General features: G+C 51.7%; 39 protein-coding genes, 1 tRNA gene and 9 pseudogenes. 25 read left to right on the plus strand and 24 right to left on the minus strand.

Annotated features, from left to right (window positions below):
* Positions 1-73: 73 nt before the first annotated feature.
* Positions 74-234 (minus strand): annotated as a pseudogene (locus JCM15908_RS15165) (IS982 family transposase); the annotation flags it as partial.
* Between the two features lie 253 nt (positions 235-487).
* Between JCM15908_RS15165 and JCM15908_RS14630 the strand changes: the two are divergent.
* The 3 genes from JCM15908_RS14630 (at position 488) to JCM15908_RS07930 (ending at position 3,992) form a co-directional block, all read left to right on the plus strand.
* The gene (locus tag JCM15908_RS14630; protein WP_025002937.1) at positions 488-1,900 is read left to right on the plus strand and encodes a TonB-dependent receptor; all 1,413 of its coding nucleotides are present in this window, start codon (positions 488-490) and stop codon (positions 1,898-1,900) included.
* Positions 1,901-1,935: 35 nt separating this feature from the next.
* On the plus strand, positions 1,936-2,622 hold the full coding sequence (locus JCM15908_RS07925; protein ID WP_025002938.1) for an outer membrane beta-barrel protein: 687 nt from the start codon (positions 1,936-1,938) through the stop codon (positions 2,620-2,622).
* A 206-nt stretch (positions 2,623-2,828) separates the two neighbouring features.
* The gene (locus JCM15908_RS07930) at positions 2,829-3,992 is read left to right on the plus strand and encodes a sensor histidine kinase (RefSeq protein ID WP_025002939.1); all 1,164 of its coding nucleotides are present in this window, start codon (positions 2,829-2,831) and stop codon (positions 3,990-3,992) included.
* 84 nt (positions 3,993-4,076) lie between these two features.
* Here JCM15908_RS07930 and ybeY read toward each other — a convergent pair whose 3' ends face one another.
* The 7 genes from ybeY to JCM15908_RS07965 all read right to left on the minus strand — a co-directional run bounded on the left by ybeY (position 4,077) and on the right by JCM15908_RS07965 (position 7,750).
* On the minus strand, positions 4,077-4,550 hold the full coding sequence (gene ybeY, locus JCM15908_RS07935) for an rRNA maturation RNase YbeY (protein ID WP_025002940.1): 474 nt from the start codon (positions 4,548-4,550) through the stop codon (positions 4,077-4,079).
* Between the two features lie 52 nt (positions 4,551-4,602).
* Positions 4,603-5,049: a pantetheine-phosphate adenylyltransferase gene (gene coaD, locus JCM15908_RS07940; RefSeq protein WP_025002941.1), complete on the minus strand. Its 447-nt coding sequence runs from the start codon at positions 5,047-5,049 to the stop codon at positions 4,603-4,605.
* A gap of 117 nt (positions 5,050-5,166) precedes the next feature.
* A complete protein-coding gene (locus tag JCM15908_RS07945) occupies positions 5,167-5,619 on the minus strand; it encodes a DUF4252 domain-containing protein (RefSeq protein WP_025002942.1) in 453 nt (150 codons plus the stop codon).
* A gap of 3 nt (positions 5,620-5,622) precedes the next feature.
* The gene (locus tag JCM15908_RS07950; protein WP_025002943.1) at positions 5,623-6,108 is read right to left on the minus strand and encodes a PG0215 family putative anti-sigma factor; all 486 of its coding nucleotides are present in this window, start codon (positions 6,106-6,108) and stop codon (positions 5,623-5,625) included.
* On the minus strand, positions 6,105-6,605 hold the full coding sequence (locus JCM15908_RS07955; protein WP_025002944.1) for a GFO_1088 family ECF-type sigma factor: 501 nt from the start codon (positions 6,603-6,605) through the stop codon (positions 6,105-6,107). The genes JCM15908_RS07950 and JCM15908_RS07955 overlap by 4 nt, the downstream gene beginning before the upstream one ends.
* Positions 6,606-6,797: 192 nt before the next feature.
* On the minus strand, positions 6,798-7,271 hold the full coding sequence (locus JCM15908_RS07960; protein WP_084607843.1) for a DUF4252 domain-containing protein: 474 nt from the start codon (positions 7,269-7,271) through the stop codon (positions 6,798-6,800).
* 2 nt (positions 7,272-7,273) lie between these two features.
* The gene (locus JCM15908_RS07965) at positions 7,274-7,750 is read right to left on the minus strand and encodes a DUF4252 domain-containing protein (RefSeq protein WP_159101325.1); all 477 of its coding nucleotides are present in this window, start codon (positions 7,748-7,750) and stop codon (positions 7,274-7,276) included.
* 618 nt (positions 7,751-8,368) lie between these two features.
* Between JCM15908_RS07965 and JCM15908_RS07970 the strand changes: the two genes are divergently transcribed.
* The 7 genes and pseudogenes from JCM15908_RS07970 (at position 8,369) to ruvB (ending at position 14,399) form a co-directional block, all read left to right on the plus strand.
* Positions 8,369-8,887 carry a YceD family protein gene (locus JCM15908_RS07970; RefSeq protein ID WP_025002947.1) on the plus strand — a complete coding sequence of 173 codons (519 nt, stop codon included), beginning with the start codon at positions 8,369-8,371 and terminating at the stop codon, positions 8,885-8,887.
* Positions 8,888-8,910: 23 nt separating this feature from the next.
* Positions 8,911-9,096 (plus strand): 50S ribosomal protein L32, encoded by a 186-nt coding sequence (gene rpmF / locus JCM15908_RS14415; protein ID WP_084607845.1) that lies wholly within the window; start codon positions 8,911-8,913, stop codon positions 9,094-9,096.
* Positions 9,096-10,114: pseudogene (locus JCM15908_RS13090) on the plus strand (beta-ketoacyl-ACP synthase III). The gene rpmF and the pseudogene JCM15908_RS13090 overlap by 1 nt, the downstream one beginning before the upstream one ends.
* A gap of 246 nt (positions 10,115-10,360) precedes the next feature.
* Positions 10,361-11,242, plus strand: coding sequence for a GTPase Era (gene era / locus JCM15908_RS07980; RefSeq protein WP_025002948.1), 882 nt, complete (start codon positions 10,361-10,363; stop codon positions 11,240-11,242).
* Positions 11,243-11,556: 314 nt separating this feature from the next.
* Positions 11,557-12,869 (plus strand): annotated as a pseudogene (der, locus tag JCM15908_RS13095) (ribosome biogenesis GTPase Der).
* Between the two features lie 13 nt (positions 12,870-12,882).
* Positions 12,883-13,287 (plus strand): hypothetical protein, encoded by a 405-nt coding sequence (locus JCM15908_RS07990; RefSeq protein ID WP_025002949.1) that lies wholly within the window; start codon positions 12,883-12,885, stop codon positions 13,285-13,287.
* A gap of 75 nt (positions 13,288-13,362) precedes the next feature.
* Positions 13,363-14,399, plus strand: a pseudogene (ruvB, locus tag JCM15908_RS13100) (Holliday junction branch migration DNA helicase RuvB).
* 313 nt (positions 14,400-14,712) lie between these two features.
* Here the strand turns inward: ruvB and lptB are convergent.
* Complete coding sequence (lptB, locus tag JCM15908_RS08000; protein WP_025002950.1) at positions 14,713-15,543, minus strand: LPS export ABC transporter ATP-binding protein; 831 nt, start codon at positions 15,541-15,543, stop codon at positions 14,713-14,715.
* An 868-nt stretch (positions 15,544-16,411) separates the two neighbouring features.
* Between lptB and tig the strand changes: the two genes are divergently transcribed.
* From tig to recQ, 4 genes are all read left to right on the plus strand, one after another.
* Positions 16,412-17,779, plus strand: coding sequence for a trigger factor (gene tig / locus JCM15908_RS08005; protein WP_025002951.1), 1,368 nt, complete (start codon positions 16,412-16,414; stop codon positions 17,777-17,779).
* Positions 17,780-18,151: 372 nt separating this feature from the next.
* Positions 18,152-18,817, plus strand: a complete 666-nt coding sequence (gene clpP / locus JCM15908_RS08010; RefSeq protein ID WP_025002952.1) for an ATP-dependent Clp endopeptidase proteolytic subunit ClpP — start codon at positions 18,152-18,154, stop codon at positions 18,815-18,817.
* A gap of 3 nt (positions 18,818-18,820) precedes the next feature.
* Entirely contained in the window at positions 18,821-20,053 is a 1,233-nt protein-coding gene (clpX, locus tag JCM15908_RS08015) for an ATP-dependent Clp protease ATP-binding subunit ClpX (protein ID WP_025002953.1), read from the plus strand.
* 102 nt (positions 20,054-20,155) lie between these two features.
* Complete coding sequence (gene recQ / locus JCM15908_RS08020; protein WP_025002954.1) at positions 20,156-22,339, plus strand: DNA helicase RecQ; 2,184 nt, start codon at positions 20,156-20,158, stop codon at positions 22,337-22,339.
* A gap of 459 nt (positions 22,340-22,798) precedes the next feature.
* Here the strand turns inward: recQ and JCM15908_RS13105 are convergent.
* The 8 genes and pseudogenes from JCM15908_RS13105 to JCM15908_RS08060 form a co-directional block, all read right to left on the minus strand.
* Positions 22,799-24,360, minus strand: a pseudogene (locus JCM15908_RS13105) (S41 family peptidase).
* 58 nt (positions 24,361-24,418) lie between these two features.
* The gene (locus tag JCM15908_RS08030; RefSeq protein ID WP_025002955.1) at positions 24,419-24,784 is read right to left on the minus strand and encodes a four helix bundle protein; all 366 of its coding nucleotides are present in this window, start codon (positions 24,782-24,784) and stop codon (positions 24,419-24,421) included.
* Positions 24,785-24,889: 105 nt separating this feature from the next.
* Positions 24,890-26,851, minus strand: a complete 1,962-nt coding sequence (locus tag JCM15908_RS08035; protein ID WP_025002956.1) for a DNA topoisomerase IV subunit B — start codon at positions 26,849-26,851, stop codon at positions 24,890-24,892.
* A 197-nt stretch (positions 26,852-27,048) separates the two neighbouring features.
* Positions 27,049-28,194 carry a hypothetical protein gene (locus tag JCM15908_RS08040; protein WP_025002957.1) on the minus strand — a complete coding sequence of 382 codons (1,146 nt, stop codon included), beginning with the start codon at positions 28,192-28,194 and terminating at the stop codon, positions 27,049-27,051.
* A gap of 122 nt (positions 28,195-28,316) precedes the next feature.
* Entirely contained in the window at positions 28,317-29,732 is a 1,416-nt protein-coding gene (locus JCM15908_RS08045) for a THUMP-like domain-containing protein (RefSeq protein ID WP_025002958.1), read from the minus strand.
* A gap of 100 nt (positions 29,733-29,832) precedes the next feature.
* Positions 29,833-30,642, minus strand: coding sequence for a M15 family metallopeptidase (locus tag JCM15908_RS13110; protein WP_025002959.1), 810 nt, complete (start codon positions 30,640-30,642; stop codon positions 29,833-29,835).
* Between the two features lie 6 nt (positions 30,643-30,648).
* Positions 30,649-31,408 (minus strand): annotated as a pseudogene (locus JCM15908_RS13115) (ABC transporter ATP-binding protein).
* A gap of 138 nt (positions 31,409-31,546) precedes the next feature.
* Positions 31,547-32,293, minus strand: a complete 747-nt coding sequence (locus JCM15908_RS08060) for an MlaE family ABC transporter permease (RefSeq protein WP_025002960.1) — start codon at positions 32,291-32,293, stop codon at positions 31,547-31,549.
* A 538-nt stretch (positions 32,294-32,831) separates the two neighbouring features.
* On the opposite strand from JCM15908_RS08060, the gene guaB reads away from it, so the two are divergent.
* The 7 genes and pseudogenes from guaB to JCM15908_RS08095 all read left to right on the plus strand — a co-directional run bounded on the left by guaB (position 32,832) and on the right by JCM15908_RS08095 (position 42,847).
* Positions 32,832-34,316, plus strand: a complete 1,485-nt coding sequence (gene guaB / locus JCM15908_RS08065) for an IMP dehydrogenase (protein ID WP_025002961.1) — start codon at positions 32,832-32,834, stop codon at positions 34,314-34,316.
* 135 nt (positions 34,317-34,451) lie between these two features.
* Positions 34,452-35,876, plus strand: coding sequence for a peptidylprolyl isomerase (locus tag JCM15908_RS08070; protein ID WP_025002962.1), 1,425 nt, complete (start codon positions 34,452-34,454; stop codon positions 35,874-35,876).
* A gap of 12 nt (positions 35,877-35,888) precedes the next feature.
* Positions 35,889-37,322, plus strand: coding sequence for a peptidylprolyl isomerase (locus tag JCM15908_RS08075; protein WP_025002963.1), 1,434 nt, complete (start codon positions 35,889-35,891; stop codon positions 37,320-37,322).
* Positions 37,319-39,261, plus strand: a pseudogene (locus tag JCM15908_RS13120) (OstA-like protein). Before JCM15908_RS08075 ends, JCM15908_RS13120 begins: the two are co-directional and overlap by 4 nt.
* A gap of 83 nt (positions 39,262-39,344) precedes the next feature.
* Positions 39,345-39,632 (plus strand): hypothetical protein, encoded by a 288-nt coding sequence (locus JCM15908_RS14635; RefSeq protein WP_148295556.1) that lies wholly within the window; start codon positions 39,345-39,347, stop codon positions 39,630-39,632.
* Between the two features lie 8 nt (positions 39,633-39,640).
* Entirely contained in the window at positions 39,641-41,494 is a 1,854-nt protein-coding gene (gene mutL / locus JCM15908_RS08090) for a DNA mismatch repair endonuclease MutL (RefSeq protein WP_025002965.1), read from the plus strand.
* A 192-nt stretch (positions 41,495-41,686) separates the two neighbouring features.
* The gene (locus tag JCM15908_RS08095) at positions 41,687-42,847 is read left to right on the plus strand and encodes an OmpA family protein (protein WP_025002966.1); all 1,161 of its coding nucleotides are present in this window, start codon (positions 41,687-41,689) and stop codon (positions 42,845-42,847) included.
* 491 nt (positions 42,848-43,338) lie between these two features.
* Here JCM15908_RS08095 and JCM15908_RS08100 read toward each other — a convergent pair whose 3' ends face one another.
* The 6 genes and pseudogenes from JCM15908_RS08100 to JCM15908_RS08125 form a co-directional block, all read right to left on the minus strand.
* Positions 43,339-44,073, minus strand: coding sequence for a LytR/AlgR family response regulator transcription factor (locus tag JCM15908_RS08100; protein WP_025002967.1), 735 nt, complete (start codon positions 44,071-44,073; stop codon positions 43,339-43,341).
* Between the two features lie 35 nt (positions 44,074-44,108).
* Positions 44,109-45,266, minus strand: coding sequence for a sensor histidine kinase (locus JCM15908_RS08105; RefSeq protein WP_025002968.1), 1,158 nt, complete (start codon positions 45,264-45,266; stop codon positions 44,109-44,111).
* 186 nt (positions 45,267-45,452) lie between these two features.
* On the minus strand, positions 45,453-46,586 hold the full coding sequence (locus tag JCM15908_RS08110) for a S41 family peptidase (protein WP_025002969.1): 1,134 nt from the start codon (positions 46,584-46,586) through the stop codon (positions 45,453-45,455).
* 59 nt (positions 46,587-46,645) lie between these two features.
* Positions 46,646-47,464: a DUF3316 domain-containing protein gene (locus JCM15908_RS13125; RefSeq protein ID WP_051530780.1), complete on the minus strand. Its 819-nt coding sequence runs from the start codon at positions 47,462-47,464 to the stop codon at positions 46,646-46,648.
* Positions 47,451-50,184 (minus strand): annotated as a pseudogene (locus tag JCM15908_RS13130) (DNA gyrase/topoisomerase IV subunit A). Before JCM15908_RS13130 ends, JCM15908_RS13125 begins: the two are co-directional and overlap by 14 nt.
* Positions 50,185-50,703: 519 nt before the next feature.
* Entirely contained in the window at positions 50,704-51,483 is a 780-nt protein-coding gene (locus JCM15908_RS08125; protein WP_025002970.1) for a restriction endonuclease, read from the minus strand.
* A 711-nt stretch (positions 51,484-52,194) separates the two neighbouring features.
* Between JCM15908_RS08125 and JCM15908_RS08130 the strand changes: the two genes are divergently transcribed.
* From JCM15908_RS08130 to JCM15908_RS08145, 4 genes and pseudogenes are all read left to right on the plus strand, one after another.
* Positions 52,195-53,742, plus strand: coding sequence for a glycine--tRNA ligase (locus JCM15908_RS08130; protein ID WP_025002971.1), 1,548 nt, complete (start codon positions 52,195-52,197; stop codon positions 53,740-53,742).
* Between the two features lie 155 nt (positions 53,743-53,897).
* Positions 53,898-54,542, plus strand: coding sequence for a BamJ family beta-barrel-assembly machinery protein (gene bamJ, locus JCM15908_RS08135; RefSeq protein ID WP_025002972.1), 645 nt, complete (start codon positions 53,898-53,900; stop codon positions 54,540-54,542).
* A 140-nt stretch (positions 54,543-54,682) separates the two neighbouring features.
* Positions 54,683-56,103, plus strand: a pseudogene (locus JCM15908_RS13135) (MATE family efflux transporter).
* A gap of 595 nt (positions 56,104-56,698) precedes the next feature.
* Positions 56,699-56,780: transfer RNA gene (locus tag JCM15908_RS08145), tRNA-Leu, on the plus strand.
* Positions 56,781-57,040: 260 nt separating this feature from the next.
* Here the strand turns inward: JCM15908_RS08145 and JCM15908_RS08150 are convergent.
* A complete protein-coding gene (locus JCM15908_RS08150) occupies positions 57,041-57,652 on the minus strand; it encodes an HU family DNA-binding protein (protein ID WP_025002973.1) in 612 nt (203 codons plus the stop codon).
* Between the last annotated feature and the right edge of the window lie 19 nt (positions 57,653-57,671).

Here is a 57,671-nt window from a genome sequence, read left to right on the forward strand (position 1 = left end):
CGTTCGTCCTATGACGCTCTCTTCCTGAGCGGCAGTTTGCCGGAGACGCTCGCCAATGCTCCTTTCATAAGGGTATCATAGTCAGCATGACCTCTGCCTCCGGCATGGTGGATTCACGGTGATATTCCCCCTTGTTGGCCGGTTTGGCGTATATTTTGCCATCATCGCATCAAAAAACTTGCATAAGTCGTCTGCCATACAGAAAATTTCCGTAACTTTGTCCTTGATGAACATTGCGATTTTTGATTGTAATCCTTTGTATTTCAGCACTATAAAGATACGACGGATTTCGTTAATCACCAAATTTACAAGGACTTATAATTCATAGAACTTACGTTAAATAACAGCAATTCATTGACCTATTAGAATATGAAATATAAATTTATCATAGGATTATACGCTTTCTTTTTGCCGACATATATGGGGGCAAGGAATTTCCGGACAGGTAAAAGATTTTTATAACCATCCCGTATCGTACGCAACAGTTATGCTTTATTCGGTAGATTCTGTATATAAAGAAACTGCCGTGTGTGATGATGAAGGACGCTTTCAACTGCAAACCGATATTAAGCCATACAGGCTATTGGTTCAGCATATTTCTTACACCACCTTATCTGTTGTTTCATCTGATAGCGTTTTGAACAACCTTGTACTTGAAGATAAAGCAGAAGTTTTGGGGGAAGTTGTTGTCAAGGCTGAACGGCCAATAATGAAAATGCGCAATGGAGGATTGGTCTTCAATCCGCAAACTCTTTCAAAAGCCAGACTCTTAGCAACGGCATTTGATTTGCTCTGTGAAACTCCGGGTGTACAATCTTTTGACAAAGAAACAATTTCTATGGTAGGCACTGGTGTAACACCAACTATTCTCATCAATGGTAAACCATCAACGATGAGTGCCACCAATGTTTTGAATTACATAAAGTCACTTCCTTCTAATCGTGTTAAGGAAATAGAGGTGAACTACAATCCTCCAGCAAATTGGAATGTGAAAGGAACTGCCATTAATATTGTTCTGACAGAGAGTTTGTCTGATTTTATGACGGGGCAAGTGCAATCAAAATGGCAAAATAAACATGCTGATAGTTTTAATGAAAACGCATCGGTAATGTTTTCTAAAGGAAAATTCTCTGCTGATTTTATCTATAGCCTTGATTATGGAAAATCCTTGACAGAAAAAAACACTTGGATAAAGCACGATATTCAAGGAGAGACTATCGACTTGACAAGCAATACGAAAAGAAAAGGTAGTACTCCTTATAGCCATAATATTTATGTTGGACTTAAATATAATCTTCCAAGTAACCAATATTTAAGTTTGACTTACAACAATAGTCTGACACCATCAGGCAAATCAGAAATAGTATCATATAACAGCTTACTGGGAAATACTTTACAATCTACGCAAAACAAAACCTACCTTCACAATGTTTCTTTGGATTACATGATGCCTAAAGGTTGGCGTTTAGGAATGGAATACCTCTATTTCAACACAAAGCAAGATTATACAGGCTATGTAATTAACAAACATACAGAATACTCCCAATATCAAAGAATAAACAAATATAATGCCTTTTTAAGTGGACATTCTGCAATAAATAAAAGCTGGTCACTTGGATATGGAGCAAATTATACCCACACTTCCAGCAATAGCGGACAACCGACACTTAAAAGTACACTTTATAATGAAGATTATGCAAAAATATATGCAGACGCTGAGGGTAATATTTTAAATGGAAAATTATATTTAAGAGGCACTTTAGCAGTCGATTGGTACAAAATAAAAGAGTATAAAGAATGGTCTTTTATGCCAAGTTTTTCATTAACATACAATATAGCACCTCAACATCAATTGATGTCATCATTTCAGACTTTCCGGCTTTATCCAACTATTGGTTAAGGCAAGACTTTATACAGCAGGTTGATGGATACGAAGTGAAAGTAGGTAATCCAACCTTAAAAGTGGCAAAATATAATATAGCGTCTTTATATTATATTTTCAAACAAAAATATTATCTCAGCATAAGTTATTATCATGTCAAAGATGCTTTCTTTACCCAGCACTATCAATCTCCCGAAAATCTTCAACTTATCAACCAAATAGCAAATATAGATTTGTCAAAGGTTTTCACTATCTATCTGAATGTCCCTTTTACCATTGCCAATAAATGGTACTTGACATTTACTCCCTCTGCTTTTCATGAATACTATAAAACGGCAAATTGGCATAATTTATCGTTTAAAGTTTCTGGTTGGTCAACTAATATCACGGTCAATAGCCAACTTGTATTGTCCTCTGAACCACGCTTAACGTTTATAACAAAGGCTTTTGCAGGTACAGCCCAAAGACAAGGAATCTTAAAAACTGATGGAGTCTGGTTCGTTGATGCTGGTTTACAACTCAGTATGCTGAAAGATAAATTGAATATTGGATTCTATGCTAACGATATATTCGAGTCCGCTACATTACATTATGGCACACACTTTATGAACCAATGGAGCGAAACTCAAGATTGCTATAATAGAGGTTTCTCATTAACGCTGACTTACAAGTTCAGCAATTACAAAGAAAAGAATAGGAAAAAAGTTGATACATCACGAATGGGAATAGACAATTTATAAAATTGAGACATCTATACAAAAGAGGAGTTCTGCGAGCAGTTGGATAAGTATCAAGACTAATGGCGAGGAGAAAGGTGTTGCCCTTCTTCCTGTGTCATTTGAACAGCAGGTAAAAGTGAGAGGAATTGGTGGGGATGAAGAAGAAGGAGAACGGGAATGTTGGGCGTATAGTAATATTTTCTCTGTTTCGTCGTTAATACTATGATATGCAGTGGACGGACAGAATACGGCAGGTGAAGATTTTTCTTGTTGTGGCAGCTATATTGATAGCTGTTACTTCATTGATAGTTTCCCATTTTCTGACCCAAGACCTTGCACAGCAGGAACGAACCCGGATGGAAGTCTGGGCCGAAGCTATGAAATCGCTGAACAAGGCAGATGATACCACAGACCTGAGCCTTGTATTGAAGGTTCTCAACGAGAACAATACCATTCCCGTTGTCGTCCTTGACAATGCCGGAAACGTTACGGATTTCCGTAACGTAAGTATTTCTGCCAAAACCTATCAGGATAGTCTGAAGTTTGTCGGCCTGATGGGAAAGAAGCTGAAAACGGAAGGCAGAAATATCCGTATATCCATAGGAGAATCAGAAAAAGACTATATAGATGTTTGCTATGGTGACTCTCTGATGCTTCGCCGGCTGGCCGTGTATCCTTACGTTCAGTTAGGCGTAGTGATGCTGTTTGTTGTTGTGGCTGTCTTTGCGCTGCTTACGTCGAAGCGTGCCGAACAGAATAAGGTGTGGGTGGGGCTTAGCAAGGAGACCGCCCACCAGTTGGGAACTCCTATCTCGTCGCTGATGGCATGGACGACGATACTGAAAGAGACTTATCCCGAGGATGAGTTGCTGCCCGAAATGGACAAGGACGTGAAGCGGTTGCAGCTGATAGCCGACCGTTTCTCGAAAATCGGCTCACTCCCAGAGCCGCTTCCGGCGAGCCTTAACGAGGTTTTGGAGCATGTGGTTGACTATATGGACCGTCGGACTTCCAAGCGAATCCAGATGATAAAGGATTTCCCGGAGCATGATATTATAGTAAAAATGAACGAATCGCTTTTCGAGTGGGTGATAGAAAACCTCTGCAAGAATGCCGTCGATGCCATGGGAGGCGAGGCCGGTCGCATAACTCTTCATCTTGAAGAGAGCGAAACACGTGCCATTATAGACATATCCGACACTGGAAAGGGAATCAGAAAAAAGGACATCAAGAACGTTTTCCGTCCCGGATTTACCACGAAGAAACGGGGATGGGGCTTAGGTCTGAGCCTTGCCAAGCGCATTGTAGAGGAATATCACCACGGCAGTATATGGGTGAAAGGCTCGGAAGTCGGCAAGGGTACGACGTTCAGGATAGAACTGCGGAAATAATCCCCTTCCCGAAATCTGTAAGGGAAGGATGTTCAAATGCCTCTTCGGGTGCATGATACTTAGTCCTCGTATGGTTTCGAGGTACTATTCGCAGCCCGTCCGTGCCCTGTCCGGGGAGTCGGTATGTTCCTGTGCAGTCTGCATTTCTTTTAGCAGAGCCAGTGCCTTGTTCTCGTTGGCCTCCATAATCTCGCGCTCTCCCGGTCCCTTATCGTTGATGCCGCAGAGATGCAGGATACCGTGGATGATGACGCGGTGCAGTTCCTCGTCGTAGTTTTTGCCGAATTGTCCGGCATTGGTGCGGACGGTGTCGAGCGAAATAACTATGTCGCCATTGACAATATCGTCCTCATCGTAGTCGAAAGTAATGACGTCGGTATAGTAGTCGTGCCCGAGATAGTCGTTGTTTACCTCCAGTATCTTCTCGTCGGAGACGAACATATAGCCCACCTCGCCTATCTTCCTGCCGTAGGCAGAAGCTACCGCCTTAATCCATCGGCTTGTTTCGCGCTTCTTTATCTTTGGCATCTTCACGCCGTCTGCGTTGTATGTAATCATTCTTTGGTGTATTTTATTCTTTTGGAGGGCTTGAGCCAGAAGTCCCCTATCCCTAATAGCCCTTGGGGAGAAACTCTGCGATGTCCCTTCCGAAGTGTTTCAGTTCGCGGACAACGCTCGAGCTGATACTCCCGTATCGTGGTTCGGCAAAGAGGAGGAGAGTCTCTATTCCGCTCAGCTGGCGGTTGATGTCGGCCTGTTCGCGCTCATACTCGAAGTCCTTGACGCTCCGCACACCTTTTATTATATAGTCTGCCCGTTCGCGCTGTGCAAAGCCGATGGTCAGGTCGCTGTATTCCTTTACCTCAATCTTCGGCTCCCGTGCGTAGAGACGGGCGATGCGCGCCACCCGTTCGTCTGCCGTGAGCATGTATTTCTTGCGTTCGTTGACTCCTACCCCGACGACTATACGGTCGAACAGCGGCAGCGTGCGGCGCACGATGGAGTCGTGTCCGATGGTGAAGGGGTCGAAGCTGCCGACAAAGATAGCTGTTTTCATTATTTCCAGTATGGATAGTTGTGTCTGAACGGTGTTATGGAGGTGTTCCAAGACACTTCAATTGTCCTGCAAATATACTCCATTTCCAAAACATATCCAAATAAAAACGGGAGATTGTTAGTCTCCCGTCAGTCCTTGAATGTCCTTCAGCGACACGCTGCCCAAGACGTTGATGATGGTCAGCTCGTCTTTTTCGGTCGTCAGCAGTACGAACTCGTTCTTGCCGCTGCCTGCCGCTCGCTGATAGATGGTGGTATGCTCGCCGTCGTCGGACATCTGCATCGCCACGCCGTAGTGCATCTTCCGGTAGTAGGCTGTGGCATCCTTTTTGATGCGGGGAATCAGCGACGGCCGGTCGCATGAGAAGATTTGCAGGTGGTCGAGCCGTCCGGCTATGCGCGAAATGGCATCCTTGGACGATTTGGAACCCTGCATGCCGCGGAGCATATACTTGGAGATGTAGACGACCGAGACTCCGTCGTAGTCGCTGTATTTGTTGAAGACAGCCTGCTGCGCCTGCGCCATGATGCAGACAAGCGTCAGCAACAGTGAGATGGTTGTTCTTTTCATATTCTAATCAATTTGTTTGGGGGTGATTTCCTGTGCCTTTTCTATTCCTTTGTTGAGAGATTTGGAGAATTTCAACAGGGCCTTGCTCGTCTGGGCGTAGGCATCTTCCTGATTGGTATAGGTATCCTGAGGCGGCTGCTGTGCCTTTCCCTGACCGTGATAGACGAAGACCGAGACCGAGACGACGAGCAACAGGCTGGCCGCTGCGGCCGTTATCCAGCGAAGGCTTGCTCGCTGGCTGCTTCGCCGTGCCGTCTTCTCTACCGTGTTCCACTGGTTGATTTGCCGTGCGAGCCGCTCTCCGAGAGCAACGGGTACAGGACAGTCCTCCGGCTGCATCGCGCGGAAGAACAGCTGTTCCTCCTTCAGCTCCTCCGCCATGTCGTTTCCCTGTCGGAAATAGTCGTGCAGGGTCTTTTCCTCGGCTTCGGTGGTCAGTCCGTCGTAGAACTTCTCCAGCAGCATCCTGATGTTTTCGGTCTGTGTCATGTCTTTGTTTCTTTTAAGAGTTCTCTTATTCGTCTTCTTGCCCGGCTGAGAATGGAGCGGATATTGACCTCCGTCAGTCCCGTTTCCCGGCTAATCTCGTTGTAGGGGAGGCCTTCAAGGTCGCGCATGGCCATGATTCTGCCTTGTGGGTCGGGCAGCCCGGCTATCAGACGCCGCAGTCTGGCGTACTCGTCGTGCGCTTCTATCTGCCTTGCGGGGTCTTCGCCGGCTGTCAGCCTCATTTGCCCTATGTCAGCCTCGGTCTCCTCTATCTTCCGGCTCCGCAAGGTGTCGTAGTAGACGTTCCGCAGCAGGGTGATGGCGTAGGCCCTGGCGTTCTTGTTGATGAGAATTTGGCCTCGTCGTGTCCATAGTTTCAGGAAGGTCTCCTGCACCAAGTCCTCTGCCGACTGGACGTTTCCCGTCAGTCTCCATGCCACGGTGTAGAGCTTTTGGTAGCAGGGCAGGAAGGTGGATTTGAATTGTGAAGCGTCCATCTTGGTGTGTTTGTTGATTGCAGTGAGACGGTTGGGCACTGCTGAAGCCCGTTCAGCAGTACCCGTCTGTGCGCTCTTTTCTGTATGTTTCCGGCAGACGCGGCATCTGTCCCTTGCTTTGTGGGCATGGTTCGGCCGCGTCTGCGATGTCCCGTATCTTCATTTTGGGTGGGTTTTCGGATGGTTTCCGTTCTACTTCCCGTACTGGTCCACCGCAATGTTGAGGTCTTCCGGGCGAATCTTTCCCTTGATTTGTATGAGCGCGCAGTCCTCTTCGTCGCTGTTGAATACGAGCAGCTCGCGTATCAGTCCGTCTTTCTCCTTTGTCAGGATGAGGGCGTGGTCCTTCCCCTCCTTGGCACTGACGATAGTCTCGTAGTCCTCGTGGCGGAAGTTTTGGACCGTTTTGCGAAACTCCTGTTTCACTTTGTCGGAGCAGTCTTCCAAGTTGAGAACACGCACGGAACTGATAGACTTGGCCACGCGCGTGCCTTCGTCGTCGTTTTCGGTTTTGGCGATGTGTGCCAACTTGAAGAGCACGCTCGGCACGGAAACGTATTCGGCATCGGTCTTCGACTTGTAGTTTTCAAAAATCTCCTCAACGCTCTGTGCGCAGAGTGTCTGACAGGCAACGGCAAGGGCTGCCACTAATAATAATTTTCTCATAGTCAATTATCTGTATTTATAATATCCTTAAATATGGAGTCCGACATCTTCTCGTCGAAGTGTCCTTTCATCTCCAGAATATAGGCACTGTCTTTCGCCAAGATGACGAAAGCAATCTGCATGATGTTCTCGTCCGTGGTGTCAGCCAGCAGGATAAATTCCCCTCCGTTCCCTTTCAGTCGTGTCATTTCCTCGTAGTCGGTGATGGAATGGTTCTTGAAGAGCTTCGCCAGTTTTTTCATTTCGGCTTTGGGCATATCGTTCAGTTTGAGCATGACCATCTTGTCCATGAGCTTGGCATAGTCGGCTCCGTTATTCTTGTCTTTCTCCTTAAACGCTGCCTTTATCTCCTCCTTCGACATGTCGTTGTAGGTGGCGTACTTTTTGCCTTTGTACAGGCTGATGACCTCGTCGAGCGTCTGAGCCTGTCCTGCGATGCTCACGGCCAACATGGCCAGTGCCAACAATAGTTTTCTCATTGTCTTTATTGTTAAAGGGTTCATGTTTTGTTTTCGCTTACATAATATAGAGACGTAAAAACGGGCTGTTTTGTTGCAGAAAGTTCCGTGAAATTTTCCGAAAGAGGAGAAAGCGTTAGGCCGGCAAGGCTTGACGGCAAAACGAAAGTGCCGTTTTCGCATGGCCAGAACGGCACTTTCGTCCGGTCAAAGCGGCACTTTCGTTTTGCGGGTCGGAGAGGCTTGCAGCGTGGCAGCTTCATCGTCATGGCGCGGCGATGCCATTCTCCGGCATGCGTAAGTAGTTTCCGGCACTTCTCGTCATGAGGGCAGGCATGTCAGGCGCAAATAGCCCGGACAGCCATCTGTCTGCATGCAGGCTGGCACCATGAGACAGGCCGTCATGCGGAAACGGACGGTCGCTGCTGGGGCAAAGCGGTGCCGGCCTGACAGGGAATGTTGACCGCTTATTATAATATAAGGTATAGAGGCAAGCCGTGGCTGCTGTTTTATGGCGGCAGCTTCTTGCAAAAGCTGCGTCTGAAGTCTGCTGGAGCTGTGTGCTGCCCTTTTTTAGAATCTTTTTTGCCTTTAACTTGAAGATTATCAGAAAAATATTCGTAACTTTGCAACCCGATTATGGACTTGGAAACCCTTAAAATAGATTTGAAGGGTCTACAGGAAGGTCTGACGACCTTCGAGTTCGACCTTGACGATGCTTACTTTAAGGCTATCGAAGCTCCTGAAGTGAGTCAGGGAAGTGTGCACGTTTCTCTCAGAATCGTGCGCACTGGAGACGATTTCTTTACCCTCGACTTCAGCGAGACAGGCACGGTGATGGTACCCTGCGACGTATGTCTCGACCCCATGGAGCAGTCCGTTGAGACCTGTCAGCGTCTCGAGGCCAAGTTTGGGAACGAATACTCAGAAGAGGACGACCTCGTAACGGTGGCCGAGAACGAAGGAATACTCGATGTTACGTGGTTCGTCTATGAATTTATAGTCCTCGCAATCCCTGTCAGGCATGTGCATGCACCTGGGAAATGCAACCCTGCCATGATACGAATGCTCGAAGAGCACTCTGCCGCCCGAAGCGGTGAGGAAGGCGAAGCGGCTGTGGATTCACGCTGGGCAGCTCTATTAAAATTGAAAGAATAAAAATATTAAAGATTTAAACAATTATGGCACATCCAAAAAGAAGACAGTCAAAGACTCGTACACTTAAGAGAAGAACTCACGATAAGGCAGTAGCTCCTACATTGGCAGTATGCCCTAACTGTGGTTCTTATTATGTTTACCACACTGTTTGCCCGACTTGCGGTCAGTATCGTGGAAAGGTGGCTGTCGTAAAGGAAACAGCTGAATAATGAGCAGAATCAATGCGATAATAACAGGCGTCGCCGGGTATGTGCCAGACTATGTCCTCAACAACGAGGAACTGTCGCGCATGGTAGATACCACCGACGAATGGATTACTACGCGCACTGGTATCAAGGAACGCCGAATCCTGACAGAGGAAGGGCTTGGCACTTCCTATATGGCGCGCAAGGCCGCCCGTCTGCTGATGAGGAAGACGGATGCCGACCCGGACAGCATCGATGCTGTTGTCGTGGCAACGTCAACGCCTGACTATATGCACCCTTCTACGGCTTCCATCGTCTTGGGTAAGCTCGGCTTGAAGAACGCATTCGCATTCGACCTTTCTGCTGCCTGCTGTGGATTCATGTATGCCCTTGATGTGGCATGCAACATGATTCAGAGCGGACGCCACAAACGTATCATCGTAATCGGGGCCGATAAGATGTCGGCCATCACCGACTACCGCGACCGTGCCACTTGTCCGTTGTTCGGAGACGGTGCCGGGGCTGTCATGCTCGAAGGTACCGGGGAGGAGAATATCGGACTGATAGACTCTTACCATCGGACGGACGGAAAGGGGCTTCCCTTCCTGCACATCAAGGCTGGCGGTTCGGTCTGCCCGTCTTCGCGTTTTACGGTAGACCATCGTCTGCACTATACCTATCAGGAGGGACGCACCGTGTTCCGCTATGCCGTTACGGCAATGGGCGACGACTGCACGGAACTACTGAAACGCAACGGAATGACGCGGGAGGATGTCGACTTCGTTGTCTGCCATCAGGCCAATCTCCGCATTATCGAGCGGTAGCCAAGCGCATCGGTGTGCCGATGGAGAAGGTGTTGGTCAATATTCAACGCTACGGAAACACCAGTGCAGCCTGCATGCCGCTCGTACTCTGGGACTTTGAGTCGCAGCTGAAGAAGGGCGACAACATGGTCTTCACGGGTTTCGGTGCAGGTTTCGTCAACGGAGCGTCATTATACAGGTGGGCTTACGACGGAGCAGCAGAAGCGGTAAAGAAATAAAAACTTTTTCAAGTTATACCAACTTATTAACGCATCTTTCTTTTCCAATAAGATAGGTGCGTTTTTCAGGTTTCGGCGAGGGGCTGCCGGCTGTGTCCGGGAGTGTGGCCCGGAAGGTAGAATCGCCATCTTGCCATGGACAGGCCGCCTTTATTATATAAACGAACAAGCGGAACCGCACTTCCGGTTCTCTTTCCTCGGAGAGGGAGCGGAGGTGGGGCGCAGAGGTATAGATAAGTCTTCATTATGCACAAAGCAGGATTTGTAAACATCGTAGGTAATCCGAATGTCGGAAAAAGTACGCTGATGAATCAGCTCGTAGGCGAGCGCATTAGCATCGCAACGTTCAAGGCACAGACCACTCGCCACCGTATCATGGGTATTGTCAATACCGACGAGATGCAGATAGTCTTTTCCGATACGCCGGGAGTACTGAAGCCGAACTACAAGATGCAGGAGATGATGCTCCAGTTCTCGGAGTCGGCATTGGCCGATGCCGATATTCTGCTCTATGTTACCGATGTGGTAGAGAATCCGGAAAAGAACATGGACTTTCTGGAGAAGGTCGGCAAGATGACCATTCCCGTCATTCTGCTCATCAACAAGATTGACGAGACCGACCAAAAAGCCCTTGTCTCCCTCGTGGAGCGATGGCACAAGCTGTTGCCCAAGGCGGAAATACTTCCCATCTCTGCCAAGAACAAGTTCGGTACGGACATCCTGATGAAGCGTATTCAGGAGCTTCTGCCCGAGAGTCCGGCGTTTTTCGACAAGGATCAGCTGACCGACAAGCCGGCAAGGTTCTTTGTTACCGAGATTATCCGCGAGAAGATACTCCGCTATTACGACAAGGAGATTCCTTATTCGGTCGAGGTGGCGGTCGAGAGCTTCAAGGAGAGCGACCGGCAGATACATATCAATGCTGTCATCTACGTAGAGCGCGACAGTCAGAAAGGAATCATCATCGGGCATCAGGGGCAGGCTCTGAAGAAAGTCTCCTCCGAGGCACGCAAGAGTTTGGAACGTTTCTTCGACAAGAAGATATTCCTCGAGACTTTCGTCAAGGTAGACAAGGACTGGCGCAATTCGCAGAAGGAGTTGAGAAACTTTGGGTATAGCCCGGAGTGAGGGGCTTTTTCTATTTCCCGGAAGGAAGGGAAAAGCTGTCGATGAAGGCTTGGCATTGTGGTGAGCGGTGTTTGTTGCTGTTCCATTGTGCGGTATTATCGTTGATATTACCCACATTATTCCAAGCCTGAATGGGTAAGTCAATAATAGAAACCGCCCTGACTGCTTAGTAGGGCATACTCTCGCACAAGGCGAGGGCTGGGGAAATGGTCATCCTCGGCAAATATTCATCGGATGCCTGACCACATTCGGAGCCTTCTTCCTGAAGAAATTGGTTAATGACTATCTATGGAGAAGGTAAAGACCAACTAAATATGGCAAACTTAGTAGCTATTGTAGGACGCCCGAACGTGGGAAAGTCTACACTCTTTAACCGATTGACGCAGAGCCGGCGCGCTATAGTCAGTGATACGGCAGGTACGACACGCGACCGCCAATATGGCAAATGCCAGTGGAACGGACGTGAGTTTTCCATTGTCGACACAGGCGGATGGGTAGTCAAGTCGGACGATATTTTCGAGGATGCTATCCGCAAGCAGGTAATCGTTGCTACCGAGGAAGCTGACCTCGTGCTCTTCCTCGTCGACACGGAAACGGGAATTACCGACTGGGATGAGGATGTGGCGATGATTCTCCGCCGCACGAAGCTCCCTGTAATCCTCGTTGCCAACAAGGTGGACAACAGCGGACAATATTATGAGGCTGCCGAGTTCTATAAGCTCGGACTGGGCGAACCAGTCTGCATCAGTGCTGCTACGGGTGGCGGTACGGGAGATTTGCTCGACCTTTTGCTCGAAAAGATGAAGGATGCGCCCGATGAGAACATTGAGGAAGAGATACCTCGCTTTGCCGTTGTCGGCCGTCCTAATGCAGGAAAGTCCAGCCTTATCAACGCCTTCATAGGAGAAGACCGCAACATCGTTACCGAGATTGCAGGTACGACGCGCGACAGCATCTATACGAGATACAATAAATTCGGCTTCGACTTCTACCTTGTCGACACGGCAGGTATCCGCCGCAAGAACAAGGTTACGGAAGATTTGGAGTTCTACTCGGTCATGCGGTCTATCCGCAGTATAGAGAACTCCGACGTATGTATCCTGATGATAGACGCTACGCGAGGCATTGAGGCACAGGATATGAACATTTTCCAGCTCATCCAGAAGAATAACAAGAGTCTGGTCGTAGTTGTCAACAAGTGGGATTTGGTTCAGGACAAGACCCAAATAGTCATAAAAACCTTCGAGAACGCCATCCGCAACCGCATGGCACCGTTTGTTGACTTCCCTATCATCTTCTGTTCAGCCCTTACGAAGCAGCGAATCTTCAAGGTGCTCGAAACCGCCAAGCAGGTCTATCTGAACCGCACGATGCACATCGGTACGACAAAGCTCAACGAGGTAATGCTTCCTGTCATTGAGCAACGCCTCCACCATCGGTCAAGGGCAAGTACATCAAGATAAAATACTGCTCTCAGCTGCCCAACACACAGATACCTTCGTTCGTCTTCTACGCCAATCTGCCCCAGTACGTCAAGGAGCAGTACCGTCGGTTCTTGGAGAATAAGATTCGCGAAAACTGGCAGTTGCACGGTTGTCCTATCAATGTCTTTATCCGGCAGAAGTAAGGAGGCAGAGACGATGAGGCGTTTTTTCCATCCTGTTTTTCCGGTCCTGCTGTGCTGCCTGTCGGTAGCCTGTAGCCGGGAGAAGCCCGTAGACCATGGTGCAGTGGCGGCTCAGGCTGCCCGGCACTACTACGAGCAGTTGCTTGCAGGAAAGTACGAGACATTCTTCAAGGGCATGAACCTGCCCGATACTGTTCCCGACAGCTATCGCCGGCAGATGTTGAGCAACTTTGAAAAGTTCAGGCTCCGCCACGATACCCTTCATGGAGGACTACGGACGGTGAAGGTCCGCAAGGCGGAGTTTTCTGCCAAGGACAGCACGGCCAGTGCTTTCCTTGTCCTTGGCTTTCGCGACAGTACGGTAGAGCAGGTGGTCGTGCCCATGGTGAAGCGCAGGCGCGTGTGGCTGATGAGATGAGCCGGCGGCCCTGACGCTATGGTATCATGTTCTTTAGTATGGACAGGCAGATTGCCAGTTACGGTGTTTTAGCAGATGAATGAGGATTTTGACATAAGGGAAGAGCAGGTACGCTCTTCGGAAAGAGACTTTGAGAACGCCCTCAGACCGTTGAAGTTCGACGACTTCAGCGGTCAGCCGAAGGTGGTCGACAATCTCCGCGTCTTCGTGGAGGCTGCCAAGTATCGTGGCGAGCCGCTCGACCACACCTTGCTGCACGGCCCTCCCGGATTGGGAAAAACCACGTTGAGCAACATCATAGCCAACGAGTTGGGGGTGGGATTCAAGGTTACTTCCGGACCAATTCTCGACAAGCCGGGCGACTTGGCTGGTATTCTCACCTCGCTCGAACCGAACGAAGTGCTCTTCATTGACGAGATTCACCGTCTCTCGCCCGTAGTAGAGGAGTTCCTCTATTCGGCCATGGAAGACTATCGTCTCGACATAATGATAGACAAAGGCCCGTCTGCCCGTTCCATTCAGATAGACCTTAACCCCTTCACGCTCGTAGGCGCGACCACCCGGAGCGGCCTGCTGACGGCTCCGCTCCGTGCCCGTTTCGGTATCAATCTGCATTTGGAGTATTATGGGCCTGAAACTTTGCAGCGCATCATCAGGCGTTCAGCGCGCCTGATGAAAGTGCCGATAGACGACGAGGCAGCCGTAGAGATTGCACGCCGGTCGCGCGGTACGCCGCGTATCTGCAATTCGCTGCTGCGCCGTGTGCGCGACTTTGCACAGGTGAAGGGCAACGGCACCATCACCCCGGCGATAGCCAGTTCTCCCTGCAAGCCCTCAACATAGACCAGTACGGGCTTGACGAGATAGACAACAAGATACTCCTGACCATCATCGACAAGTTCCGGGGAGGCCCGGTGGGCGTTTCCACCATAGCCACTGCCATCGGTGAAGACCCGGGGACGCTCGAAGAAGTCTACGAACCCTACCTTATCATGGAGGGATTCATCAAGCGGACTCCCCGTGGGCGCATGGTTACGCCCCTTGCCTACCAGCATCTCGGGCGCAACATGCACGATTCGGCCGTAGCGCAGCCGGGATTGTTCGACGACTGACGCTCGTCCGTAAAATGACAGCCCGCGCGCGGAACGGTGTCTGCTCCGTGCATGCGGTTTCATCAAAGATTTTCAGAGAAAGCCTCAGCCTGTGTTGAGACGTCCGGCCTGTCTTCCCCCTTCCGTGTAGAGAAGGCGGAAGACAGGCCGGTAGTGTATTATGGCATAGCCGTGCAGGGACTATGCTCTTTCCGTTCATTCACTCTTCTTTATCAGAAGGCAACAACCTGTCTGGCTGTTGCCTGTAGCACGACAGCGCATCCCCTTGCTTTAATATCAGGAAGCAGGCAGACGCGCTTGGCAGTCTATGGTCTTATTCGTCCGTATCCTCCTCCTGCGCACGCTTGCGTTGGTCGAGGAGCTGGAAATCCTTCTTTTGCAGTACGAAGTCAGTGCCGAGATACTTCTCCTTGACTATATGGTTGGCGGCGAGTTCTTCGGGAGTCCCCTTGAAGAGGATGCGTCCCTCGAAGAGCAGGTAGGCGCGGTCAGTGATGTTCAGGGTCTCGTGCACGTTGTGGTCGGTGATGAGGATGCCGATGTTTCGGAACTTCAGCCGCCAGACAATGTGCTGAATGTCCTCTACGGCAATAGGGTCCACGCCGGCGAAAGGCTCGTCGAGCATGATGAATTTCGGGTCGATGGCAAGGCAGCGTGCTATCTCGCAGCGTCGCCGCTCACCGCCTGAGAGGCGGTCGCCGAGGTTCTTGCGCACCTTTTCGAGGCGGAACTCGCGTATAAGGCTCTCCATCTTCTCCACGCGCTGTTCGTGTGGCAGCTTCGTCATTTCGAGTACGCTCATGATATTGTCCTCGACGCTCATCTTGCGGAATACACTTGCCTCCTGCGGCAGGTAGCCGATGCCCGACTGGGCACGCTTGTAGACAGGGTAGTTGGTGATTTCCTTGTCGTCGATATAGACGTGTCCGCCGTTCGGCACTACGAGCCCGGTCGTCATATAGAACGACGTTGTCTTTCCTGCACCGTTAGGCCCGAGCAGTCCGACGATTTCGCCCTGCCTGACATTGATGCTTACACCGTTGGCAACGGTGCGTTTCCCGTATCGCTTCACGAGTCCTTCGGTTCTGAGGACGCTGCTGTTCTCCGCTTCAGGGCGGACAACCTTCATGTCTGTTTCGGTCATATATTCTGTTGCGTGTTCTGATGTCTTGCAGGGGCGGAACGGCTGTTGCGCAGGCAGTCTGCGCCTTTCGTGCCTCCCCGGCCCTCGCCCTGTAGGCGGCTATCGCTCTGCAAAAGTAGTAAAATAAACGCAAACAACGACGACAAAGCCGAAAAGGTGTCGTTCCGTTTATGTTTTTTAGGTATCTGATGTGGTTGTCCTCCTATCCCGGACGGGGGAGTGGCGGTCAGCTTGTTGTAAAATAAATTCGCAGAGGCAAAGCAAGGAAAATGCCAAATGGGCTGAACCACGTGGTGAAAGTGCCGCTTTCATTGGACGAAAACGGCACTTTCGCATATCCGGAGGGGCGGTTTGACGATACGGAAAAGGCGTGTTGGGAATTTTACGTTAAAACATATTGATAATCAGTAAGATATAGCCGTATCAGCGTGAAGAAGGAGTGAGACGGGAAAAAGGCAAAAACAGGTTGAAGATGTAAATATTTTTCGATATCCCGGACTATGGGCATGCAGTGGGGGCAGTTGCTATGAGGAGGATGAAGGACATTGTGTCAGTTTCTTTGATGGCGTTTGTCAGGCGCGTACCGGCCGGTCTGCCGTCCGTTCATGGCGTCTGCGTTTGGGCAGGCCCTGCCGGGAAAACTCTTCTCCGTTCAAATCGGGCTGCGCCAACGGGTCAGGCAACGGTTTTCGTAGCGGCAGCCACAGCTCCGTCTTTCGGTTAAAAAAACAAATTTCTCCTTTATATATATGTAGTTATGCAATTTTTTGACTACCTTTGCGCCTCGAAGCCGTTGGGAGCATTGTGTCCCGATGGTATTGTCCACAAACTTTTGATAAATAAACAATAAACATATAATATATCAGAAATGAACATTTCATTTGCAAATCCCGACAAAGTAAATGGTCAGATGACCATCGTTGTCGAAGAAGCTGATTTCAAGAACGACGTAGAAAAGGCACTCAAGGACTATCGCAAGCGTGCCAATGTGCCCGGTTTCCGTCCGGGTCAGGCTCCTATGGGCATGATTAAGAGACAGTTCGGCACCCAAGTGAAGATGGATACCATCAACAGGCTGCTGGGCGAAAACCTCCAGAAATATATCGCAGACAACAAGATTCAGATGCTGGGTCAGCCCATGTCGTCGGAGGGACAGGAGGCGGTAGACCTCGAGGCAGCCGCACCCTACGAGTTCAAGTTCGACATCGCCGTTGCGCCGGAGTTCAAGGCAGAGCTGACGGGCGACGATACGGTAGACTACTACGAGATTGCCGTCGACGACAAACTCATCGATCAGCAGGTGGAGATGTTCCAGAGCCGTGCCGGACACTACGAGAAGGCAGAGCAGTACGACGCTGAGCAGCGCGACATGCTGAAGGGCGACCTCCGCGAACTCGACGAGAACGGCAACACGCTCGAAGACGGCATTACCGTCGAGGGGGCTGCGCTGATGCCGCAGTTTATCAAGGTGGAAGACCAGAAGAAGCTCTTCGACGATGCGAAGCTGGGCGACATCATCACCTTCAATCCCCGTGCCGCCTATCCCGACAACGATGCCGAGGTTTCCTCTCTGTTGAAGATAGACAAGGTCGACCTTGGCAAGCACGCCGGAAACTTCTCTTATCAGATTACCGAAATCTCACGCTTCACCAAGGCGGAGAACAACAAGGAACTCTGGGACAGCATCTACGGTGCAGAGGCTGACATCAAGGACGAGGCCGGTTTCCGCAATACGATTGCCGAAGGACTGAAGAAGCAGCTCGAAGGCGACTCCAACTACAAGTTCATTCAGGATGTGCGCACCTACTGCGAAGGCAAGGTGGGCAAGCTGACCTATCCCGATGCCCTGCTGAAGCGCATCATGCTGGCCAACAATCAGGATAAGGGCGAGGACTTTGTAGAGAAGAACTACGAACAGAGCGTGAAGGAGCTGACATGGCACCTCATCAAGGAGCAGCTGGCACAGGCCAATAATATAAAGGTGGAAGATGCTGATGTACGCGATGCTGCCGTTCAGACCGCACGTGCACAGTTCGCCCAGTACGGCATGACCAACGCGCCGGAAGAGTATCTGAAGAACTATGCCGAGGAACTGCTGAAGAAGCGCGAGAACATCGACTCCTTCGTTGAGGCTGCCCTCGACCGCAAGCTCTCCGTTGCGCTGAAAAGCGTAGTCAGGCTGAATACGAAGTCTGTCAGCCTCGACGAGTTCAACAAGCTCGTCAGCGGCAACTAAACTGTTGTTCGGAAAGCACTCATCCGTCTTTTGCGGGGCGGCTTGTATGGTTTGTCTCAGGAGGTTTCGTCCTTTGGCCTGATTGCTTTGCGACGGCAGGGGCTATAGTCGGAGATTCGGAAAATCCATTCAGGCCGTACAAAAACAATCCGCTGATTGTCGGCCCGTGGGGTTGGGGTGAATTGTTTGCGAATAAATAAATTTGCGAAAAAAACTTCTTTTTATAGAGAGGTTATCGACTTTTTTGATTATCTTTGTGTAACGTATGCAGGAATGTGGCCCTTTTCGTGGTACGAACCTTGCATGGAAGGCAATGATAACAGGGGTCGATAGCCTCTTGTTTTGTCTCATTATTATATAGAAAGGAAAACAATGAACGACTTTAGAAAGTATGCTACCAGACATTTGGGTATGAACGGACTTGTCCTTGACGACGTTGCGAAGGCACAGGCGCAGTATCTTAACCCATACATCCTCGAAGAACGACAACTGAACGTAACGCAGATGGACGTCTTCTCGCGTCTGATGATGGACCGAATCATCTTCCTCGGTACGGAGATTGACGACTATACGGCCAACACCCTTCAGGCGCAGCTGCTCTATCTCGACTCTGTAGACCCGGGAAAGGACATTTCCATCTATATCAACTCGCCGGGCGGAAGCGTTACCGCAGGCCTCGGCATCTACGACACGATGCAGTTTATCTCAAGCGACGTGGCCACCATCTGTACCGGTATGGCCGCCTCGATGGCTGCGGTGTTGCTCGTCTCGGGACAGGAGGGAAAGCGTTCGGCACTCACCCACAGCCGTGTGATGATACACCAGCCGCTCGGTGGCGTGCAGGGACAGGCTTCGGACATAGAGATAGAAGCCAAGGAAATACAGAAATTCAAGAAGGAACTCTACACCATCATCAGCAATCACTCTCACCAGACTTTCGAGAAAGTGTGGAACGACAGCGACCGCAATTACTGGATGAACGCCGAGGAGGCGAAGGAATACGGTATGATTGACGAGGTGTTAACAAGAAAGAAGTAGGCCATGCCGCAGAAGAAATGTAGTTTTTGTGGCAGAGGCGAGAAGGATGTGCGCCTGCTGATAACGGGACTGAGCGGATTTATCTGCGAGGATTGTGCACAGCAGGCATACAACATCGTCCAGCAGTCGGGCGTAGGAGCTGCGGAAGAGGCGCAGGCACCGTCGTTCGAGCTGAAGGAAGTGCCGAAGCCCAAGCAAATAAAGGAATATCTCGACGAGTATATCATCGGGCAGGACGAGGCGAAACGATACCTCTCCGTGTCGGTCTACAACCATTATAAGCGCCTGCAACAGCCGAAGGACGACAACGGCGTGGAGATAGAGAAGAGCAATATCATCATGGTTGGCTCTACGGGTACGGGAAAGACGCTTCTGGCACGTACCATCGCCAAGTTGCTAGACGTACCTTTTACGATTGTGGACGCTACCGTCTTCACCGAAGCAGGCTATGTAGGAGAGGACGTGGAGAGTATCCTGTCGCGCCTTTTGCAGGTGGCCGACTACAATGTGGCCGCTGCCGAAAGGGGAATAGTCTTTATTGACGAGATTGACAAGATTGCGCGCAAGAGCGATAATCCCAGCATCACGCGCGACGTGAGCGGTGAAGGCGTTCAGCAAGGACTCCTGAAGCTGCTCGAAGGTACGACCGTCAACGTTCCGCCAAAGGGCGGCCGAAAGCATCCGGACCAAGATTACATCCACGTAGACACACGCAACATCCTCTTTATCTGCGGCGGCGCGTTCGACGGCATTGAGCGCAAGATAGCGCAACGCCTGAATACGCATGTCGTAGGCTACAATTCGGTGCAGAATGTGGCCAAGATAGACAAGGCAGACCTGATGAAGTATGTCTTGCCGCAGGACTTGAAGTCGTTCGGTCTCATTCCCGAGATTATCGGACGCCTCCCCGTGCTCACCTATCTCAATCCTCTCGACCGGGCAGCACTGCGTAAAATCCTCGTCGAACCGAAGAACTCCATCGTCCGCCAGTACATGAAGCTCTTCGAGATGGACGGTATCAAGCTGTCGTTCACCGAGGAAGCTCTCGACTATATAGTCGACAAGGCAGTTGAATACAAGCTCGGTGCGCGCGGACTCCGTTCCATCGTGGAGTCGGTGATGATGGATGCCATGTTCAACATTCCGTCACAGAAGATTGATTCCTTCGAGGTAACGCTGGAATATGCAATGAAAGAACTCGACAAGGCGCACATTCAAAAGATGGAAAACGCCTGACACGCCATGCTTCCGGAGTCGCTGCTGCCCGCCGGGGCAGCTTGCTGATTCCGGGAAAGATACCCATAACCTCACAGACCCTGATTACACCCAACTATTAACATGACAAAAACGGTTAATCTTACAGAAAAACTGAAGCATTATTTTGGCTTTGATAAGTTCAAAGGCGAGCAGGAATCCATAATCCGGAACCTCCTCGGTGGAAACGATGCTTTCGTGCTGATGCCGACGGGCGGTGGCAAGAGTCTCTGCTACCAGCTGCCGTCGCTGCTCATGGATGGGACGGCGATAGTCGTTTCACCGCTGATTGCCCTGATGAAAAATCAGGTAGATGTCATCAATGGCATCAGTGAGGAAGACGGTGTGGCGCACTATCTCAACTCGTCGTTGAAGAAAGCGGAGATAGACCGCGTCAAGGCCGACATACAGTCGGGACGCACCAAGCTGCTATACGTGGCTCCGGAGTCGCTGAACAAGGAGGAAAACGTTGAATATCTCAAGTCGGTCAAGGTGAGTTTCTATGCTATCGATGAGGCCCATTGCATTTCTGAATGGGGCCACGACTTCCGTCCCGAATACCGTAAGATACGTTTTGCCATCGACGAGATAGGGAAGGCACCCATCATTGCCCTTACTGCCACTGCCACGGACAAGGTCCGCACGGACATCATCAAGAGTCTGGGGATAGAGGGGTGCATGGAGTTCAAAAGCTCGTTCAACCGTCCCAACCTTTACTATGAGGTACGGGCGAAGAAGAGCGAGGATGATACGAACCGCCAGATTATCAAGTTCATCAAGCAACATTCGGGTAAAAGCGGCATCATTTACTGCTTGTCGCGCAAGAAGGTAGAGGAGCTGGCGGCCGTTCTGCAGGCCAACGAGATAAGGTCTGCGCCCTATCATGCTGGTTTGGATTCGGAAACGAGGTCGAGAACTCAGGATGATTTCCTGATGGAAAAGATAGACGTGATAGTCGCCACCATTGCTTTCGGAATGGGAATTGACAAGCCTGATGTGCGCTTTGTCATCCATTACGACATTCCGAAGAGCCTTGAGGGATACTATCAGGAGACGGGCCGTGCCGGCCGCGACGGAGAAGAAGGCATCTGCATCGTCTTCTACTCGAAGAAAGACCTGAAGAAACTGGAGAAGTTCATGGAGGGGAAACCCGTTGCCGAACAGGATATCGGAAGGCAATTGTTGCAGGAGACAGAGGTTTATGCAGAGTCGTCGGTATGCCGGCGCAGGCTTCTGCTGCACTATTTCGGGGAAGAATACCCGAAGAAAAACTGTGGAATGTGTGATAATTGCCTTCACCCGAAAACGAAGATAGAGGCTGAAAGGCAGCTCGTTACGACCCTTTTGGCCGTAAAGGCACTGAAGGAGAATTTCCGGCAGGAGTATGTGATAGACTTTATCAAGGGACGGGGGACTGACGACATAAAAGATCACAAGCACGACCAGCTTGAGGAGTTCGGGCTGGGTGAGGACGAAGACCCGAAGATATGGAGTCCCGTGATACGCCATGCCCTGTTGGCAGGCTATCTGAAGAAAGACGTGGAGAACTACGGTCTGTTGAGGCTGACTGCTGCCGGAAAACGGTTCATCAAGTCGCCTTCGTCGTTTATGATAGCGATGGACACTGAGTTTAAGGACGAGGAAGAGGACATGGAGGACCTTGGTGGCTCTGCCGTCTTCGACCCGGAGCTGTTTGCAATGCTGAAAGACCAGCGGAAGAAGACAGCGCACCGCCTTGACGTGCCGCCCTACGTGGTCTTCCAAGATGTCTCGCTTGAGCAGATGGCGATAATGTATCCCGTCAACGAGCAAGAGTTGCAGAATATTCAGGGTGTCGGTGCAGGCAAGGCAAAGCGGTATGGCGGCGATTTCTGCAAGCTCATCAAGACCTATTGTCAGGAGAAGGGCATTGTACGCCCCGAGGAGCTGCGCGTCCGCACAGTAGTGAAGAAGTCGATGCAGAAAGTGAAAATCATTCAGGGCATTGACCGGCAGCTGCCGCTTGACGACCTTGCTACGGCAGAGGGACTGGACTTCGACGACTTGCTGACAAAGATAGAAGACATCGTCTACAGCGGAACAAAGCTGAATATAGATTACTTTATAGAAGATGTATATGATGACGACCAAGTGGACGACATCTATGATTACTTCATGAACAGCGAGACCGACGATCTTGACACCGCCATGACGGAACTGGACGGCGACTATCCGGAGGAGGAAATCAGGCTGGTCCGCATCAAGTTTATCTCGGAGATGGCGAATTAGGTTGCCGGCTGTGTCTGTTTCCTGAAAACGGATGCCGTGCGGCTGTTCATGGTGTGGGGATGACGGGAAAGGGAAAATCCGTTCCTGATTTAGTGCGTTGGAGGACTTGGACTCCTGCACTTGCCGGCTTGGTATTCAGAACCGAAATACCCGAAAAACGAAAACGGCACTTTCGCATTGCGAAAGTGCCGTTTTCGTAAGGTCAAAGTGCCGTTTTCGTTTTGTCGTTGTGCCGGTCTTGATTTGTCAGCGTGCTGGTATGGATTGTCCCGTCTTCTGTGGATGGAAAATGCCCCGGTCGTCCGTGTGTTGCCGGTCGGGAGTCTGGGCAGACGGAGGCAGCGGATGAAAAGGCGCATCCTCCGTCATTCCCAAGTCAGAATACCTGACAAGAAGGATGGAGGATGCCGGAAAGCGACAAGAACAGGGTGGATTTGCAGGATGAATCGTGCCGGCAGGCTATTGTGCGGTGATTAGCTCAATGGCCTTGTTCACAATGTCGCTCTGCTCGTTCCATACCCGGAAATATTCGTTCATGTCCCATAGGTCGCGCGCAACGAGCGATTTCAGCTGGAAGCGGAGGTAGGGCAGGGTCGCCTCCTGTTCTTTTGCATCTTTCGGTTCTATCTTTTGTTTTCTTCCCTCGGCAAGAATGGCGTCTATGAGCGGCTGCGGCAATTCGTAGGCAGCGTTGAAGGCATCGAACGTTGGTAGGATTTCTTTAGCTGCCTGCGGTTGCTGTCCATGTACTTCATAAAGGCATCGATGATGATGTTCTTTGCAGACAGCTGGCGATGGAGGCGCGTGTAGCGCATGGTGTCGAGGGGCACGAAGTAGTCGGGCATGATGCCGCCTCCGCCGTAGACCGTGCGGTGACGGCGGAGAGTATGATATCGGAGCGAGTCGTCGAAGTGGATGCTGTCCGGATTGGTCAGTTCGCCATGCTTGAGACGCTTTTCCAAGTCCATGGCGTAGTCTTTCAGGTCGCCCTTCTTGTATGGTTTCTGTATGCAGCGTCCGCTCGGCGTGTAGTAGTGGGCGATGGTCAGGCGAATCATGCTGCCGTCGGGGAGGTCGAGCGGCCGCTGTACGAGTCCTTTCCCGAAGGTACGCCGTCCGACGATGATGCCGCGGTCGTTGTCCATGATGGCCCCCGAGACGATTTCGGCAGCCGAGGCGGTAAACTCGTTGACGAGGACGTAGACGGGCATGTCCTTCAGCCGGCCGTTCCCGATGGCCTTGAAGGTCTGACGGCGTGCGCGCCGTCCCTCGGTGTAGACGATGAGGTCGTTGTCCTGCAAGAACTCATTGGATACTTGGACAGCGGCCTGAAGATAGCCGCCCCCGTTGTCCTGAAGGTCGAGGATGAGCGATTTCATGCCCTGCCGCCTCAGGGAGTCTATGGCCGCCATGAATTCGTCGTGCGTTTTCGCCCCGAAGCTCTCCAAGCGGATGTAGCCGATGGAGGGGCGAATCATATAAGAGGCACTGAGCGTATGGACGGGAATCTTGGCACGGGTAACGACGAACGTCAGCATGTCATTCACTCCCCGGCGCAGGATGCCGAGCTTTACCTTCGTGCCTTTCTTTCCGCGCAGCCGCTTCATAATGTCGGTGCGGGGCATCTTCACGCCTGCAATGGAAGTGTCGTTGACAAGCACGATGCGGTCGCCGGCGAGGATTCCCACTTTCTCTGATGGTCCGTTGACGACGGGCTGAATGACTACGAGCGTGTCTTCTATCATGTTGAACTGCACGCCTATGCCCTCGAAGTCGCCCTGCAGCGGCTCATTCATCGCCTTGGTTTCCTTGGCATCGGTATAGGTGGAGTGTGGGTCGAGTTTCTCCAACATTCCCCTGATGGCGTCTTCCACGAGTTTCTGCTCGTTGACGGAGTCCACATAGAAGTTTGTTATTGCCAGTTCAGCGAGCTGGAGTTTGCGGAGAGGAGAGCTGTTCTGCGCTGATAAAGCTAAGGATGTAAAAAGGTAAAGAAGTAAAAGACAAGTGTATTTTCTCATAATTGCAATAGAATCTTTCTCTTTGATTTATATACTTGATGAAAGAATTTCAAGTTTTCTATTCAGAAAACCAACGTCTTCTTTCTGTTTTATTGATGTTATTGACGGATGTCCCAATGATAGTGTGCATGTCATTTGATAGTGTTTCAAATGTGTTTTGCCCAGTATGACAGGATTCGTAAAGCAGTTCGGGCCGGTACAAGGTTTCATTTGCCTCTTTCAGGGCTATGCGGATTTTGCTTAAGTAGCCTGCCAGACTCTGTGCAAGTCTGCTTTCTGCATGGTTTGCCCCGATGCTTGTGGCCGGGCGCAACAATTGTTTGGACATATTATGTTCCCGTTTCTCGGTTGTCAGGACTTTGTATGGACCTGTTGCCTTAGGCGAGAAGCGTTTGGATAATGTATATATGAAGCTGTCGGTCATAGGCTCTTCCTTTCTCTATTGATGTTTTTGCAACCTTGACTTGTTCGTTTTGGTCTTGCTTCCCCTTCCTTGCCGGCTCTTCTTCCCTTTTACCTTTTTGCTTTTTTACTCTTCTTTTGCATCGGGAAGGTCTTCCTCTATGACGAGGTTGTCAATGATAAAGTTTTGCCGCTCCATGGAGTTCTTGCCCATATAGTATTCCAAGAGCTTCTGCACTTGGTCGTTCTTGTGCAGCGTAACCTGCTCCAAGCGCATGTCGGGACCAATGAAATGGGAAAACTCGTCGGGACTTATCTCGCCCAATCCTTTGAACCGGGTAATCTCAGGGTCTGGGCCGAGATTGCGGATAGCGTCCTGCCGCTCCTCCTCTGAGTAGCAATAGAGGGTGATGAAGTCGCTTTTCTTCTCGCCCTTCGTGCGCTTTGCATCCTGCTCTTCTACTATTTGCCTGTTCTTAATCTTCGTCCGGCGGTTGCGGACACGGAACAATGGCGTCTGGAGGACGTAGACATGACCTTTCTTTATCAGCTCGGGGAAGAACTGGAGGAAGAACGTAATGATAAGCAAACGGATGTGCATGCCGTCCACGTCGGCATCGGTGGCGACAATGACCTTGTTGTATCGGAGTGTGTCAAGGCCGTCCTCTATGTCAAGGGCGGCTTGGAGAAGGTTGAATTCCTCGTTTTCGTAGACTACTTTCTTGGTCAGCCCGAACGAGTTGAGGGGCTTTCCGCGGAGCGAGAATACAGCCTGCGTGTTCACGTCGCGGCTCTTCGTGATGCTTCCGCTGGCAGAGTCGCCCTCCGTGATGAAGATGGAGCTTTCCTCCTTGCGGTCGTTCTTCGCGTCAGAATAGTGTACACGGCAGTCGCGGAGCTTTCGGTTGTGTAGGTTGGCTTTCTTCGCACGCTCACGGGCGAGCTTCGTTACGCCTGCCATAGCCTTGCGCTCGCGCTCGGTCTCCTTGATTTTGCTCTCCAAGATGTCCGTAAAGTCTTCCTTATGTATGTGCAGGAAGTTGTCGACATGGGTTTTGATAAAGTCTCCGACGTACTTGTTGATGGTTTCGCCATCGGGTGCCATCTGCGTGGAACCGAGCTTTATCTTCGTCTGCGACTCGAAAACAGGTTCTTCAACGTTCACTGCGATGGCTGCAACCAGTCCGTTCCGGATGTCGCCATACTCATATTTGCCAAAAAATTCCTTTATGGTCTTGGCTATATGCTCCTTGAAGGCGGACTGATGCGTACCGCCCTGCGTGGTGTGCTGGCCGTTCACGAACGAGTGGTATTCCTCACCGTATTGGTTGGTGTGCGTGAATGCAATCTCAATATCCTCACCGCTGAGATGCACGATGGGGTATAGCGGGTCGACGGTCATGTTGTCCAGCAGCAAGTCCTTGAGTCCATGGCGGCTGAGAATGCGTCGGCCGTTGTACATGATGGTCAGTCCTGTATTCAGATAAGTATAGTTTCGGAGCATCGTTTCCACGATGTCGGCGTGGAAAGTGTAGTTCTTGAACAGCGTGTTGTCTGGTTCGAAGTAGATATACGTCCCGTTTTCGTCCTGCGTCTTGCTGGTTTGGTCGTCCTGCAAGGTTCCGCGCTCAAACTTAAGTTCGCGTACCATGCCGTCGCGGTAGCTCTTTACCTCGAAGCGGGAGCTGAGGGCATTGACCGCCTTCACGCCTACACCGTTCAGACCTACGCTTTTCTTGAATGCCTTTGAGTCGTATTTACCACCCGTATTGAGCACGGAGACTGCCTCGACGAGCTTTCCTTGCGGAATACCACGGCCATAGTCGCGCACGGAGACGCGCAGATTGTCCTCCACATCTATTTCGATGCGGTTGCCGGCGTTCATCTTAAACTCGTCGATAGAGTTGTCGATGACCTCTTTCAACAGCACGTAAATGCCGTCTTCGGGCAGGTTTCCATCGCCAAGCCGGCCGATATACATACCCGGACGGGTACGTACGTGCTCCATATCCGATAGATGCCGGATATTATCGTCGGTGTATTCTACAGGCGTTGGTTGTTGGTTGTTGGTCGATGATGATTTGTCCATATTATCTATAAGGGATAGAGGTGGAATGATGGGAGGTAACTTATTATCCGGATGGGGCTGGTTCAGAAAGCGACTTGTGCAGTCCTGCCTGTTGCCTTGCGGTGCAGGTTGTTTGATTCTCAAAGGATAGGGATTGCTCCGGGAAGATATTATGATACGAATCTGCCTTCACCGCCTGACACCTATTCCACCTGTCGCTACAATTGTTTCTTGAAGCACCTTCTCTTCTTGTGTTTGATAGGGTCGAGCACGCCCCATTGGCTTTGTACTCCCCCGTTGTTCTCCATTTCGACCTGCGTTTCTCCCCACTTGAAGCCATAGTTGACGTAGCGTGGGATGAGGTCGGCGAAGAGCAGGGCATTGGCTCCCTTGGCACGATACTCGGGCAGAAAGCCCAGCAACAGGAGGTCTACGCCTTCCGTCTTGTGGAACTTGATGGCACGAAGCAGGTGCCACCATCCAAAGGGGAAGAGTCTTCCGCGGCGGCATTTCTGCAAGGCGCGGCTCAGGGAAGGGATGGTGATGCCCACGCCTGCCAGTTTGTTGTCCTTGTTACCGTCCTCTATGACCGTGATAAGGTTGAGGTCGGCTAATGGGAAATACATGTTCACGTACTGGTCTATCTGTCTGTCGGTCAGCTCCGAGTAGCCGTAAATGTCTCCGTAGGTCTCATTGATTAGCTCAAACAGCCTCCGTCCGTATCCGCCTTCAAATATTTCCTTCTTCGTCAGCTTCTTTACGTGGAGGTTATAGCGTTTCTCTACCATTTCGGCTATCTTGGCATACTTCTCCGGCACCGTGTCCGGCACCATGAGTTTGAACTCCACATAGTCGTTGTCCTTTTCCCATCCGCCAAGCCGTTCCAAGTGTTTCGGATAATACTCGTAGTTGTATATGGTCGGCATAGTGCCGAGCTGGTCGAATCCCCATGTCAGCATGCCCTCAGGATCCATGTCGGTAAAGCCGAGCGGTCCGACCGCCTGTTCCATTCCTTTCTCCCGTCCGTAGTCTTCGACAGCCTTGAGCAGTGCGCCCGATACTTCAATATCGTCGATGAAGTCTATCCACCCGAAGCGGACATCCTTTCTCTGCCACTTCTCGTTGGCCTTGTGGTTGATGATGGCAGCCACGCGCCCGACCGTCTTTCCTTCGCGGATGGCGAGGTAATATTCTGCTTCGCAGAAGTCGAAGGCTGCATTCTTGTCTTTCGACAGCGTGTTCAGCTCATCGCTGAAAAGGTTTGGAATATCATAAGGATTACCTTCATAAAGGTCGTAATGTAATTCTATAAAATCTTTAAGGTCCCTTTTTGTCTCGACCTTCTTTATCTGAATAGATGACATCTTTATCTTGTTAATATTGCAATCTTAAAACATGCAAAGATAGCCATAAAAGGGCGGAAATCCAAAAATAGCGTGCTTTTTTGGTGATAATTAATAGATTAGGCTGTGTGCCGGAGCGTTTCCTACTCGCTTTTACGGGTTATCAGCAGACGGTGGATACCGTCTCCCGTTGTCGTGGCGAAGATATAGCAGTCTCCGCCCTCCTGTAGCTTCAGCCGTTTGCGCAGTTCTGCCACGCTGAGAGGGAAGTTCCTGACGGCGATGTTCGCCCTGACGATGCCTTGGAGTGTACGTTTCAGCTCTTTTTTGTTCATGGAAGATACGGCTGAAACGACGAAGCTGCGTCCCGGAAAGTCTTCTATCTTATCGTCAGAGACAAACAGATGGGAGTTCGGAGCAACGGCACGCAGAGGAAAGCGGGCTGTAAGCTCTCCGAAACAACCGGCTTTCATCAGCGATGCGTTGGGTTCGTAGAGGTGCAAGTCAGGCCCGACGGGCGTGCCGAGAATGTGCTGCGACGACGTTGATTCGTTGGAAAGATAATCGAAGACGGTGTCGTCGTTGACGCAAAAAACGTGCAGGTGAGCTTCTGCCGGCGCGCTCTCGCGGCGTGGCAGCTTGTTGCCGGTAACGGAATTTCCCGTTTGAAGCTTGGCAGCGTTTCCCTCCAAGACCAGCAGAAGTTCCTTGCACTCGTTGCGTATCGACACGATATGCACCTCGCGCACCACGTTTCCGCAGTGTCTGTTCAGTTCCTCCACCGCCCGATGCCAGTCGAGCATGGGCGAGAGCTTGATGACGACATGGCGCGATTTCGCCAGCAATTCGTCTTCGAGAGCCAGAACGTCGGGTGTGCAGTCGCTTATCAGCACCGTCTTTCCGCCCTGTCTGTTGCGCCGTGCAGGGTCGAGGTAGATTACGTCTGCCGCTTCCGCGGTGTGGAGATACTCCGCCCCGTCGCCACAGACCACTTCTGCCTGTGCCAGCCCCAAGATGCCGAAGTTGTGTCGGGCCACCCCGCACAGCCGTTCCTGCTTTTCCACGTAGACGGCTTGGGAGAAATGCCGTGCCATGAATGAAAAGTCGACACCGAAACCGCCTGTGAGGTCTATGAGAGTGCGGGAAAATCTTTTCGGCTCCCTGCCGGAGAGGGGATGTTGAGTTGCCGAAGCAGAGGAAGGCCCGTTTGCAAGTCGGGATGCCAGTTCAGCCTTATAGCGTGCTGTCTGTTCCGAGGAGCACTGCTCCATGGACAGGTGTGGCGGATAGACAATGCCGTCCTTTTCTGCCCATGAAGGCAGTTTTGTCCGTGCGGTCTGCCATCCTGCTATCTGGTCGAGTACAAACGGGAAATCGAGGTCGGGGTAGCGGCGGGCCTGAAGAGCGAGGGTGGAGACGGAGGACAGGCGGTGAGAAAGTACGAAAAGCCTCTCCGCCTCCCTCTTTCCTGTCGGCAGGGAGCGAGAAATGTCCTCCTGCCTGCTTCCGGTCGGGGAGAGGCCGCATCCTCCTGTTGGGTTGTCGGCTTTCTTCTTCATTTGTCTGGCGTTCTGATAACGTCCTGTAGATTTGCGTATTTACGCCCCCCGCTTTCGGAAATGGGCAGGGAGGATAGTCTTGTGAGCGATGGCAAGGCTTTTACCTGACCACCTTCAGGTTCTTCCTTGCCCATGCCCTCGTGCAGAGGTTGAAATGCCACCACTCCGTCCGCAGCGGTGTGAATCCGCCAGCCTGCATTACCGTGCGCAGCAGAAGCCGGTTGGCGAGGCTCTCACGGGTCAGGATGCCACGCGAGAGGAGCGACTGCTCCCGGTCGATATGGCTCTCCGTTCCGAGATGGTCCACCTTTACGCCCATCGGGATGGTGTCGATGCGGCACGGACGTGCCCCGTCGTGCCACTCCGCCTCGTTCCATGAGGCCTTGCAGATGCTGACGTCGACCGCCATGCCGTAGTTGTGCATGCCTCCGCCGTGGGCAGGATTGGAGACGTAGAAGTAATGGGGAGTATTCTTCACCTTGTCCCACATGGTCTGCTGAACGCTCATCGGCCGCGTCGCGTCGAAGATGCAGAGGCTCAGGTCGGGTCGTCTGCGCTTCAGCTCTGCCTGTGCCCTCTTCAGGGCCTCGGCACATTGTGGCAGCACGTACGCCTCGCGGAGGTCGCGGTAGAGCTGTGTGTGGCAGAAGTTGTCGGTGCGTGCATACATCAGGGCGACCTTTATGGTCGGGTCAATGTCCTTGATGTCGACCAGTCCCTGCTGCTTCATCCGCATGGCGGTAGCCGACTGGTCTGCCCCTTCCGTCTTGGCAGGCTGCCGTGTTGTCTTCTGCCGTGCCTTGCCGGAGCTGCCTGCCGTGGGGCGTTGGGCCTGTGAGTGGCATGCGACGGCTGCAAACAGCCATACGATGGCACAGAGCCTGCCGAATAAGCGTGTGTGAGCCTCCATGCCGTCTTACCCCTCCAGTTCTGCCTGCTTCACCTTCTTGAAGAGTTCAGAGGCAAAGACGAGGTCGTTTAGTTTCTTGTTCCGCGATGCAATAACCTTGTCTTTGTTTCCCTGCCATTCCTTCCGCCCGTCGGAAATGAAGACAATGTTCTCGCCAATGCCCATCACCGAGTTCATGTCGTGGGTGTTGATGATGGTCGTAATGTTGAAGTCGCGCGTGATAGACGACAACAATTCGTCTATGACAAGGGAGGTTTTCGGGTCCAGTCCCGAGTTCGGCTCGTCGCAGAAAAGGTATTTCGGGTTCATCACGATGGCACGCGCTATGGCTACGCGCTTCTGCATGCCTCCCGAAATCTCGCCCGGAAATTTGTTCTCCGCGCCTCCGAGATTGACGCGGTCGAGACATTCCTGCGCCCTCCGCTGCCGTTCCTGCGAAGTCATGTCGGAGAACATGTCGAGCGGAAACCGCACGTTCTCGAGCACGGTGAGCGAGTCGAAGAGGGCCGCGCCCTGAAATATCATTCCCATCTCGCGTCGCATGAGTATCTTTTCCTTCTTCGTCATGTTGACAAAGTTGCGGTCGTCGTAGAGCACTTCGCCGCTTGTGGGTTCTATCAGCTACGAGGCTTCGCATGAGCACCGTCTTTCCGGCTCCGCTCTGCCCGATGATGAGGTTTGTCTTTCCGTCCTCGAACACGGTGTTGATGTCGTGGAGAACTTCTTTCTTCCCGAACGACTTATAGAGATGCTTTACTTCTATCATATCTGTCTTCCCCATCTCCTCCGAAGGGAGGGAAGGCCATGCTGCCTGTCCGTGGGTTCTGTATTTGTTGTTGGTTGTTATGGAGTCGTCATGCCGCCCGTCCCTGCTGCTTCTCTTTCGGAAAAGCCGGGCAGGGCCTTAGCTGAGAATCTGCGTCAGGAACACATCGCTGAAGAGAATCAGGACGCTCGAACTGACGACGGCGTCGGTCGAGGCCTTTCCCACCTCCACGGAACCGCCGTTGACCGTGTACCCGAAGAAGGAGGAGACGCTGGAAATGATGAACGCAAAGAACAGACTCTTCACGATGCTCATCCACATGAACCAAGGGGTAAACTCGTGCTGTATGCCTGCCGTCAGGTCGGTGGGGGTGATGATGTGCCCGATGTAGGCCGTGGCATAGGCTCCGAGTATGCCCGTTGCTGCCGAGAAGATAACGAGGAATGGCATGATGGTAATCAGTCCGAGGATTTTCGGAAGAATGAGATAGCCTGCGGAGTTGATGCCCATAATCTCCAAGGCGTCGATTTGCTGTGTAACGCGCATCGTGCCCAGCTCCGAGGCAATGTTGGAACCCACCTTTCCTGCAAGAATCAGGCACATGATGCTGCTCGAAAACTCAAGGAGCATAATCTCGCGCGTAACGTAGCCCGACACCCAGTGGGGCATCCACGGACTTTGCACGTTGAGCTTTATCTGAATACAGATTACCGCGCCAATGAAGAACGATATGAGCAGGACGATGCCGATGGAGTCGATGCCCAGCTGCGACATTTCCTTGACATACCGCTTGAGGAACATCCGCATCCGCTCCGGCCTGCTGAGGGAGCGTCCCATCAGCATAAGATACCTGCCGAGTGTTTCCAACCACCTGAATATAAGCATATAGTTATGTTTGAATTTGCTGATGCAAAAGTAGCGAAAATATCAGAGACGGGAGCAGAAAGCGGAGAGAATTTTATTCCGGCGAGGCGTTGCGGCGACTTGTCGCGTCCTGTCTGTCCGTGCCGTCAATCGTCGGCTGTGACGGACGGTGCCCGTATCAGTTGACGGACAAGGCCTTTCCGCCAAGCGGACAAGCCCGTTTCGCACCATGAAAACGGCACTTTGACACTGCGAAACGGGCTTGTTCGTTTCCCTGTTTATAATCTGTTGATAATCAGTGTATTGGTCTCGCAGTTTTGGAAGGGCATAGTGCCGGTGTCGCCGTGTGGGGATGGAGATGCCCCCGTTCAGTGTCCGGGTGGCCGGAATGTCTGCGCCGGTCGGGCGAAATTCAGCAGCGGAGATAAATTTGCAGGTGGCTCCTCTTCCGGCGGCAGCCCGTTAAATACATTTAATAAGGTATTGAATTTCTCTGAAAGGATAGTCTTTGTGGAGAATTATTGCTAAATTTGCACGCAATAAATTTCTAAATACAATCATGTCATCATTTGTTGCAGATAAAATTGTGATGGACGGATTTACCTACGACGACGTCCTTTTGATTCCGGCTTATTCCGCAGTCCTGCCCAAGGAGGTAGAGTTAAAAACCAAGTTCACGCGAAACATCGAACTGAACATTCCTTTCGTTACGGCGGCAATGGATACCGTAACCGAGAGTGCGATGGCTATAGCAATCGCGCGTGAGGGAGGCATCGGTGTAATTCACAAGAACATGAGCATAGAAGACCAAGCCCGGCAGGTGGCTATCGTGAAGCGGGCCGAGAATGGTATGATTTACGCTCCTGTAACCATCCGTCAGGGACGCACGGTGAGGGATGCACTCAGCATCATGGCAGAGTATCATATCGGCGGTATCCCTGTAGTGGACGGGGAGAACCATCTGGTCGGCATCGTTACCAACCGCGACCTGCGCTTTGAGCGTCGTCTGGACAAGACCATCGACGAGGTGATGACGAAGGAAAACCTTGTTACCACGCATCAGCAGACCGACCTTGTGGCCGCTGCGCAGATACTTCAGGAAAACAAGATAGAGAAATTGCCGGTAATAGACAAGGAGAACCATCTCGTTGGCCTGATTACCTATAAGGACATAACCAAGGCCAAGGATAAGCCGATGGCTTGCAAGGACGACAAGGGACGGCTGCGCGTGGCTGCCGGAGTAGGCGTTACGATGGACACGATGGACCGTGCGCAGGCTTTGGTTGAGGCTGGCGTGGATGCCATTGTCATTGATACGGCTCACGGACATTCGCAGGGAGTTGTCGGCAAACTTCACGAGGTGAAGGCCGCTTTTCCGGAACTCGACGTGATAGTAGGCAATATCGCCACAGGCGAGGCTGCGCGCTTCTTGGTAGAGAATGGTGCCGACGCCGTCAAGGTGGGCATAGGGCCGGGTTCTATCTGTACGACCCGTGTCGTAGCCGGAGTGGGCGTGCCGCAGCTGAGTGCCATCTACGATGTCTATTCGGCCCTGAAGGGTACGGGCGTGCCGTTGATTGCCGATGGCGGTCTGCGCTATTCGGGCGACGTGGTGAAGGCTCTGGCAGCCGGTGGCAGCAGCGTTATGATAGGCTCGCTCGTTGCCGGTACGGAAGAGTCGCCGGGCGACACCATCATCTTCAACGGGCGTAAGTTCAAGAGCTACCGCGGCATGGGTTCGCTGGAGGCCATGGAGCAGAAGAACGGTTCGCGCGACCGCTATTTCCAGAACGACATCAGCGACGCGAAGAAGCTCGTCCCGGAAGGCATTGCCGGCCGTGTGCCCTATAAGGGAACCGTACAGGAGGTGATTTATCAGCTCGTGGGTGGTCTCCGCTCGGGCATGGGCTATTGCGGTGCGGCTTCCATAGAGGGCCTGAATGGCGCAAAGTTCACCCGTATTACCAACGCCGGCGTGATGGAAAGCCATCCGCACGACATTACCATTACAAGCGAGGCACCGAACTATTCGCGTCCTGAATAACCGGAAATGCTACGGCTCCCAGTCCTGTGGACGGATTGGGGGCTTGCGTCTTTTCGGGACAAGAGGCGAAGATGTGGCATCAGCCTCCGGACATCTGAATTATTGGATTCCAAAACTTCAAAAAAACTGAATAAAATGAAACTGAAAGCACTATTGGCCGTTGCCCTTCTGAGCAGCACCATGGCATACGCCCAGAACGACCCGACGATAATGACCATCAACGGTCAGCCCGTCAGCCGTTCCGAATTTGAATATTCCTACAATAAGAACAATGCCGAAGGCGTCATAGACAAGAAAGGCGTTGACGAGTATGTAGACCTTTTCGTCAACTATAAGCTCAAAGTGCAGGCGGCACTCGACGCACGTCTCGATACTTTGTCGTCGTTCAAGAATGAGTTCCTGACCTACCGCGACCAGCAAATCCGTCCGACTATGATTACTGAAGACGATGTTGAGGCTGAGGCGCAGAGGATATACAGGGAGACACAGAAGCGCATCGACGGAAACGGCGGTATGTTCCGGTGTGCCCATATTCTCCTCTCTGTTTCGCAGAAGGCCTCGGAGCAGGAAACGGAAGCAGCCAAAAACCGTGCCGACTCAGTCTATAACGCACTGATGAAGGGCGACAGCTTTGCTGCCCTTGCGCGCCAGTATTCCGGAGACAAAGGCTCTGCCATCAAGGGGGGAGAGCTTCCTTTGCTGACGAAGGGGCAGACGGTGCCCGAGTTTGAAAATGCTTTGATGGCCCTGAAACCCGGAGAAATCAGCAAGCCCGTGAAGTCGCCGTTCGGCTATCATATCATCAAGATGATTGCAAAACAGAATTTCATGCCTTACGATTCGGTGAAGCTGGACATCTGGAGATTTATAGAGGCAAGGGGACTGCGCGAGCAGATTATCTCCAATAAGCTCGATACTCTGGCCAAACTGGAAGGAAACGGGATGACACCGGAGAAGCTGCTCGACAGAAAGCTGGCCGAGCTGGAGGCAAAAGACCCCAACCTGAAGAATCTGGTCAGGGAGTATCATGATGGTCTTCTGCTCTTTGAAATCAGCAACCGTGTCGTTTGGGAGAAGGCTGCACAGGACGAGGCTGGACTGGAAGCCTACTTCAAGAAGCACAAGAAGGATTATAAATGGAGCGAGCCGCGTTTCAAGGGTATGGCTTACCACGTGAAGGACGCGGCCGACGTGAAGGCTGTCAGGGACTGCGTGGCACGCGTGCCGTTCAAGGACTGGGCCGAAACTCTGCGGAAGGCGTTCAACAACGACTCCATTATCCGTATCCGTGTAGAGAAAGGTATCTTCAAGCCGGGCGACAACGCCTTGGTCGACAAGCAGATATTCGGTAAGGATACTACCGTAACTCCTGTCAAGGACTATCCTATTGATGCTGTCTATGGCGAGAAGCTGAAGGCTCCGAAGGAGATGGAAGATGTACGTGGTCTCGTAACTGCCGACTATCAGGAGTCGCTGGAAAAGGCATGGGTGGCCGATTTGCGCAAGAAATACAAGGTGGTGGTCAATCGCGATGTGCTGGCTACCGTCAACAAGCATTAAGAACCTATAAGAATGAAGGTATATATATATAAGGTGGGACTCCTGCTTGCCGGGATTGGATTCTCGGTAGCAGGACTTCATGCTGGGGGGCATATTGCTCCGCTCCGTCAGGTACTCGATTCCACCCTCTCGCGGCCGGTCAGCGACAAGAGCGTCGTGGACGAGGTGGTTTGCGTGGTCGGCGACGAGCCGATTCTGAAGTCGGACATTGAGGTGATGAAACTTCAGGCTCAGGCCGAGGGTGTAAAGTGGAAGAATGGTAATGGCGACGGTGAAATAATGGAGCAGATTGCTGTTCAGAAGCTCTTTCTCCATCAGGCCGCTCTCGATAGTATTGATGTTCCCGAGTCAGAAATAGCTCAAGGCATCGACCAACAGATAGATTACTGGATTTCCATGCCCCAGATTGGGTCGAAAGAGAAACTGGAAGAGTTTCAGCGCAAGAGTCTGGCGCAGATTCGGCAAGACTTGCACGATGACTATAAGAATCGCCAGCTGATGCAGAAGATGCAGGAGAAGCTCGTCAGCGACATCAAGGTCTCACCGTCTGAAGTCCGTGAGTATTTCAAGAATATGCCTTCCGACAGTCTGCCCGTGATTCCTACAATGGTCGAAGTGCAGATACTGACACAGACGCCACGGATAGAGCAGGAGGAAATCAACCGCATCAAGAATGAGCTTCGCTCATATACGGAGCGCGTAACCAAGGGAGAGACCTCGTTCCAGACGCTTGCGTCTCTTTATTCGCAGGATCCCGGCTCGGCGAGACGTGGAGGTGAACTGGGCTATATGGGACGCGGAATGTTGGATCCGGCTTTTGCAGCTGCCGCTTTCAACCTGACGGATCCCCAAAAGCTCTCGAAGGTGGTGGAAAGTGAGTTTGGTTATCACATTATTCAGTTTGTTGACCGCCGCGGCGATAAGGTAAACTGCCGTCATATCCTGCTCAAGCCCCGTGTCTCGGAGGCTTCCATAGAGGCGGCAAAGCTCCGTCTGGATTCCATAGGGAGTGATATTAGGGCCGGAAAGTTTACCTTTGACGGTGCCACGGCGTTCGTATCGGACGACAAGGATACGAAAAACAATCATGGACTGATGGTCAACTCTTCGGAAAATTCGCGTACTTCGCGGTTCAAGATGAAGGACTTGCCCACCGAAGTGGCTCAGGTCGTGGAGACAATGGAAGTAGGCGACATTTCGGCTCCGTTCCAAATGGTCAACGAAAAAGGTAAGACGGTGTGCGCCATCGTCAAGCTGAAGAGCCGGATTCCCGAGCACCGTGCCACCATCACGGAAGATTTTCAGGCGATGAAGGACGTTGTTGTTGCCAAACGCAGGCAGGAGGTGCTGCACGACTGGATAGTCAGGAAGATAAAAGATACTTACGTAAGTATGAATCCACGTTATAAGAACAGCAAATTTGAATACGAAGGTTGGGTCAGATGACTTTGAATAACGACAGAAAAGCTGCGTCCGGTAGGCATAGAATCCTTTTTATATGGATTCTATGCCTGTTTGGACTATGTATGCCGATACATTCGTGGGGGCAGAAACCTGTAGGGAAGAAGGGAGACAAGGTTTATCTGGATTATGCCGACAATCTCCGGCACAATCAGTATGAGATGCCCGATGTTCAGGTAGCTAAGGGAAACGTGAAATTCCGCTACAAGGACATGACGCTTCTGTGCGACAGTGCCTTCCTGAACGACAAGCAAAGCTCGTTCAAAGCCTTCGGGCATGTCAGCCTGAGGCGTACTGACGGAACCCATATCACCTGTTCGCGTGCCTACTATGAGGGAATGTCGCAGATGATGCGTGCCCGTGAGAGGGTCGTCGTGCGTCAGCCGGGTAAGAATCTGCGTTGTGATAGTCTTGATTACAATATGACTACGGACGTAGCCAACTATTTCGGCGGTCGGGGAACGCTTGTCTATGGCATCAATACGGTCGTTGCAGACATGGGCGACTATAATACGAAGACCCACGAGGCTAATTTCTATGGCGATGTGGTCATCCGCACTCCGAAATACCGCATCAATACTCCCACGGCTCACGGCAATACGGAAACGGGACTGATACATGTATTGGGAGAATCGGTTATCCGTACGGTCAAGGGAGAGGTCGTCCATACCAAGGATGGAACCTATGACAGTAAGACTGACCATCTGGAACTGGTCGGACGCTCTACCATCACCTCACCGCAACGCGACGTGGAGGGGGATAACATTACCTATAATAGTACGACGGGGGATGCCGAAGGACACGGGAATGTTAAAATAGTGGACAAGGTGAACCGTAGAACCATTACGGGGGAGGATGTTGTGTATAACGCGCGAACCGGCTACAGCGAGGGGAGAGGCAAGGTAAAGGTGGTAGACGAGAAGGTTCAGCGCACGATTACGGGCGACGAGGTAGTCTACAATGCCAAGACCGGGCACAGCGAAGGACACGGAAACGTGAAGATTGTGGACAAACTGAAGAACCGTACCATCACGGGGCGCGACCTGATATACAACAGCAACACGCACATAGGGGAAGGACGGGGCGACGTCTACTACATAGACTATAAGAATAAACATGCTTTCTATGGCGACTATGTGCACTATACGGACTCTGCTGCCATTGCCTTCGGTGGTAAACCCGGCACGGTGGCAAAGGATTTCTCGCAGGGCGATACGCTGTTTGTCCATGCCGACACGGTCAGCATGAAGGCTTTCCGCCTGAATACGCCCGAAGTGTACCGCGAAGTGTATGGGGTCAACAATGTAAGAGCCTATCGCACGGATGTACAGTCGGTATGCGGATTTCTCGTTGCCAACTCAAAGGACTCGTGCCTGACCCTGCATGAAGACCCTGTCGTGTGGAACGGAAACCGTCAGTTGGTCGGGGACTCCATAAAGGCGTACATGAATGGAAGGATGGTACGGAAGGCATACGTCTACGGAAACGCCTTTTCGATAGAAGCACTGACGGATGGTCAGCATTTCAATCAGATTTCTTCACGGAATATGGAGGCTGACTTCGTGGACGGAAAGATACGCCGTGTCGATGCCATATCCAATGTTCTGTCGCTCTATTATCGCGCGGACGAGAAGGACAGTACGCTTCTTGTCGGGGTGAATTACTCGGAAACGGATACGCTGAGAATGTTTATGACACCGGAAAGACGGCTGGACAGAATCTGGACATCGAAGATAAAGGGGACTTTCTATCCCATGTTGCAGATTCCTGCCGACAAGACGGAGTTGCCAAACTTCCACTGGTACGAGCAGATAAGCCGCGCGACAAGTTCGACATATACCGCCGGGCTGGGAGAAAGGACGAGGGAGTAGTCAGAAGGAGAGAAACGGTAGTACCACCCCGGCAGAGAATATTGGACAGATAGGCTGCTTGGGATGCTGACAAATCCCCGGTTTTTATCGTGCCAACAATAGTTCGTTACTTCATTTCACCTCATTCCATATAACAATGTCCCTTTTTCATCAACCCCAACCGCGCCGATTCCATCACGAATATATTTATGTGGACGAGCGGAAAGAGCGTCTTCGGAAGTTGGAGGAGAAGGCCCGTGCCGAGTTGGGGCAGACTTCGCAGCCGCTTTCCACCCGGGAGGAACTGCATCAGGCGTTTGTCGGGAGCACCGTTCATCTTCGCAGACGTGAGCGGAAACGGTCGCAAGGTAGCTTCCTTACGACAATAGGCATGTCGGTCGTACTGATTGTCGTGTTGATGATATTGTTTTTCTATTTAATTTGAGTGCAAAAATGAGTGATATAATCCAACTTTTACCCGATAGCGTTGCTAACCAGATAGCAGCAGGCGAGGTTATTCAGCGTCCTGCCTCCGTCATTAAGGAGCTTGTAGAAAACGCTGTCGATGCCGGGGCCAAAACTGTCAATGTGTTGGTTGTGGATGCCGGACGCACTTCGATACAGGTAATAGACGACGGGAAAGGCATGTCGGAGACCGATGCACGCCTTTCCTTCGAACGGCATGCTACTTCCAAGATACGCAATGCGGCCGATTTGTTTTCTCTCCGCACGATGGGCTTCCGTGGAGAAGCCCTTGCCTCGGTAGCCGCTGTGTCGCAGATAGAACTCAAGACGCGGCAGGAAAGCGACGAAATTGGCACTTGCCTGACTATATCGGGCAGTAAGTTTACGGGGCAGGAGTCTTGTTCGTGCCCCATCGGGAGCAACTTTCTGATAGAAAACCTCTTCTTCAACGTGCCGGCAAGGCGCAAGTTCCTCAAGTCTAATACGACGGAACTGAACAATATCATTTCCGCCTTTGAGCGGATAGCACTGGTCTATCCGCAGATAGCGTTCACCCTGCACAGCAATGGGGTGGAAATGTTCTCGCTGAAGGCTTGCAGTTTGCGCCAACGCATCGTGGAAGTGTTCGGAAAGAAGCTCAATCAGAATCTTCTGCCCGTAGATGTCGAGACGACTTTGTGTAAGGTGCATGGCTTTATCGGCAAGCCTGAAGCTGCAAGGAAGAAAGGCGCACTGCAATATTTCTTTGTCAATGGCCGCTATATGAAGCATCCGTATTTCGCCAAGGCTGTCCTTCAGGCCTACGACCGTCTGATTCCACTTGGCGAACAGGTGCATTTCTTTCTTTATTTTGACGTTCCGGCAGAGAATATCGACGTGAATATCCATCCGACGAAGACCGAGATAAAGTTTGAAAACGAACAGGCTATCTGGCAGATTCTCCTTGCTGCGGTAAAGGAGGCGATAGGAAAGTTCAATGATGTCCCCTCCATCGACTTTGATATGGAAGGGAAACCCGACATCCCTGTTTTCAATCCGCATGCCGATATTCTCGCTCCGAAGGTAAAATACAATCCCAATTACAACCCTTTCAGGGAGACTCCACATCCCAAGATGCCCGTTGCGCCTGATGGGTGGGAGGAACTTTATGCCGGACTGGAGGGCAGTCAGGAAACCACTGCGCCTTCTCCAGCCCTTTTTGACAAGACTGTTGATGGTTCGTCTTCCACCGGGTATCAGGCGGACTCGCCGTCAGAAAATTCCCAAATAGCTGAAGAGAAGTCGCCGGCTCACTATCAGTACAAGGGCTGCTATATTATGACGGCTGTCAAGTCGGGCCTGATGATTATAGACCAGCACCGCGCTCATATACGCATCTTGTACGAAGAATACCTGCGGAGGGCAGAGGAGCACAAGGCACATACCCAAAAGCTTCTTTTCCCCGAGATGGTTCATTTCCCCGTATCCAGCGGTCTGACCGTTCAAGACCTGCTTCCCGAATTGCGCGAGATGGGCTTTGACCTGTCCGACCTTGGCGGCGGCAGCTATGCCGTCAACGGAGTTCCTGCCGGCATCGACGGTCTGAACGCAGTCGCTCTCGTTACCGACATGGTGGCATCGGCAGCAGACTGCGGTACGTCTGTTAAGGAAGAAGTCAGCAAGGCACTTGCCTTGAGTCTGGCGCGCAACGCTGCTATTCCTCACGGACAGGTGTTGAGCAATACTGAGATGGAGAATATCGTCAACGGACTCTTTGCCTGTAGCAACGTCAACTATACTCCTGACGGCAAGTCTGTGCTTGCCATATTGAAGCAATCGGAGATCGAGCATCTGCTGGGATAGCCGTTTTTTGCCTAAAAAGTGCTTTTTGAGCTGTATTTCTTGATTAATGTTATGTTCTTATCCCTATAAAATATAGTTTTTTCAGTGGAAATATGTCTTTGTGAAAAAAAAACACTAACTTTGCAAACAAATTCAATTTGTAATAGCTTACTAATGATTTTAGACATTTAGAACAATTAATAAAAATAAATTATGAGAAAGTTTTTAATGGTATTAGCATTTGCTGGCGCATCAGTTGCCGGCTTTGCGCAGGACGCTGCTACTCAAAAGTATAGCGTAGCTACGAACTCTTTTTGGAACAACTGGTTTGTTCAGGTAGGTGCAGATTGGAATGCTTGGTATTCCGGTCAGGAGCACGGACGCAACGCATCCATCAGCCCAATCAAGAGCTTCCGTTCCAATCCGGGTGCAGCTGTAGCTGTCGGCAAGTGGTTTACACCGGGTCTCGGTCTCCGTCTTAAGGCACAGGGCATCTGGGGCAAGCGCGTAGGTGCTTCTGTCAACCCCAACTCCCGTCTCGACAATAGCAACAAGTACTGGGTAGGTCAGGGTCAGGTAATGTTCAACATGAGCAACCTGCTCCTCGGTTACAACCCGGAGCGTGTATGGAATGTTATTCCTTTCGCAGGTGCAGGTGTTAGCCGTTCTATGAGCGCAAATCGCTACGCTTTCGGCGGTAGCGTAGGCTTGCAGTCGGCATGGAAGCTCAGCGACAAGTTCGGTGTATATGCCGAGGCTGGTTGGAACTGCTTCTCTGGCGACTTCGACGGTGTAGGCGGCACAATGAGCAATAACCGCGGTTGGGACAAGCGCGACAACAACCTCTATGTAGAGCTTGGTCTGAATTTCAACCTCGGCAAGTCTACATGGGACAGAGTTCCAGATGTTGACGCTATCAATGCACAGCATCAGGCTGCCCTTGACGCGCTGAACGCAAGACTCCGCGATTCTGAGGCAGAAAATGCCCGCCTGCGCGATGCACTCGCTAATCAGAAGCCGGTAGAGACCGTATCTCAGTCTGTTAAGGAACTGGTTACAACTCCTATCTCTGTATTCTTCAACCTCAACAGAACCGACATCGCTTCTCAGAAGGATCTCGTAAACGTTCAGGCTCTTGCCAAGTACGCACAGGACAACAACAACAGCCTCGTTGTAACAGGTTATGCTGACAGCGCAACAGGTTCTGCCGAGTACAACCAGAAGCTGTCTGAAAAGCGTGCAGAGACTGTTGCTAACGAACTCGTCAAGATGGGCGTAGCTTCCAGCAAGATTACTACCGTTGGTAAGGGTGGCGTTGAGACTCTGTCTCCTATCTCTTTCAACCGTCGTGCTACTGTTCAGGTTGCTGAATAATCCACGCTTAGGTATAAAACAGATTTATCAGAGTGTCTGCTCCGCAATGGGGCAGACACTTTTTTTGTATGCTAAGATGAAGGAGTCATGCCGGCTCCCTATCTCTGTTTGCGTACTATGACGGGCGTGCTGCCAGCACCGTTTCGTGGCTGTAGGGATAGCGGCGGGGAGGTGATAGTAGTAAGGTGCACATCGCTGTGGGATATAGGGAGTCGCAGGGAAGGGAGGGGGAGATAATGAAAGTGCCGTTTTCGCAGTGCCAGAGTGCCGCTTTGACCAAGCGAAAGCGGCACTTTCGCATGGTGAAAGCTATAAGGTCGGAAAATGATTGTAAATCAGGTGTTTACTCGTGTATAGGACTTTGCTCAACAGCCGGGAGAATGTCCCGCAGCCGTTGAAGGATGTTCTGATGACGGATAGGTGGGTTGTAGGTGTTGAAACCAACGGAAAAGCAGCGAGTGCCGGTTCTATGCCCTGATTGCCGTCGGCTGTTACTTTCCCAGAAATTTGGAGTCGATGTACCGGGTAAAGCCATCGCGGTAGAGGTCTCCGATGGGTACGTAGGTGTTTTCGTCCATGATAATCCGGTTTTTGTTGACCTCCTGTATCTTCTTCAGGTTGACAATCCACGACCGGTGCACGCGCATGAAGCTGTCGGGCAGTCGTTCCTCCATTTTCTTCATGCTCAGGAGGACTATCAGCGGACGCTGTTTCCCGTCAATATATATTTTCATGTACTCGCTCATTCCCTCAATATAGCGTATGTCGCCCGTCTTGATGCGCACCACCTTGTGGTCGGTCTTCAGAAAGATGGCATCGTCCTCGTCGGGCATAGAGATGACAACTGGCTCCTGATGTTCAAGTTCGTACTGCCTTTTCACCTTTTGCGCTGCCTGCCGCAGGTCGTCCTCTGAGAATGGTTTCAGCAGGTAGTCTACGGCATCAACCTTGTAGCCTTCGACGGCATAGTCGCTGTAGGCGGTTGTGAATACGACCAGAGGGTGCATGGCGAGCGAGCGGACGAAGTCGAGACCGTTGAGGTCGGGCATGTTTATGTCTATGAAGATGGCATCAATCTGCTCTGTCTCCATCAGTTTTTTGGCTTCGAGCGCACTCTGACATTCTCCTGCCAGTATCAGAAAGGGCACTTCCCTGATGTAGGATGCCAGTTGTTGTAGTGCCAGTGGTTCGTCGTCGATGGCGAGTGTCCTGATTCTTGTTTCCATATTTCGGTCGTTTTGAAGTCTTGTCCGGTCATGTATTATTGTTCTGCTGACGGCTTTTCGTCTGTCAGGGGCAGGTTGAGCCTGACGCTGTATTCGTTTCCGGTGTCGTCAATGTTGAGCTGATAGTCCTCGTGGTAGATGAGTTCGAGCCGCTTGCGCACGCTTGCCAGTCCTACTCCTCCCTTTTCGTTGGTACTCTCCGTGCCCTTGTTGTTGATGCAGCTGAAGCAGAGGCGTTGCCCGTCAGTTTTCAGGGCGATGTCGATATGGTTCTCCTGCTGATAGCTGACGCCATGCTTGAAGGCGTTTTCAACGAAGGTGATGAGCAGCAGGGGCGGAATCTTTCCCTGAATGGGAGGTGTGGGGAGGCTGACGGATATTTTCAGCTTGTCGGTGAACCGCATTTGCATCAGCCGGATGTAGTTGCTGATGAAGTCGGCCTCCTTCTGTAGCGGTATGAAGGTGTTGTTTCCCTCGTAGAGTATGTACCTCATCATCTTCGACAGCACGATGATGGACGACTTGGCCTTGTCTGGGGCGATGTCGACGAGGGCGTGTATGTTGTTCAGCGTGTTCATGAAGAAGTGTGGATTTATCTGGTATTTCAGATATTCCAGTTGTTGCTCGAGGTTCTTCCGCTTGAGTTCCTGTAGCTGTTTCTCGTCTTCGTTGGTCTTGAAAAAGAACTTCACTGCCAGATTCATGCCCAGCGTGAGCAGCAGGATGATGACGCTGATGATGTCGACCTGCCACAGGAGGAAGGGACGGCGGCTGACCGGCTCTGCCGGGATGGCGAGCCGGTGCGTGCGGCAAGGTCTGATGGTTTCCTGTGTCTGGTTCTGCTGCTGCGTCAGCTCCGTCTGTGTGCCTGCCAGCCGGGGAGAGCGTCTTGGTGGGCGGGTCAGGATGGCAACGGTAATGAAGAGTACTGTCAGTGCGGCAACACAGGCGAAATAGAATCTCTTTCGCTTTTGCAAGACGATAAGCGGTGCGATGAAGAAGTTGTGCAGGAGGAAAATGCCGAAGTAGATGGACAGCATGCGCCACACATGGGCTACGGCAATCCAGTCGAAGGTCTCATGCGAGTTGTTGGCTACCCTGACGTACATCGTGGCAATGGGCATCAGGAAAAGCAGAAGCCATATAATGGTGTGGACAATGTTTTCCTTTTTCTTGTTCAGTATCTTTCCCATAGGCTTTCGGAGGGTGTCTTTTGCAGTCCTGACGGGCTGCCCTGTTGCGTTGTAGGTGAAGATGTTGCAGGCTGGCAGAGGTGCAGGAGTAATGAATCAGCAGTGGGCGGACAGCTGTTTTCGGTCGGTTTTCCGTTCTGTCCTGCCTGTCTTCATGCCGTCGTGGGGCACGGCTGCCGGTACTGGTCAGCGGAGCAGTCGGCGTGCAAACTCTATAATGGTATCGCGGCCTTGACGGAAATCGGAGTCGGCAAGCGAGACCTTGTGGTCCGGGTCTATTCCGAACTCGGTCAGATTCTTGTCCTTGTCGTACATCGGACAGGCAGAGAAACGGACTCCCCATCCGTTGGGCAGCTCGCCGGAGAAAGGAAGTCCGGCACCGCCTCCCGTCCTGTCGCCTACGACGGTGGCTTGCGGACAGCACTTCATGTACTTCACAAACTCGTTGGCTGCCGAGAATACGCTTCTGTTGGCAAGTACTACGACGGGCTTCTGCCACCGTATGCCCTTGCCGGGGCGTAGCGTCTGTCTCTCCATGGCAGAGAAATCGTTGTGCCCCGGCCCTGTCTTGTGTTGCATATAGCCGACGGTCAGCGGCTCGTTGGTGAAGCGCGAGGCCAGTATTTCTGCGTTGGTGATATTGCCTCCGCCGTTGTTGCGCACGTCGATGATGATGCCCCGGCAGGCTTGAAGATAAAGCAGGATTCGGTCGAGGTTTCCCGTCCCGATGCCGTTCTGAAAACTCTCGCAGCGGATGTAGCCCACGTTGTCGTCGAGAATGGTATAGTCCAGTCCGCTCGCTATGAGATAGTCAGTCTTCAGATAAATCCGTTCGAGCGAGTCGGAGTAGTTCTTGGGGTAATCTTCGTGCCATGACCAATAGCGCGATGTGTTGAAGGCAGTGTATAGGTTGACGTGCCCGTCACGCAGTTCTGACAACATCCGGGCCATTACCTCGAACTGCTGACTCTCCGTCATCGAGGCATCGAATTGTCGGGCATAGCGCGTATGGACTTCGTTCCAGTCTATTCCCTTCTGCGTAAAGAAGCAGTAGTGTTCGTCGAGGGTCTTCCAAAGAGCCTCGAAGTTGTCGGTGGGCGTGTCGGCAAAGTCGTCGTTGGTTATGCAGCCGGTGATGGCGGTGAGAGTAACAAGCAGGATAAATATATTAATAAGGCGGAAAAAAAAGCCTCTCCGCGGCTTCGCGGTCAGGTGTCTTATCGTGTTTTGTCGTTCGGAACAGGTTCCGCAACGTTCTGAATCTGCATTACGGTATAGGTACGGACGCGGTGCCGGTCTGCCTCCGTCATGCTTTTTCATGCAGACGGGGCGTCTGTCCCTGTGCGGAGATGAAAATATCATAGGGTTCATGGCAGTATCTAGTTTATGGAGAATGTGCGGACAATGCCGACGACAAGCAGGTTGCTCCACGTGTGGGCCTTGAGATGATTGGCCTTAGACTGCTGAAAGTCGCCGAGATAACCCAGTCGGAGGGTCGTGTGTCGGAGGGTCAGGTCGAGCGAAAGCAGCTGGCGGAGCGAGGGAGTGGTGGTGAATGTCGTCGGGACGATGTTGTGATCGTAGTTGCCTTCAGAGAATATCTCGTAATAGCTCTGGCCGTAATTGGGCGAGAACATGAGTCCTGCGAGTGGTGCCTGTACGGCATAGCGGAGCTGGAACGGACGGTTCCAGAGCCGGAACCGGTAGCCCACGACTGCGGACGGGGCGAGGTTGAGGCTGAGATATGCCTGTGCAGGGTTGTTGGAGTTTCGTGTATTGTAGAGAAATCCGACGTTGGCATCCACGCCGGCACCTACCTTGACGGATAATAGCCCGTTGCCGACCTGCCAGCTCCCGGCTTTCCAGTGTACGTTGTACTGGAAGTTGTAGCCTCCGCCTATCTCGTTGTTGTTGTCGGCACGGTTGTGCGTATAGGCGAGCCGGGCCTGATGAATCAGTTCGCGCGACAGCCTTGTCCCGTTCTCCCTTACCGATTGGGAGACGTAACGGACTTCGCTGCCCGTGTATTCCTCGGGAGAAAGGTAGGTGTCGAGTTGGTTTACTGCCCCGGCGGCTACCATCTGGGCATTGGTTATGACCTTCCGCGGGCGGAGGGTGTCCTGTGCCGGGACGGTCAGGGCGATGCCGGCAAGCAGCGTGGCAAGCAGGATGCGGTGGAGATTACTATTTGCTTTCATCGTCGAAGAGTCGGAGCTGTCCTGTTATTTCGTCTATTACTTGTTGTTGGCTTTTCCCAGCGTCGGGGTCAAGGTTTTCTTTTCGTTCCGTTTCCCGTGCTTTATTGTCGTTCTCGCTCTCGTTGCCGGTAGTGTCTGTAGGCTCGGGGCGGCGCGTTGGTTCCAGTTCCTCAATCTTTTCCACGTGCCATGTGGTGAGCCGTTTGCCCTTTGCCTTGAAACCCTTGACGCCCACGAACTGCTCGGCATCAATGTCTTCAGTTCCGCGCGAGGCGTCTACGCCACCGTAGGTCAGCCGGATGAGCGGATAAGTCTCGTCGGTCAGGAGCACCAGTCGGGAGTTTGGGTTTTCGCTGGCGAAGTTCTGGTGCCGCTTCGACGGCTCCATGAGGAACCGTTTCAGGTACGGATAGCCTTGGTTGTCGGCATCATAGACTACCGCAGTCCACACTTTGTCGGCCTCGAACTTCTCTATCCGTTCTATGTTGTCCTCGTAATGGTTGGCTGCGTCGAACGTGCTCTGGTAGTATTCGCCACCCGGCAGGATGACGAGGATGCTGTCGTGGTCGTTAAATTCTCCCAAGAAGCGTCCGTGTTCCTCGTAGTTGATGCGGTTCACATCGGGGTCGAACCACACCTTGCGTCCGCCAAGCGTGGAATGACCGTGGTTTTTCAGTGAAATACGGTGGATGCTCTTCTTCGTCAGCAGGTTTCCGTTGGCGGCACGTCCCTTAATCATTATGTCTGAGAAACTGCGCTCGAGGAAGATGTTCTGCCGCTTCTTGTCGGGGTCGACATCCAGTGTTATCTTCACCGTCTCGGCCTCACCGTTGGGATTGGCCGTGAAATAGACAACCTTGGAACCCTTCGTTCCGCGCGTCAGGTCGTAGTCGCGGTCTTTCGTAACGGATGTAACGTTGAAACGCTTGATGTAGTAATAACCCTCCGTTCCGTCGCGGTAGATGACATTGTATATCGTTCTCTTGTCGTTTTTCTTGAACACCTGCAGGTGGAGTACGCCCTTGCCGACAAATATTTTGTCGGCAATCTTGATGACTTTATACTTTCCGTTCTTGTAGAAAATGATGACATCGTCAAGGTCGGAGCAGTTTTGGACGAACTCAGCTTTTTTCAGTCCCGTCCCGATGAAGCCTCCCTGACGGTCAATGTAGAGCTTCTCGTTGGCATCGACAACTTTGGCTGCGATGATGGTGTCGAAGCTCTTGATTTCCGTCCGTCGCGGATAGTCCTTGCCATACTTTTCTATCAGATGCTCAAACCATTCGATGGTAACGCGCACCATCTCGTTCAAGTCCTTGTCAATCTCGGCAATCTCTGCTTTATCTTTTGGAGAATCTCGTCTGCTTTGTCCTTGTTGAATTTCAGAATACGCTGCATCTTGATTTCCAACAGGCGGACGATGTCATCCCGTGTTACCTCGCGGATGAATGTTTTCTTGAATGGTTCCAGCTTGGAATCGACGAAAGCGACCACCTCGTCCATGTTCTTGGAGGTCTCGAACTTTCGTTCCTTATATATGCGCTCCTCAATAAAGATGCGTTCCAAGGAGTTGTAGAAGAGCTGTTCTTCGAGTTCGGCCTTGCGAATCTCCAGTTCCCGGCGCAGGAGGGCCTTCGTTCGGTCTGCCGAATGGCGCAGAACGTCTGAGACGGTGAGGAACTGTGGCTTGTTGTCCTCAATGACACAGCAATTCGGAGATATGCTGATTTCGCAGTCGGTGAAGGCGTACAGGGCATCAATAGTCTTGTCGCTCGACGTGCCGGGGGTGAGATGGAGCTGTATTTCCACCTCCGAGGCAGTCATGTCCTCCACCTTTCGTATCTTCAGCTTGCCTTTTTCGACGGCTTTGGTGATGGATTCCTGCAACGAGCTGGCGGTCTTCGTGAACGGAACTTCGCGTATAACGAGCGTCTTGTTGTCTATCTTCTCCACCTTGGCGCGCACTTTCAGCACTCCGCCACGTTGTCCGTCGTTGTATTTCGAGACGTCGATGCTGCCTCCTGTAGGGAAGTCGGGATAGAGATGAAACTCTTCTCCGCGCAGGTAATGGATGGCTGCCTCGCATATTTCGTTCATGTTGTGGGGCAGAATCTTCGACGACAATCCTACGGCAATGCCTCTGCTCCCTGTGCAAGGAGCAACGGGAACTTGACGGGGAGCGTTATCGGCTCCTTGTTGCGCCCGTCGTAGGAAAGCTGCCACTCCGTGGTCTTCGGATTGAATACGGTTTCCAAGGCGAACTTGGAGAGGCGCGACTCTATGTAACGGGGTGCAGCGGCACGGTCGCCGGTAAGGATGTTTCCCCAGTTTCCCTGTGTGTCAATGAGCAAATCCTTTTGTCCCAGCTGCACAAGCGCGTCGCCGATGGAAGCATCGCCGTGAGGATGGAACTGCATAGTGTGTCCGACGATGTTCGCCACCTTGTTGTAGCGGCCGTCGTCCATCCGCTTCATAGAGTGGAGGATGCGTCGCTGAACGGGCTTCAGGCCGTCCTCGATGTGGGGAACGGCACGTTCGAGAATGACGTAGCTGGCATAGTCGAGAAACCAATTCTTGTACATGCCTGACAAATGGTGCACTGCCGAGGCGTCAAACCTGTCGGCAGGCCTGTAGCCGGGAAGGTTTTCGGTGTCCGGATTGTCCTCCTCGTTGCCCGGTTCGTTGCCAATGGCGTCTCCGGAATCATTGGCAGACTTCATGTCTTGGTTGGTCAGCCGTTCCTCTTCAGGACCGTTTGTACCATCCTTGCCGTTCAGACTGTCGTTGCTCTCATCGGTTTTGCCGTATTTCTTCATATCGTCGTCCATATCTTTGTTGGGTGCCTTTTCTCTTTGAATTGCTTGGGCGTAGTGCCGAAGAATGTTGCAAATGTACTAAAAAAACAGCAGACGGGCAAGGATATTGTGGGTCTTTGTAGTCAGTCCAAATGTCCTGTACTCGTTTTCTTTCTCTTTCGTCGGCATAGATAATCTTCCGTGGATTGCCATTTGCCGACCATTTTGTCAGCCCCTCCCTGTCCCATTGCTCTAATATTTCTATATCCGTCCGCCAGTGTCGCCCTGCGGGAGGCAGTATGCCCTTGAAGGTCTTGGGGGGTCTGGCTTTCTCCCGGGGCGTGTATGGGTACCGTGGTATAGTTTCTGCCTTGTGTGTTGTTTTAGGGAAAAGTTTCTTTATGTCATCATCCGTGTATGGGCAGTCTCGGCCCGTCCATTATCTTAAAGTGTATTGAGGAAATTGCGAAGCAGAAGAACGCTCATGATGTTGCTGTTCTTGTGCTTCTCAGTAATGTCGGTGTACATCTTGCCCTTGTTCCTGATATATACGACACCGTCGAGAATGGCTATCTTTATGGCGTCGGCATCGCTTTCCAACGTTGCCATTGCATCATTGAATTGTGCATTTTGGTGTCTGCTGAAATCGGAAAGAAACTTTGCTTCGCCAATAACGTACCGCCCGTGGATACGGGCAACGAAATCAAGTCCTTTGCTGTGATGATAGCCTAATTGTTCTCGGGCAAACAGCTTCATGTCTTGGTCTGACGCGTTTAGGATACCGTCGTCCTCCCTGCTCTCAAACTCCTCTTTCTTCATCAGCGGAAATCCCAACACACCTGAATTGACCCAGTTCTTGAACATCGGACCAATTTGTCGGTTGGTTTCCTTAGGCTGACTGCATTTCTCGTAAAGTTTGTCCAAGTCCATCTCCATTATTTCAGATGCAAGTCGGTTGACGGTTCTCGGATTCCTCTCCAGCGACGACCGGTCTTTTTTAAGGAAAGCCACGTAGCTGTCCTTTATGGGAAAGAGCTTCAGTTTCAGCAAGTTTTCTATCAGTGCCTTGTGGTCCCGGGAATAGTAGGCAGCCTCAACCTTGTCCCAAACTTTCTCGTTCAGGTTTCTGATACCGTTGGGTATTGTAGGATAAACCCTATATAAATCGTCAAGATATGCCTTTTGAGAAGCATACTCAAGACTTTGCTCTAAGAACCAATTCATTTTTATTGGACAAATTATTTAATAAGATGCAGAGACGCCTTAATCTCAATTCTCGCACAAAAGTACAAAGAAAAATCTATAGTCGGGCGTCTGGAAAAGTATATTTATCGTATTGTCCTATGATTATATGACAATGTCGGGCAAGAAGATGTGGTCTTGGGAGATGTCAACACTTCCTGTTTCGTAACTAAGGATGTTTTTAGCCGTAAGATGAAAGAGGCGGAACGGTTCAGCGAGAGTGGCACTTTGACACTGCGAAAGTGCCGGTTTCGTTGTGTCGTTTTGGCCTTTTGCTGAAATGGGGAAGATAATTTTATAGAGAAATTATGTAACTATTTGATGGTCAAATGTTTAATGTGAGGCTTGGAAGGAATGGCAGGCAGACCTTAAAATGAAAGACAGAGCGTGGTGGGAACAGGTAGGGGAAGGATGGAATGTGATATGGTAGCACATGTGGGATGCACGTCTTGGAGCCTGCTTCATTTCGTTTGCAGGTGCAGTGGCAAGGATGCGGTAATTGTAAAGGAAGGACATAAGGCTTTCTTATGTTGTTCACGGGATAAAGCTCCTGACCCTGTCATGTGGTTTTTAATAATAAATATTCCTCGGAGAATCCAATCCCCTAACTTTTATTTCCATTTGCGTGCAAATTGAAAAAGATTGTTTACCTTTGCGGATAAAACAGAAAAAATATCAAATTTAGATACAATCATGGCACAGGAAGATGTTTTCAAGAAGATTGTGAGCCATTGCAAGGAATATGGCTTTGTATTTCCAAGTAGCGAAATTTACGACGGACTCGCAGCTGTCTACGACTACGGGCAGAACGGTGTAGAGCTGAAGAACAACATAAAGCAATACTGGTGGCAGTCGATGGTACTGCTTCACAACAATATCGTGGGCATCGACGCCTCCATATTCATGCACCCTGACGTGTGGAAGGCAAGCGGCCACGTAGACGCGTTCAACGACCCGCTGATAGACAACCGCGACTCGAAGAAACGCTACCGTGCCGACAATCTCATCGAAGACCAGATAGGCAAGTACGAGGAGAAGATTGAGAAAGAGGTGGCAAAGGCTGCCAAGAAGTTCGGAGAGGCGTTCGACGAGGCCAAGTTCCGTGAGACCAATCCGCGTGTACTTGTAAATCAGAAGAAGCGCGACGAACTCCATGCCCGCTATGCCGAGGCTATGCAGGGGCCGGACTTGGAGGCTCTGAAGCAGATTATCGTAGACGAGGAGATTGCAGACCCCATCAGCGGTACCAAGAACTGGACCGACGTGCGCCAGTTCAACCTGATGTTCTCTACCGAGATGGGAGCGTCTGCCGATTCGGCCAGCAAGATTTATCTCCGCCCGGAGACGGCTCAGGGTATCTTTGTCAACTTCCTCAATGTTCAGAAAACCGGCCGCATGAAGCTGCCGTTCGGCATCTGCCAGATAGGCAAGGCGTTCCGCAACGAGATTGTAGCCCGTCAGTTCGTGTTCCGCATGCGTGAGTTCGAGCAGATGGAGATGCAGTTCTTCTGTCAGCCGGGTACGGAGATGAAGTGGTTCGAATATTGGAAGAAGCACAGGCTGGCATGGCACGAGGCTCTGGGCATGGGAGACGAGAACTATCGCCTGCACGACCATGAGAAACTGGCGCACTATGCCAATGCCGCTACGGACATAGAGTTCCGCATGCCGTTCGGTTTCAAGGAGGTGGAGGGCATCCACTCCCGTACCGACTTCGACCTTTCGCAGCACGAGAAGTTCTCGGGCAGGCAGGTGAAGTACTTCGACCCGGAACGTAATGAGAACTATACTCCATACGACGTGGAGACCTCTATCGGCGTAGACCGCATGTTTCTCACCGTTTTGTGCCACAGCTATACGGAGGAACAGCTCGAAAATGGTTCCAGCCGTGTCGTTCTGAAGCTGCCCGAGCCACTGGCTCCGGTGAAGTGTGCCGTGCTTCCGCTCGTGAATAAGGACGGACTGCCGGAGAAGGCACAGGAGATTGTCAACGAGCTGAAGTTCCATTTCAACACCCATATTGAGGCGAAGGACTCCATAGGGAAGCGTTATCGTCGTCAGGATGCCATCGGCACGCCTTTCTGCGTTACCGTAGACGGCGACACGCTGACCGACAACACCGTTACCCTGCGCCACCGCGACTCCATGAAGCAGGAGCGTGTGCCGGTAGAGAAGCTGCGCGGGATAATCGAGGACCGCGTTTCCATCACCTCGCTGCTGAAGAAGATAGACATTGACTAAGGACTGGCGGTGAGCGGACTGGCGCATCGGCAGGTTGGTTGCCGGCGAGTTCACAAGCAGACCGTTGCGATACGAGTATGCCTCAGGAGTGGACGGCTCCGTCCGTCTGCTTCGTCCGGCATCTCCATATAGACATTTTGAGACATTAAAAGACTATGATGAAAATGAGAAAGTTCATGCTTCGCCATACGACGCGCATGCTGGGAGTATTCGCTCTCCTGCTTTCGGCAGGGTTGTTTGCCTCCTGTTCGGAAAGCGATAATACGGTAGAAGAGTATGCCGGCTGGAAGGCGAAGAACGAAAACTATTGGGATAATCTCTACAGAACCACACAGCAGAAGATAGCCGAAGGTGACCGGACGTGGCAGATAATCCTGAACTATAGTTACCAGAACCAGACTGGCAGTAGCGAGTCGCCGCTGTCGTATGGCAAGGACAAATATATCATTGTCCACACGTTGGCAACGAGCAACAGCATGGAGAGTCCGCTATACACCGACTCGGTTCAGGTGCACTATCAGGGACGGCTCATTCCCTCGGAGACCTATACGGCCGGGCTTGTCTTCGACAGCTCTTGGGGAGGGGGAGTGTTCGATGCCGAGACGTCCAAGGCGGCAGGCATGCGCGTGAGCAAGCTGGTAGACGGCTTCTCCACAGCCCTTCAGGCGATGCACCTCGGCGACCATTGGGTGGTGTATATTCCCTATCAGCTGGGCTATGGTGCAGAGGCGAAGAACGACATACCAGCCTATTCCTCCCTCATCTTCGATGTGCAGCTGTCTAAAATCATAAGAAGATAAGGTCGAGAATCTTGCATTTCTCTCCGATTACCTAATATTTGCAATAGCTGTTGCAAAACTTATGTCGGACAGGTCTGAACCCCTCGGAGCTGCCCGGCATGATTGTCAATTGCCAATTGTCAATTGTCCGTTACCCGAAAATGATTCTCAACAAACCCCTTTCCGATGCTCTCCTGTCACGAATCCGCAATGGCGGAGCGATGACAACGGGCGAAAAGCTCAACCTTATCATTCAGTTGAGCATCCCCTCCATCTTGGCTCAGATTACGTCTGTGCTGATGTTCTATATCGATGCGTCCATGGTCGGCTCACTGGGAGCGGCAGCCTCGGCATCAATAGGGCTTGTAGAGCCTGCCACGTGGCTCTTCGGCTCGTTGGTGGCAGCGGGTTCGATGGGCTTTTCCGTACAGGCAGCCCACTTTATCGGAGCAAACGACTTTGTGCAGGCACGTTCCGTGATGCGCCACGGATATATTTTCGGAATGGTGTCCAGCCTGCTTCTGCTGGCCGTGGCCGTAGCTGTGTCTGGCCCGTTGCCCGGATGGCTGGGCGGCGGAGCCGACATCTGTCCGGATGCTTCGCTCTATTTCCTCATCTTCACCATGGCTACGCCTTTCCATACGCTGGAGAACCTGTCGGCAGCCATGCTTAAGGTTTCCGGCGACATGCGGCATCCGAGCTTCGTAGCCGTACTGATGTGCATCTTCGATGTGGTTTTCAACTTCTTCCTTATCTTTCCCACGCGTACCGTAGAAGTCTTGGGCACTTCCCTTACCGTTTATGGCGCAGGGATGGGGGTGTCCGGTGCAGCCTTGGGCACGCTCCTGTCGTTTGTCGTGGCAGCCGTTCCGCTCGTCTATCATGCCGTCTTCCGCAGTCCCATCCTTGCTTGGCGGCTTGATGCCCGACGCTTTGTATGGAAAGGAGGTATATCTGGAATGCAATGAAAATATCCGCACCGATGGCCTTGCAGTATCTCTTGATGAACGGGGCGCAGCTGGTTTCTACGATGATAGTCGCCCCTTTGGGCAATTTCTCCATCGCCGCCCATTCGTTTGCCATTACGGCCGAGAGCCTCTGCTATATGCCGGGATTCGGCATAGGCGAAGCGGCCACGACGCTGATAGGGCAGAGTGTCGGGGCGCAGCGGAAAGACCTGTGCTGGGGATTTGCCCGGATGACGGTGTTCCTCGGCATGGCGGTGATGGCATTGATGGGTGTCGTCATGTATGTCTTTGCCCCCGAGATGATAGGGATACTCTCTCCCGTTGCCGAAATCCGCGAACTGGGTACGGCCGTCCTTCGCATCGAAGCCTTTGCCGAACCGTTCTTTGCCGCTGCCATCGTTGCCTACAATATCTGCATCGGTGCCGGCGACACGCTCCGTCCGTCCATTATCAATCTCAGTTCTATATGGATGGTCCGTCTGACGACCGCCGCCCTCCTTGCCCCGAAGTACGGACTGCGTGGCGTGTGGGTGGCGATGGCCATTGAACTCACATTCCGCGGAACTCTCTTCCTGATATACCTGTTCCGCAAGAAGTGGATGAAAATAGAGTGAGCAGGCAGAGTGTCGTCCCTGCCGGCAGGTAGGCAGCCGAAAGGAAAAATAAAAACCTTGCCATAAGATCACTCCCACGGCAAGGCGCATCGTATAGAAGAATATTTATAAGAGGTTACTTTCCTTTGATTGATTCGGTGCTGATTCTGCGTCGCGCCTGTTCTCTCAACAGATGTGTCGGGCAGAACCATTGTCCTATAAAAAACCGTTGCCTTTCTCCTCTGTTGAGGAGGAGAAGTGGCAACGGTCTCATCACATAATCATAAAAACTCATTTTTGTATAAAAGCGTATGCTTTTGTCAGGCCATGTCCTCTGTATGCTTAGAAGACTTTTTTCCCTTTTCATTGTGATAATGCCGTCGGGTGCCCGTTCCCCTATTATGCAGACATGTTTTTAACATCAATTTAGAAAACGGGGCTTCTATTTGGATTAGTTGACACATATCTGCCAGTCCCACCAAGTAATCGCCGCTGTCTGCCGGCTGCTTGCTTCCCGTCTTGCCGGCAGGGCAGTCTTGTCAGTATCTGGGCTGCATCTTCTTTTAGAAATATTTGGTATTTAGCAAAAGAAATGCTACCTTTGCACAACTTTTCTGCGCCTGTGGCGGAATTGGTAGACGCGCCAGACTTAGGATCTGGTGGTTTATGCTGTGCAGGTTCGAGTCCTGTCAGGCGCACATTTCTTTCAGCTGAAAACGGGTTATTGGGCGAATGAATGGTCCTTTAACTCGTTTTCAGTTTTTTGCGGTCTGACTTTTGGGGCGCATTTATGACGCTGCGACATCCATAAAGAAGAGGATGGCGCACTTGTTTCCATGCGATGCCAATATCAGCATCAGATTATCAGCATGCAGTATATCTGAGGAGCAGGTGAGGCAAAGGCAGGGTGATGCACCGGAAGGGGAGGGAGACTTCTTCCGTCTGCTCTTCTTGTCTGTCAGCCGTGCTGTTGCTCGCCCTTCACATAGAGCTTGTGGTGGGACGTGCTCACGTTGCGAATCCTGCCGTCGGCCTCCAGCCGGGCGGCGAGGCGGTAGGCATGGCTCCGGGAGAGGTTGAGACGGCGGCGGAGGCTGGCAACGGTGATGGCCGGCTGCGTGGCGAACAGGCTGTCGAGGACCGTGCCGAGAGCCTCGTCGGTGGGTACGGTAGGCGTGCCGCGGGTGTAGGTAGCGTTGCTGAACTCAATGCCGCGGAGGGCTTCGAGGAACTCGGTGTCGGGATGGAACTTCACCTTCCGCACCTCGGGATTGCGCAGCCGGTAGTGATGCGAGCGCGGGTCTTCGTAGAGGTCGCCCCGTATGGCGAGCGAGAAGTAGCCGATGCCGGGCAGGTGGACGTTGTTGCCCATCTTGAGTTCTTCGGCAATCTCGTCCTTCAGGGCTGTGAGCGCGCCTATGATGTCTGCCGGAGTGAGCGACGTGGCTTGCTGAATGTGGCGGCTGATGCGCTTGAGTCCTACGGTCTCGTTCTCTACTGCGACCACCTTGTAGGCCGTTTTGCCCGAGATGGGGCTATGGTTCCTGATGAGCTTATAAGATACTGACATGACTTTTCCTTAATGTCTG

It is taken from the genome of Prevotella dentasini JCM 15908 (assembly GCF_000614065.1).
Lineage (GTDB): Bacteria > Bacteroidota > Bacteroidia > Bacteroidales > Bacteroidaceae > Prevotella > Prevotella dentasini.

What these genes read in the sequence shown, in the direction of transcription:
- JCM15908_RS14630 (WP_025002937.1), top strand. Translation starts at nt 488, where the DNA reads ATGCTTTATTCGGTAGATTCTGTATATAAAGAAACTGCCGTGTGTGAT.
- JCM15908_RS07930 (WP_025002939.1), top strand. Translation starts at nt 2,829, where the DNA reads ATGCAGTGGACGGACAGAATACGGCAGGTGAAGATTTTTCTTGTTGTG.
- ybeY (WP_025002940.1), bottom strand. Translation starts at nt 4,550, where the DNA reads ATGATTACATACAACGCAGACGGCGTGAAGATGCCAAAGATAAAGAAG.
- coaD (WP_025002941.1), bottom strand. Translation starts at nt 5,049, where the DNA reads ATGAAAACAGCTATCTTTGTCGGCAGCTTCGACCCCTTCACCATCGGA.
- JCM15908_RS07945 (WP_025002942.1), bottom strand. Translation starts at nt 5,619, where the DNA reads ATGAAAAGAACAACCATCTCACTGTTGCTGACGCTTGTCTGCATCATG.
- JCM15908_RS07950 (WP_025002943.1), bottom strand. Translation starts at nt 6,108, where the DNA reads ATGACACAGACCGAAAACATCAGGATGCTGCTGGAGAAGTTCTACGAC.
- JCM15908_RS07955 (WP_025002944.1), bottom strand. Translation starts at nt 6,605, where the DNA reads ATGGACGCTTCACAATTCAAATCCACCTTCCTGCCCTGCTACCAAAAG.
- JCM15908_RS07960 (WP_084607843.1), bottom strand. Translation starts at nt 7,271, where the DNA reads ATGAGAAAATTATTATTAGTGGCAGCCCTTGCCGTTGCCTGTCAGACA.
- JCM15908_RS07965 (WP_159101325.1), bottom strand. Translation starts at nt 7,750, where the DNA reads ATGAGAAAACTATTGTTGGCACTGGCCATGTTGGCCGTGAGCATCGCA.
- JCM15908_RS07970 (WP_025002947.1), top strand. Translation starts at nt 8,369, where the DNA reads ATGGACTTGGAAACCCTTAAAATAGATTTGAAGGGTCTACAGGAAGGT.
- rpmF (WP_084607845.1), top strand. Translation starts at nt 8,911, where the DNA reads ATGGCACATCCAAAAAGAAGACAGTCAAAGACTCGTACACTTAAGAGA.
- era (WP_025002948.1), top strand. Translation starts at nt 10,361, where the DNA reads ATGCACAAAGCAGGATTTGTAAACATCGTAGGTAATCCGAATGTCGGA.
- JCM15908_RS07990 (WP_025002949.1), top strand. Translation starts at nt 12,883, where the DNA reads ATGAGGCGTTTTTTCCATCCTGTTTTTCCGGTCCTGCTGTGCTGCCTG.
- lptB (WP_025002950.1), bottom strand. Translation starts at nt 15,543, where the DNA reads ATGACCGAAACAGACATGAAGGTTGTCCGCCCTGAAGCGGAGAACAGC.
- tig (WP_025002951.1), top strand. Translation starts at nt 16,412, where the DNA reads ATGAACATTTCATTTGCAAATCCCGACAAAGTAAATGGTCAGATGACC.
- clpP (WP_025002952.1), top strand. Translation starts at nt 18,152, where the DNA reads ATGAACGACTTTAGAAAGTATGCTACCAGACATTTGGGTATGAACGGA.
- clpX (WP_025002953.1), top strand. Translation starts at nt 18,821, where the DNA reads ATGCCGCAGAAGAAATGTAGTTTTTGTGGCAGAGGCGAGAAGGATGTG.
- recQ (WP_025002954.1), top strand. Translation starts at nt 20,156, where the DNA reads ATGACAAAAACGGTTAATCTTACAGAAAAACTGAAGCATTATTTTGGC.
- JCM15908_RS08030 (WP_025002955.1), bottom strand. Translation starts at nt 24,784, where the DNA reads ATGACCGACAGCTTCATATATACATTATCCAAACGCTTCTCGCCTAAG.
- JCM15908_RS08035 (WP_025002956.1), bottom strand. Translation starts at nt 26,851, where the DNA reads ATGGACAAATCATCATCGACCAACAACCAACAACCAACGCCTGTAGAA.
- JCM15908_RS08040 (WP_025002957.1), bottom strand. Translation starts at nt 28,194, where the DNA reads ATGTCATCTATTCAGATAAAGAAGGTCGAGACAAAAAGGGACCTTAAA.
- JCM15908_RS08045 (WP_025002958.1), bottom strand. Translation starts at nt 29,732, where the DNA reads ATGAAGAAGAAAGCCGACAACCCAACAGGAGGATGCGGCCTCTCCCCG.
- JCM15908_RS13110 (WP_025002959.1), bottom strand. Translation starts at nt 30,642, where the DNA reads ATGGAGGCTCACACACGCTTATTCGGCAGGCTCTGTGCCATCGTATGG.
- JCM15908_RS08060 (WP_025002960.1), bottom strand. Translation starts at nt 32,293, where the DNA reads ATGCTTATATTCAGGTGGTTGGAAACACTCGGCAGGTATCTTATGCTG.
- guaB (WP_025002961.1), top strand. Translation starts at nt 32,832, where the DNA reads ATGTCATCATTTGTTGCAGATAAAATTGTGATGGACGGATTTACCTAC.
- JCM15908_RS08070 (WP_025002962.1), top strand. Translation starts at nt 34,452, where the DNA reads ATGAAACTGAAAGCACTATTGGCCGTTGCCCTTCTGAGCAGCACCATG.
- JCM15908_RS08075 (WP_025002963.1), top strand. Translation starts at nt 35,889, where the DNA reads ATGAAGGTATATATATATAAGGTGGGACTCCTGCTTGCCGGGATTGGA.
- JCM15908_RS14635 (WP_148295556.1), top strand. Translation starts at nt 39,345, where the DNA reads ATGTCCCTTTTTCATCAACCCCAACCGCGCCGATTCCATCACGAATAT.
- mutL (WP_025002965.1), top strand. Translation starts at nt 39,641, where the DNA reads ATGAGTGATATAATCCAACTTTTACCCGATAGCGTTGCTAACCAGATA.
- JCM15908_RS08095 (WP_025002966.1), top strand. Translation starts at nt 41,687, where the DNA reads ATGAGAAAGTTTTTAATGGTATTAGCATTTGCTGGCGCATCAGTTGCC.
- JCM15908_RS08100 (WP_025002967.1), bottom strand. Translation starts at nt 44,073, where the DNA reads ATGGAAACAAGAATCAGGACACTCGCCATCGACGACGAACCACTGGCA.
- JCM15908_RS08105 (WP_025002968.1), bottom strand. Translation starts at nt 45,266, where the DNA reads ATGGGAAAGATACTGAACAAGAAAAAGGAAAACATTGTCCACACCATT.
- JCM15908_RS08110 (WP_025002969.1), bottom strand. Translation starts at nt 46,586, where the DNA reads ATGAAAAAGCATGACGGAGGCAGACCGGCACCGCGTCCGTACCTATAC.
- JCM15908_RS13125 (WP_051530780.1), bottom strand. Translation starts at nt 47,464, where the DNA reads ATGAAAGCAAATAGTAATCTCCACCGCATCCTGCTTGCCACGCTGCTT.
- JCM15908_RS08125 (WP_025002970.1), bottom strand. Translation starts at nt 51,483, where the DNA reads ATGAATTGGTTCTTAGAGCAAAGTCTTGAGTATGCTTCTCAAAAGGCA.
- JCM15908_RS08130 (WP_025002971.1), top strand. Translation starts at nt 52,195, where the DNA reads ATGGCACAGGAAGATGTTTTCAAGAAGATTGTGAGCCATTGCAAGGAA.
- bamJ (WP_025002972.1), top strand. Translation starts at nt 53,898, where the DNA reads ATGATGAAAATGAGAAAGTTCATGCTTCGCCATACGACGCGCATGCTG.
- JCM15908_RS08150 (WP_025002973.1), bottom strand. Translation starts at nt 57,652, where the DNA reads ATGTCAGTATCTTATAAGCTCATCAGGAACCATAGCCCCATCTCGGGC.